The organism is Streptomyces siamensis, assembly GCF_039543605.1.
Lineage (GTDB): Bacteria > Actinomycetota > Actinomycetes > Streptomycetales > Streptomycetaceae > Streptomyces > Streptomyces siamensis.
The window spans coordinates 230,032-285,063 of sequence record NZ_BAABKB010000045.1 but is presented as its reverse complement, the minus strand read 5'-3'; the positions used below and the strand labels follow the sequence as shown (position 1 = coordinate 285,063).

Annotated in this window: 55 protein-coding genes (2 of these 55 cut by a window edge); 29 read left to right on the top strand and 26 right to left on the bottom strand. The window is 73.1% G+C overall.

Annotated elements, in window-relative coordinates:
* The 3 genes from ABEB03_RS41435 to ABEB03_RS41425 all read left to right on the top strand — a co-directional run.
* A protein-coding gene (locus tag ABEB03_RS41435) for an ABC transporter substrate-binding protein (RefSeq protein ID WP_345658217.1) crosses the window boundary here: on the top strand, positions 1 to 1,578 show its 3' portion. It extends 3 nt beyond the left edge of the window; the window shows 1,578 of its 1,581 coding nt (coding positions 4-1,581); the start codon falls outside the window, past its left edge; the stop codon is at positions 1,576 to 1,578.
* 97 nt (positions 1,579 to 1,675) lie between these two features.
* Positions 1,676 to 2,359: a uracil-DNA glycosylase gene (locus ABEB03_RS41430; protein WP_345658215.1), complete on the top strand. Its 684-nt coding sequence runs from the start codon at positions 1,676 to 1,678 to the stop codon at positions 2,357 to 2,359.
* A 179-nt stretch (positions 2,360 to 2,538) separates the two neighbouring features.
* Positions 2,539 to 3,096, top strand: a complete 558-nt coding sequence (locus tag ABEB03_RS41425) for a hypothetical protein (RefSeq protein ID WP_345658253.1) — start codon at positions 2,539 to 2,541, stop codon at positions 3,094 to 3,096.
* A 123-nt stretch (positions 3,097 to 3,219) separates the two neighbouring features.
* Here ABEB03_RS41425 and ABEB03_RS41420 read toward each other — a convergent pair whose 3' ends face one another.
* Together ABEB03_RS41420 and ABEB03_RS41415 are read right to left on the bottom strand one after the other, a co-directional pair.
* Positions 3,220 to 3,681 (bottom strand): hypothetical protein, encoded by a 462-nt coding sequence (locus tag ABEB03_RS41420; RefSeq protein WP_345658214.1) that lies wholly within the window; start codon positions 3,679 to 3,681, stop codon positions 3,220 to 3,222.
* Positions 3,682 to 3,823: 142 nt separating this feature from the next.
* The gene (locus tag ABEB03_RS41415) at positions 3,824 to 4,414 is read right to left on the bottom strand and encodes a TetR/AcrR family transcriptional regulator (RefSeq protein ID WP_345658213.1); all 591 of its coding nucleotides are present in this window, start codon (positions 4,412 to 4,414) and stop codon (positions 3,824 to 3,826) included.
* Between the two features lie 124 nt (positions 4,415 to 4,538).
* Between ABEB03_RS41415 and ABEB03_RS41410 the strand changes: the two genes are divergently transcribed.
* Positions 4,539 to 5,885, top strand: a complete 1,347-nt coding sequence (locus tag ABEB03_RS41410; RefSeq protein WP_345658212.1) for an FAD-dependent monooxygenase — start codon at positions 4,539 to 4,541, stop codon at positions 5,883 to 5,885.
* Between the two features lie 16 nt (positions 5,886 to 5,901).
* Entirely contained in the window at positions 5,902 to 6,813 is a 912-nt protein-coding gene (locus tag ABEB03_RS41405; RefSeq protein WP_345658211.1) for a Gfo/Idh/MocA family protein, read from the top strand.
* Here ABEB03_RS41405 and lnt read toward each other — a convergent pair.
* On the bottom strand, positions 6,731 to 8,326 hold the full coding sequence (gene lnt, locus ABEB03_RS41400) for an apolipoprotein N-acyltransferase (protein WP_345658210.1): 1,596 nt from the start codon (positions 8,324 to 8,326) through the stop codon (positions 6,731 to 6,733). The two genes, ABEB03_RS41405 and lnt, sit on opposite strands and share 83 nt — an antisense overlap.
* A 213-nt stretch (positions 8,327 to 8,539) precedes the next feature.
* A complete protein-coding gene (locus tag ABEB03_RS41395; RefSeq protein ID WP_345658209.1) occupies positions 8,540 to 9,034 on the bottom strand; it encodes a nuclear transport factor 2 family protein in 495 nt (164 codons plus the stop codon).
* A 239-nt stretch (positions 9,035 to 9,273) separates the two neighbouring features.
* On the opposite strand from ABEB03_RS41395, the gene ABEB03_RS41390 reads away from it, so the two are divergent.
* Positions 9,274 to 10,014 carry an SDR family NAD(P)-dependent oxidoreductase gene (locus ABEB03_RS41390; RefSeq protein ID WP_345658208.1) on the top strand — a complete coding sequence of 247 codons (741 nt, stop codon included), beginning with the start codon at positions 9,274 to 9,276 and terminating at the stop codon, positions 10,012 to 10,014.
* A gap of 300 nt (positions 10,015 to 10,314) precedes the next feature.
* Here the strand turns inward: ABEB03_RS41390 and ABEB03_RS41385 are convergent, their stop codons facing one another.
* Both ABEB03_RS41385 and ABEB03_RS41380 read right to left on the bottom strand, forming a co-directional pair.
* Positions 10,315 to 10,494, bottom strand: a complete 180-nt coding sequence (locus ABEB03_RS41385) for a hypothetical protein (protein WP_345658207.1) — start codon at positions 10,492 to 10,494, stop codon at positions 10,315 to 10,317.
* Positions 10,495 to 10,655: 161 nt separating this feature from the next.
* Positions 10,656 to 11,531, bottom strand: coding sequence for an undecaprenyl-diphosphate phosphatase (locus ABEB03_RS41380; RefSeq protein ID WP_345658206.1), 876 nt, complete (start codon positions 11,529 to 11,531; stop codon positions 10,656 to 10,658).
* Between the two features lie 331 nt (positions 11,532 to 11,862).
* On the opposite strand from ABEB03_RS41380, the gene ABEB03_RS41375 reads away from it, so the two are divergent.
* From ABEB03_RS41375 to ABEB03_RS41365, 3 genes are read left to right on the top strand one after another with little or no spacing between them, the layout of a single operon-like run.
* Positions 11,863 to 13,134, top strand: a complete 1,272-nt coding sequence (locus tag ABEB03_RS41375; RefSeq protein WP_345658205.1) for a Gfo/Idh/MocA family protein — start codon at positions 11,863 to 11,865, stop codon at positions 13,132 to 13,134.
* Entirely contained in the window at positions 13,131 to 14,072 is a 942-nt protein-coding gene (locus ABEB03_RS41370) for a DUF6807 domain-containing protein (protein ID WP_345658204.1), read from the top strand. The genes ABEB03_RS41375 and ABEB03_RS41370 overlap by 4 nt, the downstream gene beginning before the upstream one ends.
* Entirely contained in the window at positions 14,069 to 14,794 is a 726-nt protein-coding gene (locus tag ABEB03_RS41365) for a cupin domain-containing protein (protein WP_425589371.1), read from the top strand. Before ABEB03_RS41370 ends, ABEB03_RS41365 begins: the two co-directional genes overlap by 4 nt.
* A gap of 97 nt (positions 14,795 to 14,891) precedes the next feature.
* On the opposite strand, the gene ABEB03_RS41360 is transcribed toward ABEB03_RS41365, so the two are convergent.
* Entirely contained in the window at positions 14,892 to 15,353 is a 462-nt protein-coding gene (locus ABEB03_RS41360) for a winged helix-turn-helix transcriptional regulator (protein ID WP_345658203.1), read from the bottom strand.
* A gap of 102 nt (positions 15,354 to 15,455) precedes the next feature.
* On the opposite strand from ABEB03_RS41360, the gene ABEB03_RS41355 reads away from it, so the two are divergent.
* Positions 15,456 to 16,625 (top strand): thiolase family protein, encoded by a 1,170-nt coding sequence (locus tag ABEB03_RS41355; protein ID WP_345658202.1) that lies wholly within the window; start codon positions 15,456 to 15,458, stop codon positions 16,623 to 16,625.
* Between the two features lie 150 nt (positions 16,626 to 16,775).
* On the opposite strand, the gene ABEB03_RS41350 is transcribed toward ABEB03_RS41355, so the two are convergent.
* Positions 16,776 to 17,576 carry a TVP38/TMEM64 family protein gene (locus ABEB03_RS41350; RefSeq protein ID WP_345658201.1) on the bottom strand — a complete coding sequence of 267 codons (801 nt, stop codon included), beginning with the start codon at positions 17,574 to 17,576 and terminating at the stop codon, positions 16,776 to 16,778.
* A 49-nt stretch (positions 17,577 to 17,625) separates the two neighbouring features.
* Here ABEB03_RS41350 and ABEB03_RS41345 point away from each other — a divergent pair, with 49 nt between their 5' ends.
* From ABEB03_RS41345 to ABEB03_RS41330, 4 genes are all read left to right on the top strand, one after another.
* Entirely contained in the window at positions 17,626 to 18,360 is a 735-nt protein-coding gene (locus tag ABEB03_RS41345; RefSeq protein WP_345658200.1) for a DNA alkylation repair protein, read from the top strand.
* A 317-nt stretch (positions 18,361 to 18,677) separates the two neighbouring features.
* On the top strand, positions 18,678 to 19,847 hold the full coding sequence (tuf, locus tag ABEB03_RS41340) for an elongation factor Tu (RefSeq protein ID WP_345658199.1): 1,170 nt from the start codon (positions 18,678 to 18,680) through the stop codon (positions 19,845 to 19,847).
* Positions 19,848 to 19,950: 103 nt separating this feature from the next.
* Positions 19,951 to 20,295, top strand: coding sequence for a hypothetical protein (locus ABEB03_RS41335; protein WP_345658198.1), 345 nt, complete (start codon positions 19,951 to 19,953; stop codon positions 20,293 to 20,295).
* 105 nt (positions 20,296 to 20,400) lie between these two features.
* On the top strand, positions 20,401 to 21,246 hold the full coding sequence (locus ABEB03_RS41330) for a spermidine synthase (protein ID WP_345658197.1): 846 nt from the start codon (positions 20,401 to 20,403) through the stop codon (positions 21,244 to 21,246).
* Here the strand turns inward: ABEB03_RS41330 and ABEB03_RS41325 are convergent.
* The 3 genes from ABEB03_RS41325 to ABEB03_RS41315 all read right to left on the bottom strand — a co-directional run bounded on the left by ABEB03_RS41325 (position 21,208) and on the right by ABEB03_RS41315 (position 24,990).
* Complete coding sequence (locus ABEB03_RS41325; RefSeq protein WP_345658196.1) at positions 21,208 to 22,611, bottom strand: MFS transporter; 1,404 nt, start codon at positions 22,609 to 22,611, stop codon at positions 21,208 to 21,210. The two genes, ABEB03_RS41330 and ABEB03_RS41325, sit on opposite strands and share 39 nt — an antisense overlap.
* Positions 22,612 to 22,846: 235 nt before the next feature.
* Positions 22,847 to 23,869, bottom strand: a complete 1,023-nt coding sequence (locus tag ABEB03_RS41320; protein WP_345658195.1) for a hypothetical protein — start codon at positions 23,867 to 23,869, stop codon at positions 22,847 to 22,849.
* 86 nt (positions 23,870 to 23,955) lie between these two features.
* Entirely contained in the window at positions 23,956 to 24,990 is a 1,035-nt protein-coding gene (locus ABEB03_RS41315; RefSeq protein WP_345658194.1) for a hypothetical protein, read from the bottom strand.
* A 70-nt stretch (positions 24,991 to 25,060) separates the two neighbouring features.
* On the opposite strand from ABEB03_RS41315, the gene ABEB03_RS41310 reads away from it, so the two are divergent.
* Positions 25,061 to 25,513 carry a DUF4442 domain-containing protein gene (locus ABEB03_RS41310; RefSeq protein WP_345658193.1) on the top strand — a complete coding sequence of 151 codons (453 nt, stop codon included), beginning with the start codon at positions 25,061 to 25,063 and terminating at the stop codon, positions 25,511 to 25,513.
* Positions 25,514 to 25,610: 97 nt separating this feature from the next.
* Here the strand turns inward: ABEB03_RS41310 and ABEB03_RS41305 are convergent, their stop codons facing one another.
* The 3 genes from ABEB03_RS41305 to ABEB03_RS41295 are packed head-to-tail and all read right to left on the bottom strand — an operon-like array spanning position 25,611 to position 26,898.
* On the bottom strand, positions 25,611 to 26,051 hold the full coding sequence (locus tag ABEB03_RS41305) for an SRPBCC family protein (RefSeq protein ID WP_345658192.1): 441 nt from the start codon (positions 26,049 to 26,051) through the stop codon (positions 25,611 to 25,613).
* A gap of 47 nt (positions 26,052 to 26,098) precedes the next feature.
* The gene (locus ABEB03_RS41300) at positions 26,099 to 26,437 is read right to left on the bottom strand and encodes an ArsR/SmtB family transcription factor (RefSeq protein WP_095932860.1); all 339 of its coding nucleotides are present in this window, start codon (positions 26,435 to 26,437) and stop codon (positions 26,099 to 26,101) included.
* Positions 26,434 to 26,898, bottom strand: coding sequence for an SRPBCC family protein (locus tag ABEB03_RS41295; RefSeq protein ID WP_345658191.1), 465 nt, complete (start codon positions 26,896 to 26,898; stop codon positions 26,434 to 26,436). Before ABEB03_RS41295 ends, ABEB03_RS41300 begins: the two co-directional genes overlap by 4 nt.
* Before the next feature lie 239 nt (positions 26,899 to 27,137).
* On the opposite strand from ABEB03_RS41295, the gene ABEB03_RS41290 reads away from it, so the two are divergent.
* A complete protein-coding gene (locus tag ABEB03_RS41290) occupies positions 27,138 to 27,794 on the top strand; it encodes a DedA family protein (protein WP_345658190.1) in 657 nt (218 codons plus the stop codon).
* 151 nt (positions 27,795 to 27,945) lie between these two features.
* On the opposite strand, the gene ABEB03_RS41285 is transcribed toward ABEB03_RS41290, so the two are convergent.
* Complete coding sequence (locus ABEB03_RS41285; protein WP_345658189.1) at positions 27,946 to 28,479, bottom strand: gamma carbonic anhydrase family protein; 534 nt, start codon at positions 28,477 to 28,479, stop codon at positions 27,946 to 27,948.
* Positions 28,480 to 28,607: 128 nt separating this feature from the next.
* Here ABEB03_RS41285 and ABEB03_RS41280 point away from each other — a divergent pair, with 128 nt between their 5' ends.
* Positions 28,608 to 29,405 (top strand): acyltransferase, encoded by a 798-nt coding sequence (locus ABEB03_RS41280; RefSeq protein ID WP_345658188.1) that lies wholly within the window; start codon positions 28,608 to 28,610, stop codon positions 29,403 to 29,405.
* 53 nt (positions 29,406 to 29,458) lie between these two features.
* On the opposite strand, the gene ABEB03_RS41275 is transcribed toward ABEB03_RS41280, so the two are convergent.
* Entirely contained in the window at positions 29,459 to 30,316 is an 858-nt protein-coding gene (locus ABEB03_RS41275; RefSeq protein ID WP_345658251.1) for an EamA family transporter, read from the bottom strand.
* A 102-nt stretch (positions 30,317 to 30,418) separates the two neighbouring features.
* Here ABEB03_RS41275 and ABEB03_RS41270 point away from each other — a divergent pair, with 102 nt between their 5' ends.
* Together ABEB03_RS41270 and ABEB03_RS41265 are read left to right on the top strand one after the other, a co-directional pair.
* On the top strand, positions 30,419 to 30,991 hold the full coding sequence (locus ABEB03_RS41270; protein WP_345658187.1) for a helix-turn-helix domain-containing protein: 573 nt from the start codon (positions 30,419 to 30,421) through the stop codon (positions 30,989 to 30,991).
* 176 nt (positions 30,992 to 31,167) lie between these two features.
* A complete protein-coding gene (locus tag ABEB03_RS41265) occupies positions 31,168 to 31,725 on the top strand; it encodes a YbaK/EbsC family protein (RefSeq protein ID WP_345658186.1) in 558 nt (185 codons plus the stop codon).
* A 66-nt stretch (positions 31,726 to 31,791) separates the two neighbouring features.
* Here ABEB03_RS41265 and ABEB03_RS41260 read toward each other — a convergent pair whose 3' ends face one another.
* Positions 31,792 to 32,997 (bottom strand): cation diffusion facilitator family transporter, encoded by a 1,206-nt coding sequence (locus ABEB03_RS41260; RefSeq protein ID WP_345658185.1) that lies wholly within the window; start codon positions 32,995 to 32,997, stop codon positions 31,792 to 31,794.
* A 17-nt stretch (positions 32,998 to 33,014) separates the two neighbouring features.
* Here ABEB03_RS41260 and ABEB03_RS41255 point away from each other — a divergent pair, with 17 nt between their 5' ends.
* Entirely contained in the window at positions 33,015 to 33,374 is a 360-nt protein-coding gene (locus ABEB03_RS41255) for an ArsR/SmtB family transcription factor (protein WP_345658184.1), read from the top strand.
* Positions 33,375 to 33,558: 184 nt separating this feature from the next.
* Positions 33,559 to 34,407 carry an alpha/beta fold hydrolase gene (locus tag ABEB03_RS41250; RefSeq protein WP_345658183.1) on the top strand — a complete coding sequence of 283 codons (849 nt, stop codon included), beginning with the start codon at positions 33,559 to 33,561 and terminating at the stop codon, positions 34,405 to 34,407.
* A gap of 37 nt (positions 34,408 to 34,444) precedes the next feature.
* On the opposite strand, the gene ABEB03_RS41245 is transcribed toward ABEB03_RS41250, so the two are convergent.
* From ABEB03_RS41245 to ABEB03_RS41235, 3 genes are all read right to left on the bottom strand, one after another.
* Positions 34,445 to 34,885, bottom strand: coding sequence for a GNAT family N-acetyltransferase (locus ABEB03_RS41245; protein ID WP_345658182.1), 441 nt, complete (start codon positions 34,883 to 34,885; stop codon positions 34,445 to 34,447).
* A gap of 103 nt (positions 34,886 to 34,988) precedes the next feature.
* Positions 34,989 to 35,396 carry a CoA-binding protein gene (locus ABEB03_RS41240; RefSeq protein WP_345658181.1) on the bottom strand — a complete coding sequence of 136 codons (408 nt, stop codon included), beginning with the start codon at positions 35,394 to 35,396 and terminating at the stop codon, positions 34,989 to 34,991.
* Positions 35,397 to 35,480: 84 nt separating this feature from the next.
* Complete coding sequence (locus ABEB03_RS41235) at positions 35,481 to 37,340, bottom strand: TIGR03767 family metallophosphoesterase (RefSeq protein ID WP_345658180.1); 1,860 nt, start codon at positions 37,338 to 37,340, stop codon at positions 35,481 to 35,483.
* Positions 37,341 to 37,853: 513 nt separating this feature from the next.
* On the opposite strand from ABEB03_RS41235, the gene ABEB03_RS41230 reads away from it, so the two are divergent.
* The 5 genes from ABEB03_RS41230 to ABEB03_RS41210 all read left to right on the top strand — a co-directional run bounded on the left by ABEB03_RS41230 (position 37,854) and on the right by ABEB03_RS41210 (position 44,271).
* Positions 37,854 to 38,663, top strand: coding sequence for a hypothetical protein (locus ABEB03_RS41230; protein WP_345658179.1), 810 nt, complete (start codon positions 37,854 to 37,856; stop codon positions 38,661 to 38,663).
* Positions 38,660 to 39,202 carry a SixA phosphatase family protein gene (locus ABEB03_RS41225; RefSeq protein ID WP_345658178.1) on the top strand — a complete coding sequence of 181 codons (543 nt, stop codon included), beginning with the start codon at positions 38,660 to 38,662 and terminating at the stop codon, positions 39,200 to 39,202. Before ABEB03_RS41230 ends, ABEB03_RS41225 begins: the two co-directional genes overlap by 4 nt.
* Before the next feature lie 186 nt (positions 39,203 to 39,388).
* Complete coding sequence (locus tag ABEB03_RS41220; RefSeq protein WP_345658177.1) at positions 39,389 to 40,015, top strand: YigZ family protein; 627 nt, start codon at positions 39,389 to 39,391, stop codon at positions 40,013 to 40,015.
* Between the two features lie 93 nt (positions 40,016 to 40,108).
* Positions 40,109 to 41,272: an exonuclease SbcCD subunit D gene (locus ABEB03_RS41215; protein ID WP_345658176.1), complete on the top strand. Its 1,164-nt coding sequence runs from the start codon at positions 40,109 to 40,111 to the stop codon at positions 41,270 to 41,272.
* Positions 41,269 to 44,271, top strand: coding sequence for an SMC family ATPase (locus ABEB03_RS41210; RefSeq protein WP_345658175.1), 3,003 nt, complete (start codon positions 41,269 to 41,271; stop codon positions 44,269 to 44,271). Before ABEB03_RS41215 ends, ABEB03_RS41210 begins: the two co-directional genes overlap by 4 nt.
* A 33-nt stretch (positions 44,272 to 44,304) precedes the next feature.
* Here the strand turns inward: ABEB03_RS41210 and ABEB03_RS41205 are convergent, their stop codons facing one another.
* A complete protein-coding gene (locus tag ABEB03_RS41205; RefSeq protein WP_345658174.1) occupies positions 44,305 to 44,751 on the bottom strand; it encodes an Lrp/AsnC family transcriptional regulator in 447 nt (148 codons plus the stop codon).
* A 201-nt stretch (positions 44,752 to 44,952) separates the two neighbouring features.
* On the opposite strand from ABEB03_RS41205, the gene ABEB03_RS41200 reads away from it, so the two are divergent.
* Both ABEB03_RS41200 and ABEB03_RS41195 read left to right on the top strand, forming a co-directional pair.
* Positions 44,953 to 45,531 carry a rhodanese-like domain-containing protein gene (locus ABEB03_RS41200; RefSeq protein ID WP_345658173.1) on the top strand — a complete coding sequence of 193 codons (579 nt, stop codon included), beginning with the start codon at positions 44,953 to 44,955 and terminating at the stop codon, positions 45,529 to 45,531.
* 68 nt (positions 45,532 to 45,599) lie between these two features.
* On the top strand, positions 45,600 to 46,115 hold the full coding sequence (locus ABEB03_RS41195) for an immunity 21 family protein (protein ID WP_345658171.1): 516 nt from the start codon (positions 45,600 to 45,602) through the stop codon (positions 46,113 to 46,115).
* Positions 46,116 to 46,158: 43 nt separating this feature from the next.
* On the opposite strand, the gene ABEB03_RS41190 is transcribed toward ABEB03_RS41195, so the two are convergent.
* Together ABEB03_RS41190 and ABEB03_RS41185 are read right to left on the bottom strand one after the other, a co-directional pair.
* Positions 46,159 to 47,850: a DUF885 domain-containing protein gene (locus ABEB03_RS41190; protein ID WP_345658169.1), complete on the bottom strand. Its 1,692-nt coding sequence runs from the start codon at positions 47,848 to 47,850 to the stop codon at positions 46,159 to 46,161.
* A 61-nt stretch (positions 47,851 to 47,911) separates the two neighbouring features.
* Positions 47,912 to 48,484 carry an Lrp/AsnC family transcriptional regulator gene (locus ABEB03_RS41185; RefSeq protein ID WP_345658168.1) on the bottom strand — a complete coding sequence of 191 codons (573 nt, stop codon included), beginning with the start codon at positions 48,482 to 48,484 and terminating at the stop codon, positions 47,912 to 47,914.
* Positions 48,485 to 48,544: 60 nt separating this feature from the next.
* On the opposite strand from ABEB03_RS41185, the gene ABEB03_RS41180 reads away from it, so the two are divergent.
* Entirely contained in the window at positions 48,545 to 49,762 is a 1,218-nt protein-coding gene (locus ABEB03_RS41180; protein ID WP_345658167.1) for a trans-sulfuration enzyme family protein, read from the top strand.
* Between the two features lie 131 nt (positions 49,763 to 49,893).
* Here ABEB03_RS41180 and ABEB03_RS41175 read toward each other — a convergent pair whose 3' ends face one another.
* The 3 genes from ABEB03_RS41175 to ABEB03_RS41165 form a co-directional block, all read right to left on the bottom strand.
* A complete protein-coding gene (locus ABEB03_RS41175) occupies positions 49,894 to 51,321 on the bottom strand; it encodes a GNAT family N-acetyltransferase (protein ID WP_345658165.1) in 1,428 nt (475 codons plus the stop codon).
* A gap of 210 nt (positions 51,322 to 51,531) precedes the next feature.
* Positions 51,532 to 54,177 carry a DUF7824 domain-containing protein gene (locus ABEB03_RS41170; protein ID WP_345658164.1) on the bottom strand — a complete coding sequence of 882 codons (2,646 nt, stop codon included), beginning with the start codon at positions 54,175 to 54,177 and terminating at the stop codon, positions 51,532 to 51,534.
* Positions 54,174 to 55,032, bottom strand: partial view of an SWIM zinc finger family protein gene (locus ABEB03_RS41165; protein WP_345658163.1) — the 3' portion only. Its footprint extends 542 nt past the window's final position; 859 of the gene's 1,401 nt are visible here — the last part of the coding sequence; its start codon lies off the right edge, out of view; its stop codon occupies positions 54,174 to 54,176. Before ABEB03_RS41165 ends, ABEB03_RS41170 begins: the two co-directional genes overlap by 4 nt.

The window sequence follows — 55,032 nt, the reverse complement described above, 5'->3', positions numbered from 1 at the left end:
TTCAACCGGAACCGACGTCTGCGGCAGCTGGCGGCGATCACGTCCATAACCCTGGTGGCCGGGTGTGGCGTTCTCTCCTCGGGATCGTCCGACGACAAGGGTCCGATCGTGGTGGGCACCACCAGCGCTCCGAGCACACTGGACCCGGCCGCCTCCTGGGACGGCTCCTGGGAGCTGTTCCGCAACATCTACCAGACGCTGCTCAGTTACCCGAACGGCGCGGTGACGCCCCAGCCCGACGCCGCGAAGAGCTGCGGGTTCACGGACGACTCCAAGCGGACGTACCGCTGCGAGCTCCGTCCGGACATGAAGTTCTCCGACGGCGACCCGCTCGACGCGCACGCCGTCAAGCATTCCATCGAACGGATCAGGACCATCGACGTGCCCGGCGGTCCCGCGGGCCTACTCGGGAATCTGGGCCGGGTGCAGGCCCTGAGTGACCGTGAGGTCGTCTTCCACCTCAAGAAGTCGGACGCCACCTTCCCGTTCGTGCTGGCCACGCCCGCCATGTCGATCGTCGACCCCGACGACTACCCAGCCGACGCCCTGCGCAAGGACGGCAAGGTCTTCGGGTCCGGGCCGTACACCCTCCAGTCCTACGAGGAGGGCAAGAAGGCCGAGCTCGTCAGGAACGACCACTACGACGGGTTCGCCGACCGCAAGAACGACTCGGTCACCATCCGCTACTTCCAGGACTCGTCCCAGATGGTCGAGGCCCTGCGGGACAAGAAGATCGACGTGACCTACCGAGGACTCGCCTCCTCGGACATCGTCCAGCTCCAGAGCCGCGACTCCCAGCACGGCATCCAGCTCATCGAGGGCGCGGGCACCGAGATCAGCTACCTGGTCTTCAACCCGAAGGACCCGTGGGCGAAGAAGCTCGCCGTCCGCAAGGCCATCGCCCAGGTCGTCGACCGGCCCGCCATCGCGCACAAGGTCTACAAGGACACCGTCGACCCCCTGTACTCCATGGTCCCGGCCGGCCTGATCGGGCACTCCACGGGATTCTTCGACAGCTACGGGAACCCCAGCAGGACCAAGGCGCAGAAGATCCTCAAGGACGCGGGCATCACCCAGCGGGTGCCGCTGACCCTCTGGTACACGACCGATCGCTACGGCTCCGAGACCGCACCGGAGTTCCGGGAGCTGAAGGCCCAGCTCGACGGCTCCGGGCTGTTCAGCATCACGCTCAAGAGCCGCCCCTGGAAGACGTACGAGGCGGGCTACCGCAAGGGCGAGTACCCGGTCTTCGGGCGTGGCTGGTTCCCCGACTTCCCGGACGCCGAGAACTTCATCGCGCCCTTCGTCGGCACGCAGAACGCGCTCGGTACGCCCTATCCGTCGCCGAGGATCACCAACCAGCTGCTGCCCGATTCCCGCCGGCAGAGCGACCGCGCCGCCGTGGTGAAGGAGTTCGAGGAGGCGCAGCAGATCCTCGTCGACGACGCCCGGCTGCTGCCGCTGTGGCAGGGCAAGCAGTACGTGGCCGCGAGCGAGGACATCTCGGGCGGTGAGCGGGCCCTGGACCCGTCGACGATCATGACGATGTGGGAACTGCACCGCAAGACGAGCTGGTAGGGGGAGCCGGCCGGGGGAGCGGGGCCCGGAGTCGATTGTCAGTGGGCGGCGGTAGGTTCTGTGGTCTGGAAGTGACCGCACATCGGAGGAAGTTGACGTGACCGATATCGCCATGCTGCCCGAGTCCTGGCGCGGCGTCCTGGGCGAGGAGCTGCAGCAGCCCTACTTCAAGGAACTCACGGAGTTCGTCGAGGAGGAGCGCGCCAAGGGTCCTGTCTACCCTCCGCGTGAGGAGGTCTTCGCCGCGCTGGACGCGACACCGTACGAGCGGGTGAAGGTCCTCGTGCTCGGCCAGGACCCCTACCACGGCGAGGGCCAGGGGCACGGCCTGTGCTTCTCGGTCCGCCCGGGTGTGAAGACCCCGCCCTCCCTCCGGAACATCTACAAGGAGATGAAGGAGGAACTGGGCACCCCGATCCCCGACAACGGCTATCTGATGCCGTGGGCCCAGCAGGGAGTGCTGCTGCTCAACGCGGTGCTGACCGTGCGTTCCGGCGAGGCCAACTCGCACAAGGGCAAGGGCTGGGAGAAGTTCACCGACGCGGTGATCCGTGCCGTGGCCGACCGGCCCGACCCGGCCGTCTTCGTGCTGTGGGGCAACTACGCGCAGAAGAAGCTCCCGCTGATCGACGAGGAGCGGCACGTCGTGGTGAAGGGGGCGCACCCCTCGCCGCTGTCCGCGAAGAAGTTCTTCGGCTCGCGTCCGTTCACGCAGATCAACGAGGCGGTGGCCCGTCAGGGGCACGAGCCGATCGACTGGCGGATTCCCGACCTCGGCTGACGGGGACCTGCGGTCGGCCCCCGTCACCGGGGCCGGCCGTCACCGTCCCCGTGGTCTCGTCCGGGGGCCGCATCTCCGCCCGTCACCGGCCTGGCCCAGCGGCGTACGGGGGCGCCTGAGCCCGATTGACAGTGGCTCCGGCTAGCGTCGTAGGGACAGTGACGAGCCTGGAGGACGCGGTGGCGGAGCAACGGGAGCAGGCGGCGCCGGACGCCATGATGACCCGGATCGGACAGGTCGTCATGCTGCACCACGGCGGGGACCGCGAGGAGGCTCGCGGCCGCTTCCTGGACCTGTGGGCGGAGATCGGCGAGGACGGCGACCCGCTGCACCGCTGCACGCTGGCGCACTACATGGCCGACACCCAGGACGACCCCTCGGACGAACTCGCCTGGGACCTGCGCGCGTTGTCGGCGGCCGAGGAGCTGAGCGACGGGTGCCTCGCGGAGCATCACCAGTCGCTCGCGGTCCGCGCCTTCTACCCGTCCCTCCACCTGAATCTCGCCGCCGACTATGTGAAGCTCGGCCACGGCGAGGTCGCGCGCAGCCACCTGCGCCGAGCACGGGGCGCGGTCGGCGCCCTCGGCGACGACGGCTACGGCGACGGGATCCGCGCGGCGATCGCCCGCCTGGAGACGAGACTCGCCCACGACGGCATCCCGGACGGGGACAGCCTCCCCGACCGTCTCGGCGGTCCGGGAGGCGAGACCCTGGGACCGCCGAGAAAATGCCCCTAGCGAGCTACCGCCCCCGCTCCGGGGTGCCCCTGGGACGCGCACGGCCTCCGGTTCGGCCGGTGTCCACGGGGACGGGTGACGCCGTGCCCGTCTCGGGACGGGCACGACAGCGACCGCAATCACTCAGGGGCCGTACGCCTTCTTGCAGATGATCGCCTCCGGGCTGTCCGCCTTCCAGCCGCCGTACTTCCTGCCCAGGGCGCACACGTCCGAGCCTCGTGGCAGGCCGGTCGGGACGGGCGGCTCGACGCGGTGCGTGTCGGGCCGGTGCGGCGCGGGCTGCGGGGCCGGCCGGTCGCGGTGCGGCGGGGCCGCCGGTGTCGTGGCGGCCGGCGGAGGAGTGGCCCGGTGCGGTGCCGCGGCACGCTCCGAAGGCTTCCGGGACGGCCCGATGAGCTCCAGCGCCTCCTTCGCGGGTGCCTGCACGATCTGCGGTTCGCCCTTTCCGTCCGGACGTGGCGCGGCGGGCCGGGGCGGCGCGGGCGGCGGGCCGGGGGAGGGCGGCCGCTGGACGGTCACACAGCCCGAGAGGGCGGTGACAGCCGCGGCGACCAGGAGCGTTGCGGTGGTCGTCGTTCGATGCACTCGCGCAACTCTGCTGTGTCCCGGCCGATTTGGGGAGCGGACAAGCGCAGGTTGCCCCACATGGGTGATCCTTCCGTTCCTCCGATGGGCGCGGCCGCCGGAAAACCGACCGCCTGCGCACGGCTCGCCGTGCGGCCCGGGATCAGGGTGCCAGCATTCCCCGCAACAGCTCGCGGAAGCTCGCGCGCAGCTCCTCGATCCCCGGTACCGCGTCGTGGAACGAGCCGGCCACGCACGAGAACATCATCCCGTCGCACCAGGCGACCAGGGACAGCACGTGCCGGTCCGGGGAGCTCGACCCCGCGGCCGTGACCAGCGCGGTCAGCGGGTCCCGGAAGCGCCGCCCCGCCGCGTCGAAGAACTCCCGCAGCTCGGGGCGCCGGGTCGCCTCCAGCGCCAGCTCGTAGCGGGCGACGAGCAGTTGGCGATGGCGGGTCAGATAGCGGTGCAGGGCGAGAGCGAGTCCGTCGGCCAGCGCATCGGGCCCGCCGCGCGGGTCCGGCATCTCGTCGGGCGTGAGCACCTGCGCCTCACGCTCGGCGAGCCGCCGTACGGCGACCTCCAGCAGGGCCAGCCGGGTGCGTGCCTGATTCGAGGTCGAGCCCTGGGGGAGCCCGGCGGCCTCGTCGACCGCGCGGTGGGTCAGACCGCGCATCCCGCGCTCGGCGAGCAGGCCCAGCGCGGTGTCGGCGATCAGTTCGGCGCGACCGGCGCCGGTGTTGCGTACGGGCATGGGGCCAATCTATCGGGATCACTACATCTGTAGTACGGTCGAGATGCCGGGTAACTACAGGTGTAGTGACCTGTGTGCGCGGTCATCGCAGTCGGGTGGTGACCCCTGAGGGCCAGGAGGAGCCATGACCGAGGTGCCCGAGGTTCCGGCGAGGCCGGTGGCGGCAAGGACAGGAGCGGCACGAACCGTGGCGCGGCCCACCGACGCCCGGGCCGCCACCAAGGGCGCCACGGCCGAGCCGCCCGGCCGGCCCCGCGCGGTCGTCGTCGGAGGCGGCATCGGCGGCCTCACCGCGGCCCTGGCCCTGCGCCTGCGCGGCTGGCAGGTCACCGTCCTGGAGCGCTCCCGCTCGCTCACGACCGTCGGCGCGGGCATCTCCCTGGCACCCAACGCCCTCCGCGCGCTCGACGTGATCGGCATGGGGGACGAGATCAGGGGACTCGCCGCCTGGCAGGGGGACGGCGGAATGCGTACCCCGCAGGGGCGCTGGGTGTCCCGCACCAGCGCCTCCGCCCTCGCCGAGCGCTTCGGCGGCCCACTCGTGGTCGTGCACCGTGCCGAGCTCGTCGCACGACTCGTCGCCCGGCTCCCCGAGGACACCGTCCGGACGGCCGCCGAGGCGCGGCTCGCCGACCCGGGCGACCTCGCACGCCCCGCCTTGGTCGCCACCGCGGACGGCGGCCTGGAGGCCGAACTGGTCGTGGGTGCCGACGGCATCCACTCAGGTGTGCGGCAGGTGCTCTTCCCCACGCATCCCGGGCCCGTCTACTCAGGCTTCACCACCTGGCGGATCGTGAGCCCGGCACCGCGGCAGGCCTTCGACGCCCACGAGACCTGGGGGAGGGGCCGCATCTGGGGCACCCAACCGCTCAAGGACGGCAGGATCTACGCGTACGGCGCCGCTCTCGCCCCCGCCGGGCAGCGCGCCGCCGACGACGAGAGGCAGGAGCTCCTGCGCCGGTTCGGCGACTGGCACCACCCGATCCCCGCCCTGATCGCCGCCACCGATCCCGCGCACGTGCTGCGTCACGACGTCCACCACATCGCCGAACCGCTGCCGGCCTTCCACCGCGGCCGGACGGTTCTCCTCGGCGACGCCGCGCACGCGATGCCACCGACCCTCGGGCAGGGCGGCAACCAGGCCGTCGAGGACGCGATCGTCCTCGCCCATCACGCCGGCCCGGACGCCGCCGACCTCGCCGCGTACTCCGCGGCCCGGGCGCCACGCACCGCCGCCATCGCCCGCAAGGCCGTCCAGGTGGCACGGATCGACATGATGACCAGCCGCGCCGGCATCGCCGTACGCAACGCTGCTCTCGCCGCGCTGTCCAAGGCCGGGCCCACGCTCCTGCTGCGGGGCTTCGACGGCATCGCCGACTGGCGACCGCCGCAGCCGCCGTATGCTTCCGTCGAGGCCGCGCCGGCCACCCGTCCGGCCGGACCCGAGCCGGTCACCGGAGCCGGCACCTGAACGCGAGGAGAGCTCAGTGAAGGTCGGCTGCATCGGACTCGGCGACATCGCGCAGAAGGCCTACCTGCCGGTGCTCGGAGCGCAGCCGGGGATCGAACTGCACCTGCACACGCGCACGCCCGAGACGCTCCACCGAGTCGCCGACGGCCTGCACCTGCCGCAGGCGCAGCGCCACACCGACCTGGCGGACCTGCTCGCACAGGGCCTCGACGCGGCGTTCGTGCACGCGGCCACCGTCGCGCACCCGGAGATCGTCACGCGACTGCTGGAGGCCGGTGTACCGACGTACGTCGACAAGCCCCTCGCGTACCGGCTCGCCGACTCGGAGCGGCTGGTCCGGCTGGCGGAGGAGCGGAACGTCAGCCTCGCCGTCGGCTTCAACCGGCGCTACGCACCCGGGTACGCGCAGTGCGCCGACCACCCGCGGGAGCTGATCCTGATGCAGAAGAACCGCATAGGACTGCCCGAGGAGCCGCGCACGATGGTCCTCGACGACTTCATCCACGTCGTGGACACCCTGCGGTTCCTGGCGCCCGGCCCGGTCGACGACGTCACCGTGCGGGCCCGGGTCGCGGACGGACTGCTGCACCACGTCGTGCTGCAGCTCGCCGGCGACGGATTCACCGCCCTCGGCGTGATGAACCGCCTCAGCGGATCGAACGAGGAGATCCTCGAGGTCTCGGGCCAGGACACCAAGCGTCAGGTGGTCAACCTTGCCGAGGTGATCGACCACAAGGGCCAGCCCACCGTGCGGCGGCGCGGGGACTGGGTCCCCGTGGCCCGGCAGCGCGGCATCGAGCAGGTGGTCCTCGCCTTCCTCGACGCCGTACGCGCGGGCAAGGTGCTCAGCGCCCGTGACGCGCTGGCCACCCACGAACTGTGCGAGCGGGTGGTACGTGAGGTCGAGCAACGGACCGCCGCAGCCTGACCGCGCGGACGCCCTCCGTCGCGCACAGCGCCGCCAGCACCATCAGGGCCGCGTACACCGGCCAGTCGCCGAACCGGACGTACGGCGTGACCCCGCGGGCCAGCGGGACCTCGTACACCATCGCCGCGTGCGAGCCCGTGCCGAGCCAGGAGCCGATGCGCTCGCCGCTCGGGCCGTAGACAGCGGAGACGCCTGTCAGGGTCGCGTGCACCATCGGGCGTCCCGTCTCGGCGGCCCGCAGCGCGGCCAGCGAGGCATGCTGCTCGGGCGCCCAGCTGTGCTGGAACGTCGACGTCGACGACTGCGCGAGGAGCACCCCGGCGCCGTCCTGGGCGAGGTGCCGGCTCATGTCGGGGAACGCGGACTCGAAGCAGACCATCGGGCCGACGCGCAGCCCGTGCCCCACGTTCATCACCACCTGCTCGCTGCCGCGTCGGCGGTCCTCGCCCGCCGCCTTGCCCACCGAGGTCGCCCAGCCGAGCAGGGAACGCGCGGGCACGTACTCGCCGAAGGGGACGAGCCGCATCTTGTCGTAGCGGTCACCGGTCGGACCCTGCGGGCCCACCAGGACCGAGCTCTTGTAGATGCCCGGACGGTCGGAGCGGCGGGCGTCGACGTTGACCAGGATGTCGGCGCCCGTCAGCCGGGACAGCGCGGTGATCCGCTCCGCCAGATCGGGGCGGTCCGCCAGGTCGAAGCCCACACTGCTCTCGCCCCACACGACGAGGTCGACGTCCTTCCCGGCGAGCGTGCGGGTGAGGGCCTCCTCGCGCGCGAACCGCTCGGTCCCGCTCCCGATGCCGTCCACGACGCCCGGCTGCACGACGGCCACCCTGACCCGGCCGTCGACGTCCGGGCGCGGTGACCACACCCACGCCGCCGACGTCACGGCCGCGGTCGCCACCAGCCCGGCCACGGCGGGCACACGGGCCCGGCGCACCGCGATCAGGACGGCGACGGCGACGTTGACAGCCACCACCAGGAAGCTGAGCAACCACACACCGCCGACCGAGGCGAGCCGCAGCGCGGGCGCCACTTCCCACTGGCTCGACCCGAGCAGACCCCACGGGCCGCCCAATCCCTGCCAGGAGCGAGCGAGTTCGACCATCAGCCAGCCCGAGGGCAGCACGATCAGCGCGGCGGCGACATGGCCCGCGGAGGGTGCCCCCGCCAGGAACCGTCGCACGAGCCGGCCCCAGGGGGCCCACAGCAGTCCGAGCAGCGCCGCTATCAGCACCGTGAACACGTGCAGACTGGGCAGCAGCCAGTGGTGCACGGCCAGCATGAAGCCGAGCCCGCCGAGCCAGCCGTCGTAGGCGGCCTGTCTCCCGGTCGGCGCCGAGCGGATCAGCAGGATCCAGGGCACCAGGGCGACGTATGCGAACCACCACCAGGACGGGGCGGGGAAGGCGAACACGGGCAGGGCGCCCGCCAGTGCGGCGAGGACCGCGCGCCGCCATGGAGAGCCGAGCCACAGCCCGAGCCGACCGGGCCGACCGTCCGGCCTCTGCATACAGCGCCTCCCTCCCCAGGTGGTCCTTCCAGTGTGCGCGCCCTCGGCGATCTCCGACAGAGGGCCTCGGACGGGCCGCGTTCCTGCGGTGACCTCGGGGGTTCGGGTAGCCGCGACGGACGGCAGGGACTCCGGAGGCCGCCGGTGCCGTCAGGAGTTCAGCCGCCCGCGGGGGCAGGGACCCGGGAGGCCACGGGTGTGGACCTCAGGGATTCACGAGGACGCCGGCACCGGGGTGCGCCGCCACTTCTCCTGGACGACCACCTCTCGCAGCCGCCAGCCGTCGTCCGTACGCACCAGACCGAAGGCGTACCGGCCGCCGCACACGAAGTCGGGCGCGGTGGAACCTCCGTCCGCTCCCGGCGAGGCGCCGTCCGGTGTCGCGAACCGCATGGGATTGATGTAGTCCGCCTGCACCCGGGCCGTGTCTCCGGTGTCCTGGTCGAGGATCCCGAACCGAACCCGGCGGTTCACGATCAGGTGCTGACGCATGGGGAACAGTTGCATGCTCCGGGCCAGCCACTCCGCGATGTGCGCGGCGTCTCCCTCGATGCCGCCCGCCGAGCGGTAGTCCGCGCGTCCGTCCGCCGTGAACAACCCTCGGTACGCCTCCCAGTCGCCGTCGTCCACGGCCACGGCGTACTCGGTGACGAGTCCGTCCACGGCGAGCCTGTCCATCACGGTGGCGAGCTCCACACGCTGCGTCATCGGCTCAGTGTTGGCCACGGGGCGTGCCACGCCAAGGGGCGTGCGGCGACATTCGGTGGCCGCTTCGAGGTCGCCCGGTGGCCCCTGGTCGCGGCCGGTGCGGCCGGAGGCCCGCCGGACAGAGCCGCTCGCCCCGGCGCCGGGACGCTCCCTGCCCGACAGGGGCGTCCGCCCGTCTGGGATCGTAGGTGATCCACATGCGGTCGAAGGTGACCGATTCCCGGCGCGAGGAGGCTCTTATGACACGTCCGGTCACGATCGTCACGGGTGGCAGTCGGGGGATCGGAGCCGCCACGTGCAGGCGCCTCGCGGCGGACGGGCACGACGTGGTGGTGGGGTACGTCAGTGACGGCGAGGCGGCCGAGTGGACCGCGACCGCCGTTCGCGCCGCCGGAGCGCGTTGTGTGACCGTCCGCGTGGACACGTCCGACGAGGACGACGTGGACCGGCTCTTCGAGACGGCGGCGGAGCGGCTCGGCCCGGTCACGGGCCTGGTGAACAACGCCGGGGTGACCGGTCCGCTGGGCAGACTCGCGGACGCCGACCCCGCCGATCTGCGCAGAGTGGTGGAGGTCAACCTGCTGGGCACGCTGCTCTGTTCGCGCCGCGCCGCCCGCTCGATGGCCGCCTGGGGGAGCGGTGTCATCGTCAACGTGTCGTCGGCCGCCGCCACGTTGGGCAGCCCCGGAGAGTTCGTGCACTACGCGGCCACCAAGGCGGCCGTCGACGCGCTGACGACGGGGCTGGCCAAGGAGCTGGGCCCCGACGGCATCCGCGTCAACGCGGTCGCGCCCGGGATGATCGACACGGAGATGCACGCGACGATGGGAGACCCCGGCCGCGCCGAACGGGCCGCCTCGTCGATCCCGCTGCGCCGCGTGGGCGAGGCCGACGAAATCGCCGCCGCCATCGCGTGGTTGATGTCCCCCGAGGCGTCGTACACGACAGGGGCGGTGCTCCGGGTGTCCGGAGGAAGGTGACGGGCGCAGACGACGGGCGCGGGGCTGCCGACCCGCCGATGCGGTCCGGTGCCGGCGTCGACCGGCCGGTCGGAGGGTGCTGGGCCGCCGCCGCGTTCCGGGCCACCAGGGTCCCGGACACGGGCCGGTGGCAGAGGCTGCCGGCCCGGATTCCACGAGCGGCGTCGGGACGGGCGGTCTTCGGAGGATGCCTCGGGCGGGTGGCCCTCGGAGGGGCTCATGGAGCGTGGGCTCCGGGAGAGTGCCCCGGTCGCGTCCAGGATTCCGCGGGCGGTGTGCGGCCGGGTGTACCCGGGCCGGTCAGGCGGCTTCGACGACCCCGCCCCGGATCGCCTCCGCCCACCGCACCACGAGCAGCTCGTACTCCGCGCGCTCCTGGGCGGACAGGGAACCGCCGGCGCGGGTCCACAGGGCGCGGATCTGCTCGTTTAACGCGGCCGCAGACCGCACGGAACCAGAGGGTGTGGAATCGGGGGACATGCGCACAAGCCTAGGGGCAAGGACTGACACTGCGCTACCGGACGGCTACTCATCCCGTATGTGCTTCGTCACGGCCGACGGCCGGGAGCCGTGCTGCGAGGCGGTGAAGCGCACGTCATCACCCGTGGGACAGCGTCCCGCCTGCACGGCGGACCGTCGGCTCAGCCCGCGGACTCGGCCGCGTGCGGGCTCAGCGCGCCCGTCGTCACCAGCGCGATGATGACGATGCCGAGCGCGATCCGGTACCAGACGAACGGCATGAAGCTCTTGTGCGAGATGAACTTCATGAACCAGGCGATGACGGCGTAGCCGACGGTGAAGGCGATGACCGTCGCGAAGATCGTCGGGCCCCAGGAGACATGACCGCCCTCGGTGGCGTCCTTGAGCTCGAAGGTGCCGGAGGCGAGCACGGCCGGCATCGCGAGGAGGAAGGAGTAACGGGCCGCGGCCTCACGGGTGTAGCCCATGAACAGGCCGCCGCTGATGGTCGCGCCGGACCGGGAGACGCCGGGGACCAGGGCCATCGCCTGGCAGACGCCGTACAGGAGTCCGTCCTTGGCGTTCAGGTCCTGAAGTGTCTTGCGCTGCTTGGCCGCCCGGTGCCTGCCGCCCGTTTCGTCGCGTGCGGCGAGCCGGTCGGCGATGCCTATGACCACACCCATCACGATCAACATCGTGGCGGTGACGCGGAGATCGCGGAACGGTCCCTCGATCTGGTCCTTGAGCGTCACGCCGAGCACGCCGATCGGGATCGAGCCGACGATCACCAGCCAGCCCATCTGGGCGTCGTGGTCCCGGCGCATCGCCTTGTTCGTGAGCGAGCGGGACCAGGCCGAGAGGATCCGGCCGACGTCCTTGCGGAAGTAGATCAGCACCGCCGCTTCCGTGCCGAGCTGGGTGATCGCGGTGAACGCCGCGCCCGGGTCCTTCCAGCCGGCGAAGGCCGCCGTCAGCCGCAGATGCGCGCTGGAGGAGACGGGAAGGAACTCGGTCAGCCCCTGGACGAGTCCGAGGATGAGGGATTCAAACCAAGACATGAAGTTACGTGGTCCAAGTGCTGATCGTGGAAGGGGCGATGGGCGCGCCGTGACGCTTGTGTGGTGATCACGGGCGATGAGGGCAGCGTAGCGCCCGCGGGTGACAGCTCGGCCACAGGGGCTTCGCGGCGGCGGGCGAGAGGGGCCTCGGCGGGCTCCGGCCGCGGCTGTGCGGAGCTTGTCCGGTGCTCGGCCGAGGTGTTGACCGGCCGCTGCGGCGCCGCATACGTTGCGGCACGAGGGAAAGCGCTTGCTCCGGCCTGGCTCGACCCGGGCCGACAAGCGTTGGCCAACGTCCGGCGTCGCGTCCGATGGAGTGCTGATCAGGTCCATGCCCACACCCCGCATCGCAACCGAGACCTTCCCGGGCCGCCCGGCGGCCACCCCCTTCGCGGGCCGCCGTATCAGGGCGGCCGTCGTCGGCGCGGGCGCCATCGCGCGCGGGAGCCACCACCCCGCGCTCGCCCGGCTCGCCGAGGAGGGCGAGACGGAAGTCGTCGCCGCGGTCGACATCGCCGAGGAGGCCGTGCGGGACTTCTGCGCCACGGCCGGGATCCCGCACGCCTACACCGATCTGGACCGGATGCTGGAGGAGCAGCGACCCGACCTGGTAGCCGTCTGCACCCCGCCGACCCTGCACCGTGAGCAGACCGTCGCGGCGCTGCGCGCGGGTGCCTGGGTCTGGTGCGAGAAGCCGCCCGTGCCGACGCTCGCCGACTTCGACGCCGTCGAGGCTGCCGAGGGCGAGGACCATGGCCCGTACGCCTCGATCGTCTTCCAGCACCGGTTCGGATCCGGCGCCGGGCACGTCAGGCGGCTGATCTCCGACGGCGCCCTCGGACGTCCCCTCGTCGCGCACTGCCAGACCACCTGGTACCGCAATGCCGACTACTACGCCGTGCCCTGGCGCGGACGCTGGGCCACGGAGGGCGGCGGGCCCGCGATGGGCCACGGCATCCACCAGATGGATCTGCTCCTCGATCTGCTGGGGCCGTGGAGCGAGGTGCGCGCCATGGCCGGGCGTCTGGTGCACGACATCGAGACCGAGGACGTCTCGACCGCCCTCGTGCGGTTCGGGAGCGGCGCGCTGGCCACCGTCGTGAACAGCGTGCTGAGTCCGGACGAGGTGAGCCGCATCCGTGTCGACTGCGAACGCGCCACCGTGGAGCTCACCCACCTGTACGGACACCGGAACGACGACTGGCGCATCACGCCGGCGCCGGACGTACCGGATGCGGAGGCCGCGGGCTGGCGGGACTTCGGTGCGGACGTGCCCAGCTCGCACCTCGCGCAGTTGCGGGACCTGATCGCGAGCATGCGCGCCGGTGAACGGCCGCGCAGCAGCGGCGCCGACGGGCGGACCAGCCTGGAACTGATCAGCGCGCTGTACAAGTCCGCGTTCACGGACACGACCGTCCGGGCCGGGGAGATCGGCCCGGGCGACCCGTACTACACGGCGCTGCACGGCGGCGCCCCGGGCTGGGCACCGGCCGCGTCCGGCGCGCACGCGGCCCCGGGTCCGCGCGAGTCGCCGGATCCGCCCGGAACAGGCGGGACGACACGGGAGACCGCGCCCGGCGCGGGGCGGGAGGTGTCGGCATGAGCGGAGTCCCGGCCGACGGCCCGCGCGTCGTCCATGCGCACGGCGACCGCATCACGATCAGTGACGCCACCACGGGTGTCGAGCTGCTGAGTTACGTCTATCGGCCCGAGGCCGCCTGGGAGGCCCCGAAGCCGTACCTGCATCCGCTCCGGACGCTGGCCGGCGACGTCGTCACGGACTACCGGCCCAACGACCACCGCTGGCACAAGGGCCTGCAGATGACGGCCTCGCATCTCTCCGGCCAGAATCTGTGGGGCGGCAACACGTACGTCCACGGACAGGGCTATCGCGAACTCCCGGAGCGTGTCGGGTCGATGGCGCACGTCGCGTTCGACGAGGTGGCTTCGGGCGGGGGCCGCGCGGTGATCGCGGAGCGCCTCACATGGCATCCGTACGACGGCGAGCTGTGGGCCGACGAGAAGCGGCGCATAGAGGTGCACGACATCGACCCGGAGACGGGCTCCTGGGCCCTGACCTGGACCACCGCTGTCACCAACCGCCGCACCGAGCCGCTGCGCTTCGGCAGTCCGACCACCGCGGGGCGGGAGATGGCGGGCTACACCGGCCTGTTCTGGCGCGGGCCGCGCGCCTTCCGCGGCGGGCGGATCATCGGACCCGAGGCCGAAGGGCCCGCGCTGATGGGGCGGCAGGCACCCTGGATCGCGTACTCGGGGGAGCACGACGGTGCCGACGGGCACGCCACGCTCGTCTTCGCGCACGCCCCGGAGAACGATCACGCCGGGGCCGGCGGCGGGCATCCGGCCCACTGGTTCGTCCGCAACGAGCCCTTCGCCGCCGTCGCCCCCTCGCTCGCCTTCTTCGACGAACTGGAGCTCGCGCCCGGGGACACCCTCACCCGGCGCTACCGGGTGGTGGTGGCGGACGGTGCCTGGGGGCCCGCCGAGGCGGTCAAGTACCTGGAAGAGCACCCCTGGTGAGCGCCGCGACCGCCGGCTTCGCCGGGCTGCCCGGAGCCGTCGCCGTCTCGCACCTCCGCGTGTACGACTGGCCCGCCGCCGACGGCGTTGCCGGGGGAACTCCCCATGTGCACCTGACGTGTTCTGAGGCGTATGTCGTCACCGGAGGGCGCGGGGCGGTGGAGACGCTCACCACCTCCGGGTACGAGGTCACGCCGCTCGCGCCCGGCACCGTCGCGTGGTTCACTCCCGGCACGATTCACCGGCTGGTCAACGAGGACGAGCTGCGCATCACGGTCCTCATGCAGAACAGCGGACTGCCGGAGGCGGGCGACGCGGTCCTCACGCTGCCCCCGGAGCACCTGACCGATCCCGAGACGTACGCGGCGGCCACGGTGATCCCGGTGGACGCGTCGCAGGAGGAGCAGGCCCGGTTCGCCCGCGCCCGGCGGGACCTGGCCCTCGACGGCTACCGGGCGCTGCGCGACGCGGACGGGCCCGAGCCGCTCGCCGCGTTCCACCGGGCCGCGGCGCGGCTGGTGCGGCCCCGCCTCGCGGAGTGGCGTGAGCGGTGGCGGCGGGGTGCCGAGGCGGCGGCCGCGGCCACGGGGGACCAGCTCGACCGGCTGGAGCGCGGCGACGCGTCGCACCTCGCCGACGCCGCGGTCCGGGCCGAACAGCCTTCCGCGCTCGGCCGGTTCGGGATGTGCGGGCGGCTCGACGTCTACAAGGGGAACGACTAGGCGCGCCGGTCGTGGGGTGGTCCGCACGCGCCGGAGCGGCCGGACGGGCGTCGTCCGCCCCGCGGCCCCCGCCGGCTCCGCGGAGCAGCGGTGGAACCTAGGCCACCACGGGGCCCGTCACCGTCCAGCCCGGCGCCTGCGGGTGGGCCGTCAGATCGTGCTGGTGCACATCCTCGCGGCACTCGGCGCACACGATCTGCGGGACCAGTTCGTTGCCGCAGACGTGCTCGATCACCATGGGGCGGTCCCCGTCCGCGTGCAGGTGGCGGTCTCCCCAGGCCATCAGGGTCATCAGGACCGGCACCAGCTCCAGGCCGGACGACGTGGGCCGGTACTCGTAGCGCTTGGGGCGCTCGCTGTACTCGACCTTCTCCAGTACACCGGCGTCTACGAGGCGCTTGAGGCGTGCCGTCAGCACGTCGCGCGGGGCGCCGATGTTGCGGACCAGCTGGTCGAACCGCCGGGCGCCCAGGGACACCTCGCGCAGGACGAGCAGGGAGTACTTCTCGCCGACCAGGGCCAGGGTGTCGGCGATCGAGCAGGGGCGTGCGTCCTTCATGCCACCAGTCTACCGGGTGGGTTGGAATATCCAACCTACTAAGCTACTCTTGGGTCACTTAGCGGGTTTGGAAAACGAACTCAGTGAGTCTGGAGATCGAACATGCGTGACGCCGTCATCGTCGAAGCCGTACGCACTCCCGTGGGCAAGGGCAAGCCCAACGGCTCCCTCGCCCAGGTCCACCCGGTGGAGCTCCTCGCCCACACCCTGCGGACCCTCGTCGAACGCTCGGGAGTCGACCCGGCGCTCATCGACGACGTCATCGGAGGCACCGTCGACCAGGTCGGCGAGCAGGCCATGAACACCACCCGGTACGCCGTGCTCTCCGCCGGATTCCCCGAGACCGTGCCCGCGACCACCGTGGACCGCCAGTGCGGCTCGTCGCAGCAGGCCGTGCACTTCGCCGCGCAGGGCGTCATGTCGGGCGCGTACGACATCGCCGTGGCCTGCGGTGTGGAGTCGATGAGCCGCGTCCCGATGTGGTCCAACGTGCCGGCCGGCAAGGACCCCTTCGGGCCCGGAGTCGCCGCACGCTTCCCGGAAGGCCTGGTCCCCCAGGGCATCAGCGCCGAACTCATCGCCGCCAAGTGGGGCATCTCGCGCGAGCAGATGGACGCCTTCGCGGTGAGCTCGCACCAGAAGGCGGGCGCGGCCTGGGACAGCGGTCTGTTCGACGCGGAGGTCGCCCCCCTGGAAGGCGTGACGCGCGACGAGTCCGTCCGGCCCGGCAGCACCACCGAGATACTCGCCGGGCTCAAGCCCGCGTACTACGACCCCGCGTTCGGCGAACGCTTCCCGCAGATCGACTGGGGCGTCACCGCGGGCAACGCGAGCCCCGTCAACGACGGCGCGTCGGCGGTGCTCATCATGTCGAGCGAGACCGCGGCCCGCCTCGGCCTGCGCCCCCTCGCCCGGCTGCACAGCTTCGCCGTCACCGGCTCCGACCCGCTGCTGATGCTCACCGGCGTCATCCCGGCCACCGAGAAGGTGCTGCGCTCGGCCGGACTGTCCCTCGGCGACATCGACCTCTTCGAGGTGAACGAGGCCTTCGCTGCCGTCGTCCTCGCCTGGCAGCAGGAGACGGGCGCCGACCTGTCCAAGGTCAACGTGCACGGCGGCGCCATCGCGCTCGGCCACCCGCTCGGCGCGAGCGGTACCCGTCTGACGACCACGCTCGTCCACGCGATGCGGACCCGCGGCGCCCGCTACGGGCTCCAGACGATGTGCGAGGCGGGCGGCCTCGCCAACGCGATGGTGATCGAAGCGCTGTAGTGCGCTGCGGGCCTCGGCAGGCCGCCTGAGCTGCTCCCGTCCGGCCGGTGCGAACTGCCGTACGCGGCAGGCACCGCCGTGGCCCGGGTGCCGCGCGGGCGGACGCGAACCGCGTGCGGTGGCCGCGAACGCCCGCGTGCGGCCGTGCGGTCAGGTGGCGCGCAGATGGTGCCGCTTGCGCCACGCCACGACCGCGCCCACGAGACCCGGCACCGCGATGCAGCCCATGGCGATCAGGAACGCGGGCGACGTCGGCGTCGAGGCCCGCGCGCCGGCGACGGCGTAGGCGGCCGTGTTCGGGATAGAACCGAGCGCGGTGGCGAGGAGGAAGGGCATCCAGCCCATGCGGGAGACGGCCGCGCAGTAGTTGGCGGCCCAGAACGGCACCCCGGGGAACAGCCGGGCCACCATCATCGAGCGGAACCCGTGTCTGCTGAGCTGACCGTCCGCGGCCTTCAGCCAGCGGCCGCGCAGCAGTGGACGCAGCGCGTCCTGCCCGAGCACCCGGCCCAGCCCGAAGGCGACCCCGGCACCCAGGACCGTGCCCGCGAGCGCCGTGCCCAGGCCCAGTTGGGAGCCGAAGAGGGCGCCCGCCGCGAGATTGAGCAGCGGACGGGGCACGAAGGCGACCGTGCACAGTCCGTACGCCACGGCGAACGCGGCGGCGGCCGCCGCGCCCCCGAGGTGAGGTGGCCAGCCGTCGGCCAGCAGGCGCTGTGGTTCGAACAGCAGAACGGTCGACGCGGCTGCCGCGAGCAGCGCCACGAGGAGCGAGAAGCGCGACCAGGGCGACAGCAGCACTCTGCCGCACCGGCCGGCCGGCCGGGTGCGCCCGGCGATCAGTGCCGCGGGCGCGGCAGCGGTGGATTCAGTGGTGAGGGCGAGCTCCGTGGCGGCGGCCCGGGGAGTGGCCGTGGCGGTGCCCCCAGAGCGGGTGGTGGCATCGAGCATCCGGTGACACTAACCGACGTATGTGTGTGATCGCCGTATGGTTCGTCTCATGGGCGTCACAGCTACCGGAACGTCAGGTGCCCGATTCGCGGCGCCGAGCAGTGCTTTCGCGGACATCGTGCTGCCGCGCCTCACCGCCGCCTACGCCGCGGCGGCCGACCCCGACCGGGCCGCGTCGATGCGCGCGTACATGAAGGACGTCGCCCCCTTCCTCGGTCTGACGACGCCCGGCCGCCGCGCCCTGTCGCGGACCGTCCTGGGCGGCACGGCACGCCCCGACGAAGTGGACTGCACGGCGCTCGCCCTGCGTTGCTGGGAGCTGCCGGAGCGCGAATATCACTACTTCGCCGTCGACTTCCTGCGCCGCCACGTCGCCCGGCTGTCGTCGGGATTCCTGCCGGTGGCCCGCCACCTGGTCAGCACCGTCCCGTGGTGGGACACCGTCGACGCGCTCGCCGCGCACGTGGTGGGCGGGCTGGTGGCCGCCGACCCGGAGCTGAAGGCCGACATGGACGCCTGGATCGAGGACGACGACCTCTGGGTCGCGCGAACGGCGCTGCTCCACCAACTGCGCTACAAGGAGGACACCGACACCGCGCGGCTCTTCGCGTACTGCGCCCGCCGGGCCGGGCACCCCGACTTCTTCATCCGCAAGGCGATCGGGTGGAGTCTGCGCGAGTGCGCGAAGACGGACCCCGGGGCGGTACGGGAGTTCGTCGCCCGCGAGCGCGGCCGCCTCGCTCCGCTGTCCGTCCGCGAGGCGCTCAAGAACATCGGCCCCTGACACCCCCGGGGCACCAGCCGCACCACCCGTCGCCCCGGCACCGAAAACCATTCGACGCGGACGGACGCGTCGGAGATGATCTCCCCATGTTCCGGTACGCCTTCCTCCTCGCAGCATCCGCAGTCGCGGATGCGCCGAAGGCTGCCGTCCCGATCGTCGTGGCAGCCGTAGACGGCGCCCGAAGCTGACCCTTCCCGGATCGTCCGGCGGACCCCGCAGGGGGAGGGTCGGCGAGTCCTTGGGGTCCCCGTCCCGGCCGTTCGCGCCGGGGCCATCACTCGGTTCCGCCGACACTGAAGAGGCTTCGAGGTACAGCCATGCCCAAGACGGCTTACGTGCGCACCAAACCGCACCTGAACATCGGCACCATGGGGCACGTCGACCACGGCAAGACCACCCTGACCGCCGCCATCACCAAGGTGCTCGCCGAGCGCGGCTCCGGCACCTTCGTACCGTTCGACCGGATCGACCGGGCGCCGGAGGAGGCCGCGCGCGGCATCACCATCAACATCGCGCACGTCGAGTACGAGACCGACACCCGGCACTACGCCCACGTGGACATGCCGGGCCACGCCGACTACGTCAAGAACATGGTCACGGGCGCGGCCCAGCTCGACGGGGCGATCCTCGTCGTCTCCGCGCTGGACGGGATCATGCCGCAGACCGCCGAGCATGTGCTGCTCGCCCGTCAGGTGGGCGTCGACCACATCGTCGTCGCCCTCAACAAGGCCGACGCGGGCGACGAGGAGCTCACCGACCTGGTGGAGCTGGAGGTCCGCGAACTGCTCTCCGCGCACGGCTACGGGGGCGACTCCGTGCCGGTGGTACGGGTCTCCGGCCTCAAGGCCCTGGAGGGGGACCCGCGGTGGACGGCGGCGATCGACGCCCTGCTCGACGCGGTCGACACCTATGTGCCGATGCCCGAGCGGTACCTCGACGCGCCGTTCCTGCTGCCGGTCGAGAACGTGCTCACCATCACCGGCCGCGGCACGGTCGTCACCGGTGCCGTGGAGCGCGGCACGATCCGTGTCGGAGACCGTGTCGACGTGCTCGGCGCGGCGGTCGACACGGTGGTCACCGGTCTGGAGACCTTCGGCAAGCCCATGGAGGAGGCCCAGGCCGGCGACAACGTCGCGCTGCTGCTGCGCGGGGTGCCCCGCGACGCGGTCCGGCGCGGGCACATCGTCGCCGCGCCCGGCAGCGTCGTGCCCAGTCGCCGCTTCACGGCGCAGGTGTACGTGTTGTCGGCACGCGAGGGCGGGCGTACGACCCCCGTCTCCACCGGGTACCGGCCGCAGTTCTACATCCGCACCGCGGACGTGGTCGGCGACGTCGACCTCGGCGCGACGGCCGTGGCCCGGCCCGGCGACACCGTCACCATGACGGTGGAGCTCGGCCGCGACGTGCCGCTGGAGCCCGGTCTCGGCTTCGCGATCCGCGAAGGCGGCCGGACGGTCGGCGCGGGCACGGTGACGTCGGTCGGCTGACCGCCGCCGGGACGGCGGGTGTCCGCCCCTGAGAAGGGGCGGACACCCGCTCGTCGCGCTGTCGGTGCCGTGCGCGAGACTGATCGCGGACAGTGCCGCGGCAGTGTCGTCGAGGGGGGCGTGGCCGCCGGTCACCGTCGACGGTCGGCGCTGGATGGACGGCGGCACCCACTCACCGGCCAACGCCCACCTCGCCGCCGGGTACGGCCGCGTCGTCGTCACCGCCCCGATCGCGAGGGGCGGCGGCCCCCTGGTCTCCGCCGCCGAACAGGGCCGCAGGCTGACCGAGGACGGCACACAGGTCGCCGTCGTCTCCCCGAGCGCCACCGCGCGGCGGTCCTTCGGACGCAACCCGCTGGACCCCGCGGCCAGAGCCGCGGCGGCCGAGGCAGGACGAGCGCAGGCCCCGGCGCACACGGCGCGGATCGCCGAGGTCTGGCGGGCCTGAGCCGAGCGGCTCGCGGACGCCCCGGCACACGACCCGCGGCGCCGCATGCCGCGCCCTCCCACGGGCGCGTGACCTCCGCCCCGGACGCCACGGCACAATGGACGCGTGGACGAGCCCATACCCGTGACGCGCGCCGTGGATCACGGCACGGCGAAGCTGATGCCCGACATCGACCGGGATCGGGCATGGCTGCTGACGGTGGACGGCGCACCGCAGTCGTACGTCGATCTCGACGAGCCGACACACCTGGAGTTCGAGTACACGCGCCGACTCGGGCATGTGCTGGACACGGTGGCGGCGCCGGGCCGGGCGCTGGACGTCCTGCACCTCGGCGGCGGGGCGCTCACCCTGCCCCGCTACGTCGCCGCCACACGGCCCGGTTCCCGGCAGGACGTGGTGGACGCCGACCGCGCGCTGCTCTCCCTGGTCGGCGAGTACCTGCCGGTGCCCGAGGACGCCGATGTCGCCCTGCACGGCGCCGATGCCCGGGCCTGGCTCGAAGCGGCAGCGCCCGACTCCGCGGACATCCTGATCGCGGACGTCTTCGGCGGCTCACGCGTACCGGCGCACCTGACCACGCTGGCGTACGCGCGCGCCGCCGAGCGGGTGCTGCGCGCCGACGGTGTCTATCTGGCCAACCTCGCCGACGCCGCGCCCTTCGCCTTCCTGCGCTCCCAGCTCGCCACGTTCTCCGCGGTGTTCGAGGAGCTGGCCCTCATCGCCGAACCCGGCGTACTGCGCGGCCGCCGCTTCGGCAACGCCGTGCTCGTGGCCTCCCACCGCCCCCTCGACACGGCCGCCCTCGCCCGGCGGACGGCCGCCGACGCCTTCCCCGCGCGCGTGGAACACGGACCCGCACTGCGGGAGTTCACCGGCGCCGTCGAACCCGTCCGTGACGAGGACGCGGTCGCCTCACCCGAGCCGCCCGCCGGAGCCTTCGGCATCGGCTGACCCGGCCCCGCCGGCCGTCGCCGTGGGGGAACCGGCGGCCACGGCCGCGGCCTTGGTCAGGCCGTCCGCCACGGCCGCCTCACCGGGTGCAGCGCCGGCCCCGCGCCCGGGTGTACCGTGCGCCAGCTGCTTCGTCCGCCGCGTCAGGTTCCGCACGTCGGACACGCACAGGACCGCCGCCGTGACCAGCACGACCAGCGCGGAGCAGCTCCACAGGGCGGTCGTGCGCCCGACGGCCTGTTCGACGGGGCCCGCCAGCGCCGTGGCCAGCGGGACCATGGCGATCGACCCGAACCAGTCGTACGCGGAGACGCGCGAGAGCTTGTCCTCGGGGATCTCCTGGTGCAGTGCGGTCATCCAGGACACACCGAACACCTCGATCGCCAGACCGCTGGCGAACATGACCGCGCACAGCGGGCCCACCGGCACGGGGACCGCGAGCGCGGCTGCGGGAAGGGCCAGCGGGAAGACGCAGAGAGTGCCCGCGAGCAGCAGCCGACGGGGTTTCCAGCGGGTCATGAGCAGCGCACCGCCGACGGTGCCGGCGCCGAACGCGCCGAGGGCCAGACCCCATGGACCCGGGCCGCCGAGGCTGTCCTGGGCGACCAGCGGTCCGTACACGGCGTCCGCGGCGCCGACGACCGCGACGACCACGGAGAACTGCGCGACGATGGTCCACAGCCAGGGCCGGCCGACGAACTCGCGCCAGCCGTCGCGGAGATCGGCGAGCAGCCCGCCGCCGGGCTCGCGCGGCGGAATGTGACTGACGTCGAGGAACGAGCGCAGCGCTCCGGCGAGCGCGAACGCCAGCGCGTCCACGGCGAGCACCCAGCCCGGCCCGAGCACGGCCACCAGCGCGCCGCCGAGGGCCGCGCCGCCCAGCCCCGCGCCCTGCATCGCCATCCGGAACATCGCGAAGGCTCGGCTCGCCTGCTCCCCGGCGACCGAGGACATCAGCATGCCCTCCGCCGCGGGGTTGAAGAACGCCTGGCCGGTGCCGCCGAGCGCGGACAGCAGCATCATCTGCCACAGCCGCGCGTCACCGCCGATCACCAGGGCGGCGAACACGGCCTGGGACACGCAATTGAGGGCGTTGGCCGCGACCATCACCCGATGCCGCGGCAGCCGGTCCGCGACCGCACCGCCGATCAGCAGGAAGAGCACCAGCGGCAGGGTCCGGGCCGCCGCCACCAGGCCCACGTCGCCGCCGTCGCCGCCCGATTCGAGAACCGCGAAGGCCGCGGCGATCAGGGCGCCCTGGCTGCCCAGGTTGGTGACGACCGCGGCGGCGGTCAGGAGGGTGTAGTTCCGGCCCGCCCAAGAGGGACGGCGCAGGTGGCGCGGGGAGTCGGCGGCAGTGTTCACCGGCTGACTATCGCCGCAGGAGCCACTCCTTGCCAAACCGATCAGGCCGCTGCCGGACCTCGCCGGGTCGCCGCCCGGCCGCCGCGCGGGTGCACGGCGGCCGGGAAGGACGCGGGAACGCGGGCTCGGGCGGGGCGGCCGCCCCGTGCTCGGACTGCTGTCGCAGCCGCCGCGTCAGGACGGTCGCTCAAGGACGGTCGCCGCGGTCCGACGGGCCCGGACCGTCCCTCGGGGCTCAGGAGCCCGTGGGGTCACCGTGCAGTCGTACCGTGCTGAGGATCTTCTGCACGGTCGCGTCCGACACCTCTTCGCCGACACCCTTGGCACCGTAGAAGGTCCAGGACACGAAGTCGCCCGCCGAGTTCTTGAAGGCGAAGGTGGTCGCCTTGCCGTTGGAGTCGCACTTGCCCTTCTTGGGCACACCGGACGAGTACGTGGTCGCGACGCTGCCCTCGACACCGGACTTCGTCGTGTACGCCTTCGGCTTGCCGATCTTCAGCAGCTTCTTCGAGGCGTCCTTCTGGTCGGTGTAGCCGCCGAAGACCCACCACGCCGAGTCGTTGCGCGCGACGTCGTCGGTGTTCTTGGCGCCGCTCTGGCCCTTGGTGCCCGCCGCGGCCAGTGCGGTGTCGCTCTTGTACCCGTCCTTGTCGTCGTCGGACGTGCACCACTTCTCCTTGAGGAACGCGGGTGCGGACATGCCGATCAGCGCCGAGCCGTCACCCTTCTTGTCGTCCTCGAAGCCGATGAAGGTGCCGGGAGTCTTGACCTCCCAGTCCGCCGGGACGTCGAAGGCGGTGCCCCACTTGGGGTTCACGACGACCTTCCAGCCCGCGATGGTCGCCTTCTCCTCGTCGCCGCCGCGCGGGTTGTCGTCGCCGCTCGGGCTCGCCGACGTGGAGGCGGACTTCTTGGGCGACTTGGACGGCTTGCCGTCCGCCTTGTCGTCGTCGCTGCCGCCGCCCAGGACCAGGAAGCCGGTGACCCCGGCCGCGATCACCACGGCCGAGGCCGCGACGATCGCGGTGATCTTCGTCTTGTTGCCGCCGCCGCCGCTGCCCCCCGCCGGCTGAGGCGCGCCGGGCGTCTCCGACGGGGAGCCCCACTGCGGCTGCCCGTACTGGTTGGGCTGCTGGTACCCGGTCTGCTGGTATCCGGGCTGCTGGTACGGATTCGGCTGCTGGTACCCCGGCTGCTGGTACGGGTTCTGGTCCTGCGGGTTCTGCTCGCCCCCGGGCGGCTGCTGTCCTGGCCACATGGGCAGTAACCCTAGTGCCGCCCGTGACATGTTTGGGTCACCGCGTTTCGTCAGACGTGTACCGGATCAGTGACTCGGACAACGAGTCAGGACGCCGGGGGGACGTCGTAGAGCCGTACGGTGGAGACGATTTTCCGCACCGTCGCGTCCGAGACCTCCTCGGACACCCCCTTCGCCCCGAAGAACTCCCACGAAACGATGTCGTTCGAGGGGTCCTTGAAGGAGAAGACGGTCGCCTTCCCGTCGACGGCGCACTTTTTCGATTTCTCCACACCCGACGACGACGCCGTGGCCAGACTGCCCGTGATGCCGGACTTCGTCGTGTACGGCTCCACGGCGCCGGACGTCACCAGTTTCTTGTCGGGCTGGGTGTAGGCGCCGTAGACCCATGCCGCGGCGTCGTCGCGAGCCGCGTCCTCGGGGGTCTTCGCCCCGTTGTTCCGCTTGGTCCCGGCACCCGCGAGCATCGTGTAGTCCTCGGTGCCGTCCTTGTCGTCGTCGGAGCCGCACCACTTCTCCTTCAGGAGCGCGGGGGCCGCGACGGCGGCGAGAGGCTCGTCACGGGGGTCGTCGTCCTCGGAGACGTAGGTGACCCAGCCCGTCGACTTCAGTCCCCACTGCGGGGGGACGTCGAAGGCGATGCCGCGCTTGGGGTTCACCACGGTCTTCCAGCCGGCCACGGTCGGCTTCTCGGCGCCCTCGGTGCCCCGCGGATCGCTCGCCGGGCTCGACGGCGCGGACGGCGACCCGGTCGGCCCGGGTCCTGCCCCGTCGTCCTTGCCCGGTCCGAGCAGGACGAAGCCGGTCACTCCGGCGGCGACGACGACCGCCGCGGCCGAGATCAGGGCGAGGACCTGCGTCCGCCTGCCGTCGCCGCGGCTCGCGGGCGGTGCCGCGGCGTCCGCGGTGACCGTCGGGGCGTTCCAGGGGGCCGGTGCCTGGTGATAGGGATTGGGCTGCTGGTACCCCGGCTGCCGGTACGGGTTCGGCTGCCCGGCCCCGGCGTCCGGCCGGGGACCCGGTCCTTCTGCTCCGGCGGACGGCCGCGGGTTCGACTGCCCGCCACCGGTGGGCTGTTGGGGATTCTGTCCGCCCGCGGGCGGCTGCTCTCCTGGCCACATGGGGCGTAACGATACGGCGATGATCGGCGCGCGCTGGCCAAGGGTTGCTACTCGCGGGTAACATGCCGGTATGAGCGCAGACCAGATGACGATCGGCGAGATGCTCGCCGCCACCGTGCCGATGGCCCGGACCCTGAACCTCGAGTTCGTGGAGACCGGTCCGGACAAGGCCGTGGTGGCGCTGCCGGACCAGAGCGACTACCACAACCACGTGGGCGGGCCGCACGCCGGAGCGATGTTCACGCTGGGGGAGTCGGCGAGCGGAGCGATCGTCCTTGCCGCGTTCGGGGACCAGCTCTCGCGCGCCGTGCCGCTCGCGGTCAGCGCCGAGATCGCCTACAAGAAGCTCGCGATGGGGCCCGTCACGGCCACCGCGACCCTCGGCCGGCCCGCCGCCGACGTCGTCGCCGAACTCGACGCCGGCCGGCGTCCCGAGTTCCCGGTCGCCATCGCCATCCAGCGCGCCGACGGTGCCGTCACCGGTGAGATGACCGTCGTGTGGACGCTGCGTCCGAACGGCTGAGCCGTCTGTCGGCAGGGGCCCCGGCCGGGACGTACGCTCCGGCCAGGGCCCCTGCCGTGCCGCCGAAGGCCCTGGGTCGACGGCCGGCTGACGGGTGCTAGTGCCAGTTGCTGATCATGACGTCGTGCGGCGCGGGATCGCCCTTGCCGGTCTCGACCAGCTTCTTGAGGCTCATCAGGAAGATCGCCCACTTGGTGTTGCAGTGGTACATGAACTCCACCGGCTCCTTCCAGCCCTCGTGCCGGAACAGCACGATCGTGAAGCCGTCCTCCTGCTTGAGCTCGAACGCGACCTGCGTGCCGATCCACTCCTCGGGGCCGTCGACGACCTCCCAGAGCACGCGCTCGGCGGGCTGGGCCTCCAGGACCTTCATGTCGAATCCGCCGGGTACGAAGCGGAACCGGATGACGCCACCGACCCCGCTGTCACCCTCCGTGTCCTCGGTCCACCATTTCGACAGCCCGTCGATCGTGGTCAGGGCCGCGTAGACGTCGTCGGGCGACGCCGTGACGCCGATCCTGTGCAGGATGTCCACCATCTCGATACCTCTTTCGTGCGGGGGCGCCCGTGCGCGGGCGCGGTCGGTCAGCTGTCCTTGCTGCGCTGGATCGCTTCGGCGATCCGCTTGATCCGCTGGAGCCGGGCGTCCCATGCGGCCCCGACCGACGACAACTGCGCCACAGCGCGGGCGAGTTGGGCTTCGTCGACCTGATACAGGCGCTCGCGTCCGGACGGCGTGACGTGGACCAGACCGACCCGGTCGAGCACGCCGAGGTGTTTGGCCACCGCCTGCCGTGTGACCGGCAGCCGCTCGCTCAACGTGGTGGCGGTACCACCGCCGCCGCTCAGCAGCAGGTCGAGCATCCGGCGCCGTATGGGGTCCCCGACCGCCGACCAGAGGTCGTCGTCGACGGTGACGCTCATGACGCCGACACCAGCCGGGAGACGTAGGAGACGAGGCGCGGCAGGAAGTGGTCCCATCCGGACACGTGGTCGAGGTACTGCTCCTCCAGGACGGCCGCCTCCCAGCCCTTCTCGCGGAATCCGGCCTCGGTGAAGTGCAGCAGGGTGCCGGCGCCGGAGGGGACCAGGTCGAAGGTGACCAGGAGGGAGTTGGACGCCGACGCGGTCACGCCCTCGTCGTACACCCACCGGAAGGAGAACCGTCGCGGCGGGTCGGCCTCCACCACCGTGAGCGGCACGGCCTTCGCCTCGGGGGTGGACGCGTCGCCGAAGGTGATGACTCCGGTGCCGCCGGGAACCGGTTCGAGCTCCGCCTCGTCCGGCCACCACTCCCGCAGGTGCTCGGGCCTGCTGACCACCTCGTAGACCACCTCGGGCGTGGCCTCGACGTAGATCTCGCGCTCGATGCTGCCGTACTCCATCCCACCGACCTCCATGTGCAACCTTTAGTTGCGTAACACTTTAGGGTGCCCCTCCGTGATGTGCAACCTTTGGTTGCTCGATGGGGTCCGGTGTGAGCTCCACGGCACCCTCGGGCCCTCCGTCGGGCCAGACCGACCAGGTAGGCTTCCCGGCGTGTGCTCAGGGGGAAGTGCACCCCGGGTGATCATGTGCGGCGCATGTGCCCGGACCAGGCACAGTCAAACGGGAGGTACCGGCGTTGCACGTCCAGGACTGGCTCGAGACGGTGCCCGCGGTCAGCATCTATGCGCTCGTGGGCCTGGTCATCGGCTTGGAGAGTCTGGGCATCCCGTTGCCCGGCGAGATCATCCTGGTCTCGGCGGCGCTGCTCTCCTCCCAGCACGAGGGCATCAACCCGTTCGTCCTGGGCGCCTGCGCCAGCCTGGGTGCCATCGTCGGTGACTCCATCGGATACGCCATCGGCCGCAAGGGCGGGCGTCCGCTCCTGGCCTGGCTCGGCGCCAAGTTCCCCCGGCACTTCAGTGAGGGGCACGTCGCCACGGCCGAGCGGTCCTTCCAGAAGTGGGGCATGTGGGCCGTCTTCTTCGGCCGGTTCATCGCCCTGCTGAGGATCTTCGCCGGTCCGCTCGCGGGCGTGCTGCGGATGCCGTACTGGAAGTTCCTGATCGCCAACGTGCTCGGCGGCATCGTCTGGGCCGGCGGCACCACCGCGGTCATCTACTACGTCGGTGTCGTCGCCGAGTCCTGGTTGAAGCGCTTCTCGTGGCTGGGTCTCGTCGCGGCGGTGCTCGCGGGCCTCGCCTCGATGCTGATCGTCAAGCGCAAGGCCAAGCGGGCCTCGGCCGAGCGGGCCGAGGCCGGCGCGGAACCGGTCGCGGCGCCCGCCGGCGACTGAACCGGACGGCACGCGTCCGAGCCCTGGTCCTTCTCCGGGCGTGACCCGGCGGGTCGTGCGCCCGGCCATCCCGTGCCGCGCTGCTCGGCCCCGGCCGCACCGCCGACGGCGACAGCGACCGGGAGGCCGGGAGGGGCCTGAGGGGTGGGGCTCAGTTCTCCTCGTGCGCGGCCCGGTGGGCCTTCGCCAGCTCGACGTACAGCGTGCCGTTCAGCGAGATGCCCTCGCGCTCCTCGGCGGTCAACTGCCGTTTCACCTTGGCGGGCACCCCCGCGACGAGAGAGCCCGGGGGCACCCGCATGCCCTGTGGGACCAGCGCCTGCGCGGCCACCAGTGAACCGGCGCCGATCACCGCGCCGTTCAGCACCGTGGCGCCCATGCCGATCAGGCAGTCGTCCTCCACGGTGGCGCCGTGCACCACCGCGTTGTGCCCGACGGAGACCCGCTCGCCGATCGTGATGGGGAAGCCCGGGTCCACGTGAAGGCTGCAGTTGTCCTGCACGTTGCTGTCGGCGCCGATGACGATGGGACCGCAGTCGGCGCGCAGCACCGCGCCGTACCAGGCGCTCGCACCCGCGTGCAGGGTGACGTCCCCGATGATCACGGAGGTGGGTGCCGCGAAGGCATCCTGGTCCACCTTCGGGTCCTTGCCGCCGATCCCCATGATCAACGCCTGCTGCGTCATCGCCGCCCCACCGTCTTCTCGTCGCGTCGGTACACCGGCACCGTATGTCATCGCCTGCTGCTCCGGTGGGGTGAAGATCACAGCCGCACGAGCTCATCGGCGCAGCTCGCGCTGAGTACGGTGAGCGGGTGCCCAAGAGCAAGAACACGTTCTCATCATGGCGGCGGCGCCTCGCTCAGCGCGCCGTCCACGCGGGCTGGGCTTGGGTGCAGCGCACGGGAGCCGTCTCGGCCGAGCGCCCGGGGCGCTTCCGCTTCGGGTCGATGGGAACAGGTACCAGACTCGCGTTCCCGCTCGGCACGGTCTTCGGCGAACCCTGGATCCACCTCGGCTCGCACTGCATCGTCGCCGAACAGGTCACGCTGACCGCCGGGTTGATGCCCGACCTGGACCTCGGACCCGACCCCATCCTGCGCATCGGCGACGGTGTCGTCCTGGGCCGCGGCAGTCACGTCATCGCCGACACGACCGTGACGATCGGCAGTGACTGCTACTTCGGGCCGTACGTGTACGTCACCTCCACCAACCACTCGTACGACGATCCGCACGAGCCGATCGGCAAGCAGTGGCCGCGGATGGAACCCGTGGAGATCGGGCCCGGGTGCTGGATCGGGACCGGCGCGGTGATCCTGCCTGGCGCCCGCATCGGGCGGAACGTCGTGGTGGCGGCCGGTGCGGTGGTGCGCGGTCAGGTGCCGGACCACGCCGTGGTGGCGGGCGCTCCGGCGCGCGTCGTACGGCGCTGGGACCCGGTGGCCGGCTGGCAGCCGCCATTGCGGACCCCGGCGCCCGTGCCGATTCCCGACGGCGTGACGCCGGAGCAGCTGCTGGCCCTCTCCGGGCTCGACGAAGAGGCCGCGGCCCGGCTCGCGGAACTCGACCTCGACGCCGAGGGCGCCACCGGGGACGTGCGCGCGGAGTCCTGAAGCGGTGCCGGCCGTGCGGCCCCGGTCTTCCGCGCTTCCTGTCGGACGCGGCGTCAGCCCGTCGCCAGAAGCACGGTGCCGACGAGGGCGAGGCCGGCGCCCGCCGCCTGCACACCGCGGAGCCGTTCGCTGAGGAAGCCGCGCGCCGCCAGTGCCGTGACCACCGGGTACAGCGAGGCGAGGACGGCGACCACGGTGACCGGGCCGTGCTGGGCGGCGACGGAGTACGTGCCGTTGGCCGCGACGTCGGCGAGTCCGACGAAGGCGAGCGCGGGCAGGGTGCGCCAGGGGAAGCCGCTCTCGGGGAGCGCCCGGGCGCCGCGCCCGACGGTGACGAGCAGCGCCGCGCCGCCCGCGGCCACGTTGGTCACGCGCTGCACGAAGAGGGCGAGGAAGAGTCCGGTGACCGACGACGACGCCTCCGCGATCAGGGCGAAGACCGTGCCGAAGCCGAGCGCCGCGAGCAGCGAGAGCAGGATCGCCTGCCGCTGCACGGGAGCGCCCCGCAACTGGGGGCCGCCCGCGAGGATCACGCCCGCGACGGCGATCGCGATCCCCACGAACTGGGTCGGCCCGGGCCGCTCCCCGAGGACGAGTCCCACGGTGATCGGGACGGCCACGGCGAGGGAGCCGAGCGGGGAGACCACACCCATCGGGCCCAGGGCGAGGGCCTTGTAGAAGGAGAGCAGCGCGACCGGTCCGACCAGACCCGCGGCGAACGCGAACCACAGCTGCGGTCCCGCCGCGCTCCAGCCGCCGGTGGCCACGACGATCGCGCCCAGGACCACGGCGGCGATCGACTGGGAGACGACGACCACCGTGAGGGCCGGCGTGCGACGGGTGAGCAGCCCTCCGCCGAAGTCGGCCAGGCCCCACAGGAGGCTGGTCGCCAGGGCGAAGAGTGCTGGCAGTGCCGTCATCGGGCCCCTCGCAGTACAGTTCGGTGAACGATCGGGTGCACCACACGATAGTTCACCTGATTGAACTCTGTCATCCAGAATATTGGACGGAATGTGTCGGACCTCGACCTGCTGACCCAGTCCCTGGGGCGCAACGTGAAGCGCTGGCGCACCGAGCGCGGCTTCACCCTGGACGCGCTCGCCGCGCGCGCCGGGGTCAGCCGCGGCATGCTCATCCAGATCGAGCAGGCCAGGACCAACCCGAGCCTGGGCACCGTCGTCAAGATCGGCGACGCCCTCGGTATCAGCATCACCACCTTGCTCGACTACGAGCAGGGGCCGAAGGTCCGTATCGTCCCCGCCGAGCAGGCCGTACGGCTGTGGCACACCGAAGCGGGCAGCTACAACCGGCTCCTCGCGGGCACCGAGGCCCCCGGTCCGCTGGAGATGTGGGACTGGCGGCTGATGCCGGGCGAGGGCAGCCCCTCGGACCCGCACCCGACGGGCACGGTCGAACTCGTCCACGTCACCGAGGGCGAACTGACCCTCACCGTCGACGGGGTCGAGCATCTCGTCCCCGCCGGCGCCAGCGCGTCCTTCGAGGCCAACACCCCGCACCGGTACGGCAACGACGGTGACGTGCCGGTCGAGATGGTCATGGCGGTGTCCGTCCCCCTCGTGCACTGAGGTGTCGCGCGGGCCCCGTTCCTCGTGGACCGAGGAGGCCGGCGGGCCCTGTTCCTCTCGTACGTCGAGGCGTCCCGTGCGTCTGCTCCTCGCGCACCGAGGCGTCCTGCGGGCCGTGCCGTTCGCGTGCCGAGACGTCCGGCCGACCCCGCAGGCACGGCTGTTAGCGTGCCGTCATGCGCGCACCCATCGGACGCTTCGACACCGCCACGCCCGCCCCCGACTGCCTCGACGAACTGACCCGGCCGGTCGCCGACGCCGTACGCGCATGGCGCGGCGGCACCCCTGCGGACCAGATCGTCTACGTCGACACGGAGCCCGACTGGGCCGACACCGCCACGTTCGTCGAGCACTACGGAGCGGAGCTGCTCGACCAGTCCGCCAACTGCGTGGTCGTCGCGGGCAAGCGGGGCGGCGAGACCGCGCTCGCCGCGTGCGTCGTCCTGTCCGCCACCCGCGTCGACGTGAACGGAGCCGTGCGGCGTCAACTCGGCTCCCGCAAGGCCTCGTTCGCGCCGATGGACACGGCGACCGGGGAGACCGGCATGGAGTACGGCGGCATCACACCCCTGGGGCTCCCCGCCGACTGGCCGCTTCTCGTGGACTCGGCCGTCGTCGAGCTGCCCTATGTACTGGTCGGCAGCGGGCGGCGGCGGGGCAAACTGCTGGTGCCGGGCAAGATGTTCGCCGAGCTGCCGAACGCGGTGGTGCTGGAGGGGCTCGGAGTCGCCTGACCCGCGGTTCGGCGAGGCGGCCGGGCCCGTGCCCGCGGGGGCTCCCGGCCGTCGGGTGCGCGGCGGTCAGGCCGCAGCGTGGTGCGCCAGCGCCAGGTGCGGGTCCGACTCCCCGGGCGCGGTCGCCGGGTCGGCGTGCACCAGCACGGCGGTGAGTCTCGGCACCGCGTGCAGCAGGGCGTGTTCGGCCTCGACCGCGATGCGGTGGGCCTCGCGGACGCTCGCCTCGCCGTCGACGACCACCGCGACCTCGGCGCGCAGCCGGTGCCCGATCCAGCGCAGCCGCAGCTCGCCCACCGCGTGCACGCCCGGCACCTCGCACAGCGCCCGCTCGGCGCGGTCCACCAGCTCCGGGTCCACGGCGTCCATCAGCCGCCGGAACACCTCCCGGGCGGCATCGCGCAGCACCAGCAGGATCGCCGCGGTGATCGCCAACCCGACCAGCGGATCGGCCAGTTGCAGGCCGAGTGTCGCGCCCCCCGCACCCACCAGCACGGCGAGCGAGGTGAAGCCGTCCGTCCGCGCGTGCAGCCCGTCCGCGACCAGGGCGGCGGAGCCGATCTCCCGGCCCACGCGGATACGGTGGCGGGCGACCCACTCGTTGCCGAGGAAGCCGATCACGGCTGCCGCCGCGACGACCGGGACGTGCCGCACGGGCTGCGGGTCGAGCAGTCGGTCGATCGCCGTCCAGGCCGCGAAGGCCGCGGACGCCGTGATCGTCAGCACGATCACGATGCCCGCGAGGTCCTCCGCCCGCCCGTAGCCGTACGTGAAGCGCCGCGTCGCGGCGCGGCGGCCCAGCACGAAGGCGATCCCCAGCGGCACGGCCGTCAGGGCGTCCGCCGCGTTGTGCGCGGTGTCGCCGAGCAGCGCCACCGACCCCGACATCACGACGACGACCGCCTGGGCCAGGGCCGTTGCGCCCAGGACCACGAGCGACACCCAGAGCGCACGCATGCCGCGCGCCGACGACTCCAGCGCCGAGTCGACCTTGTCGGCGGTCGCGTGCGAGTGCGGCGTGATCAGGTGCCGCAGGCGGCTGCCCAGGGTGTGCGCGTGACGGTGCCCGTGCTCATGACCCTGCCCGTGTCCGGCGCTGTGGGAGGGGCCGGGCGCGGGGGAGCGGGCGTGGTTGTGCGCGCGATCGTTGAGGTGGCCGTGGCCGTGCTCGTGCTCGTGGCCGTGCTCGTGCTCGTGGTCCTCGTCCGAGTGGCGGTGGTCGCTCACGGGAGTCCCCTTCCGGTGCGCGGGAGTGGACGTGTCGGCGTCCATGAGGCCATTATGTGCGTATGAGCGCACGCATGCACCTGTCACCTGCGCATGATGCGCACCCGCGTAGTCCCGGCGAGGAACAGTTCGCTCTCGCCGCCGAGCTGCTGGCCCTCCTCGGCGACCGCACGCGCCTCGCGCTGCTGCACGCGCTGACCGGCGGCGATGCCGACGTCACGACGCTCACGGAGGCGTGCGGGGCCGCCCGTCCGGCCGTGAGCCAGCATCTGGCCCGCCTGCGGCTCGCCGGACTCGTGAACACCCGGAAGAAGGGGCGCCGGGTGATCTACTCGCTCGGCGACGGTCATCTGCGCCGGGTGGTCGACGAGGCCCTGAACCTGGCCGACCATCGCATCAGCGACCGTCCGCCGCACGACTGACGACCTTTCGCGTACGGCTGCGGGGGCGGGCCTCGTTCCGCAGCCCGGCCCGGTCCGGCCCAGCCGAGCTCGGCCCGGCCCGGCACCCGGTGGCCCGCGGGAATGCGCGGTGTTCCGCGGGAATGCAGGGCCGTGCGCGGCAAACGGATTGCCGCCGACGGCGCTCGCTCACGAGGATGGCGGCATGCCGGACTTCACCGCTCCCGACGGAACCCGCCTCGCCTACCGCGTCCTGGGCGAGGGCGAACCGCTGCTCTGCCTGCCCGGCGGCCCGATGCGGGCCTCCTCCTACCTGGGCGACCTCGGAGGGCTGTCGCGGCACCGTCGGCTGATCGTGCTCGACCTGCGCGGAACGGGCGACTCCGGCACCCCCGCCGATCCGGCGACGTACCGCTGCGACCGGCAGGCCGACGACGTCGAGGCGCTCCGCGCGCATCTCGGTCTGGACCGGGTGGATCTGCTCGCGCACTCCGCCGGCGGTGACCTGGCCCTCCAGTACGCCACCGGACGTCCCGGACGCGTCCGCACCCTGACGCTGGTCGCCGGGCGGGCGCGCGCCCTCGGCGTCGACTTCACCGTGGAACACCGCCTGGAGGCGGCCGCGCTGCGCAAGGCCGAACCGTGGTTCGAGGCCGGGCACCCCGCCTACGAACGGATCTGGGCCGGCACCGCGAGCGACGCCGACTGGGACGCCGCCACGCCCTTCTTCTACGGGAACTGGGACGCGACCGCCCGGGCGCATGCCGCGACCGAGGTCGAGGAGACCAACGAGGAGGCCGCGGAGCTGTACGCGGCACCCGGTGCCTTCCGTCCCGCCGAGACCAGGGCCGCCGTCGCCGCCTGGGACGCGCGGGTCCTGCTCGTGGCGGGAGAACTCGACAGCGGTCCCCTCCCGCGCGTCGCCGCGACCGTCGCGGACCTCTTCCCGCGGGCCGAGTTGAGCGTGCGCCCGGGTGCGGGCCACTATCCGTGGCTCGACGACCCGCGCGGCTTCAGCGGAACCGTCGCGGCGTTCCTCGCCCGCGGCCGGTGACGCGCCCTGCGTCCACCGGGCCGCCCGCCGGGACCCGTCAGGCCAGTCGCAGATCGATCCACTCGGCACTCTCGCCGGGCAGCACGTAGCGCTCCACCTCGACGAAACCGTGCTTGAGGGCGAAGCGGAGACCGTCGTCGTTGGCCGCGAGCACGACCGTCTCGATCACCTCGGCGCCCAGCCCGCGTGCCTCCTGGAGGCCGCGTGAGTAGAGCTCCTCGCCGAAGCCGCGACCGCGGTGCTCGGCGAGCACACGGGCGATGACCGTGGCCGTGGCGGTGTCGTCGGTGGGCGGGCGCACGGTCGTGCACCCGACCAGGACGTCACCGAGGTAGGCGACTTCGAGGCGGTACCGTCGGGCACGCTCCCGCGCGTCGTCCAGGGACATGGCGGCGGCCGGCACGATCACGTTGTGGACGTGCCGCCAGTCCTCCAGACGGGCGTCGTCGTGCGGCTGCTCGATGCGAAGAGTGGACACCGCAGCAGGAAACCGGTGCCGCGGTCGCGCCGTCAACCACAATTCCCGGCGCACTCCGGGCGCCGGTCGCCGCGTTCGCCCCGAGCCCGGGCGCGGGCAGGGGTCAGCCGAGGCGCGGGATCTCGATGGCCGGGCAGCGGTCCATGACCATGTCGAGTCCGGCGGCGCGGGTCCGGTCGTACGCGGCATCGTCGACGACACCGAGCTGGAACCAGACGGCCTTGGCGCCGATGGCCGCCGCCTCGTCGGCGACGGGACCCGCGAGGTCGCTGTTGACGAAGACGTCGACGACATCGACCTCGAACGGAATGTCGTCGAGGGAGGCGTAGCCCTTCTCCCCGTGGACGGTCTCGGCCTTCGGGTGCACGGGGACGATGCGCTTGCCGTAGCGCTGGAGGACATCGGCGACGCCGTGCGCGGCGCGCCGCTCGTTCGACGAGAGGCCGACGATCGCCCAGGTGTCGCCCAGCTCGGTGAGGATCTTGCGGATCGTTGCCGGGTCGCCGTACATGCTCGGCCTCCTAGGGGTCCCTGTCGTCGCAGCTCGTCGCGGTGAACGCCCGCATCGGGGCGCCCAGCGGGGAAACAGCGGACGTCACCGGGTGATTCCCAGCAGGAGCTCCGTGTTCCGGTCACCGGCCGTGCCGGCCCAGCTCTCCTGCACGCCGCCCGGCATGCCCGCGGCGAGGCCGGGCGCGTTGTACGCCAGTTCACGGTAGAGGGAGGCGAGGCCCACGGCCGACAGGTCGTCGAAGCCGGGGGCCGTGCGGTGCGGGGCGGCGGATTCGATGAGCGTGGTGAACAGGGAGATCGTTCCGTCGCCGTTGTCGGCCAGTTCGATGAGGCGCGCGTGGTGCGGATAGTCCACGTGGGAGGCGGTGTTGACCTCCCAGAAGGAGCGCGCCGGCGTCGCGTGCCCGTGCGGGGTGATCCGGTTGACGTGGCTGTGGCCGTTGATCCAGGCCACCACGTTCGGGAACCGGCTCAGCAGGGCGACCACCTCCGCACCGTCGTGGCGCGGCTCGTCGGTCGGTGCGGCGTCCGGGCGACGGGTCATGCCGGCGCTGTGGTGGTGACTGAAGACCAGGATGTGCGCGTCGTCGGCCCCGGGACGGCGGACGAGCCGTCCGTCGGCGTCGTACGACCGGGAACTGTGCGCCGCCAGGGTGCGTTCGAGCCAGCGCAGTTGCTCGCTGCCGAGGGAGCCCTCGTAGTGGCCGCCGCGGTACGTCGTGTCGATGCTCACGCCGACCACGTTCTCGGCGACGCGGAAGCTGTAGTACATCCGCTCGCCGTCGAGATGGTCCTCGGTGTATCCGTGGCCGCGGGGACCGGCACCGGTGTGCGCGGGGTCGAGATGTGCCGCCAGGTAGTCGTGCGGGGTGAACGGCCGGCGCCGTTCGTCGGGCGTCACGGTACGTGCCGAGGCCGCGTGCCTGCGCAGGACCGACGTGAGCACCTCGCTCCGCGGGTCGTCACCGGTGCGCAGCGCCCGCGCGTAGGCGGCGGCGTCCGCGTCCGGGACCGACAGCAGCTTGCGGGAGCCGACGGCGATGTCGTGGAGCGCCGGCGAGAGGCAACCGCCGGGCAGGTCGTCGTGGTTGCCGACCGTGGAGTACCAGGGGACGCGCAGACCGGGACTGGACACCGTCCGGGTGGCGGCCTCCAGGAACCCGGGGACGAGAGGGAGCCCCCGCCGCTTGTCCAGGTCGCGCAGAGCGGCGTCGTCCGGGTGCCAGTAGAGCGGCAGCCCGGAGTTCTGGACACCTTCGTAGGCCGCCGGATCACCGCTGTTCGGGGTGATCGGGCCGCCGCTCATCAGCGTGAGGAACCACTCCAGCTCGATCACCGAGTTGTTGTCGACGTTGTCGCCCGTCGTCATGACGAACGCGGGCGGCAGCCCCGTGTGCGGGCCTGGCCCGAGGGCGTTCACCTGCTCCACCATCGCCACCGCGCCCGCCACCGTGAGCGCCTCCTGCGCCCGCCACGCGGAGGCCCCGCGCGACCGCAGGAACTCCGTGCGCAGCGGGTTCTGCACATCGGTGAGGTGCAGGTCGGTGAACTGGACGAAGCAGGCCAGTGGCGTACGCCGGTCCTGGCGCCCGTTGCCGGCGGCTGCGAGCTCCGTCCGCACGGTGAGCGGCCAGCCCGGGCCCGGGACGAGCCGCCGGTACGAGCCGGGCCCCGCAGCTCCGCCGAGCCGTGCCGTCGTCTCCAGCGTGGTCGTGCCGTAGGGCGTGGGACGCCGGACCGCTCGGGACTGCCGTCCGGCCGGGTCCCGCGGAGCCGGGGCCCGCGTGTCCGGGTGCCCGGGGGCGTCCGACGTCGCGGGCGGGCGGCGTCCGCCGGGCAGGAACGCCCCGGTCGTCCCGGCGGCTCCGGCGGCGACTGCGGCGCCGGAGGCGAGCAGCAGGCGGCGGCGGTTCAGCGTGGCGGCGGGTTCGGTACCCGTCATGGGTCGGCCCTTCGGTCTCCGGTGATTCTCACGATCGGCGGTGCCGGCGTCGGCGGTGTCGGCCGTGTCGGGTGCGTGCGGCGTCGCCGCGCGGTCTCCCTGAGCGGAACCACTCATTCAGGTTTCCGGGGCACATGCGTGGCGTCCCCATGAACGCCGTGTGATGCGCCGCCGAAGTCGACTTCAGCCGGTGCGCGAGGCGGTGAGTCCGCCGCGCGGTCTGCCCGGCCGGGTGCCCGGTGCCCGAAGCGGGCGACCGCCTAAGCGGGCGATCGCTGGGCCGGCCGACCGCCGAACCCGGTGATCGCCGAACCTGGTGATCGCGAACCGGATGATCGCCGAACGGCGCGATGCCCGACGCCAGATGCGCGCGGCGGCCGGCCCGGTGCGTGGACTCCGGCACGGCCCGCACACGGGTCCGGCGCACCGGACCGGAATCCCGAAGCGCGAACGCCTGTCCGGAACGGGCTCCATCTCCCTGCGTTCGGCTGCCGGCACGCCTACGCTCACCTCGTGCTCCGTATCATCGACGCCCGCTCGGGCGAGCCCACCGACGCCGTCCCGGCCCGCCGCAGCCTGGTCCGCGTCCACGCGCGCCCGCCCGGCTTCGACACCACCGGTCTGCGGGTGCTGCTCGTCGCCGACGTCCTCGTCCGCGCGCTGGAGCTCGGCGGGACCCCCGTCTGGGCGACGTCCGGCCCCGTGGCGGACCCGGACGCGCTGCGGGCGAGCGCGGCGGCGCTCGGCATCCGGCCGTTCGAGGACCACCGCGACGCCACGGGCGGCCTCGGCGCGACCCACACCCTCCAGGTCCTCACGCCCGGGGGCGGGGCGACGGACGCCTCGGCGCCCCCCGGCGGGACCGCGGACGACACGGCCGCCGGTGACGTACGCGTGGGAGTCGCCCCCGTGGAACCCGGCGGCGGACCCGCGACCGGACCCGGCCTCGGCGCGGGGGCGGGCCCCGGCGCCGACACCGGTGCCCCCGACCCGACTGTCCTGCGCCTCGCCCTGCTCCAGCACCGCAGGGACGATCCCCTGCGCCTCGACGCGGCCGCCCTGGCCGACGCCGCGGTCACGTTGGCGCGCTGGCGCGCCGCGGTCGCCGCCTGGGCGACCCGGCCCTCGCGGCCCGTGCCCGAGGAGGTACGGCAGCGACTGCGCACCGCCTGGGAGGACGACCTGGACGTTCCCGGCGTCCTCCGCGTCCTGCGATGGGTGGAGGAGTCCGACGTACCGGAGGGGGCCCGCTTCGAGACGTACGCCTACGCGGACCGGCTCCTCGGGCTCGAACTCACCCGGGACATCGGAGCGGCGTCGTGACACCGCGTGCGGCCGCCGGGCCGTTGCGGCGGCTCGTGGTCCTGCGGCACGCCAAGTCCGCGTGGCCCGCGGACGTGCCCGACCACGAGCGGCCGCTCGCGGCGCGCGGCCGTCGTGACGCCCCGGCCGCCGGGCGGGCGCTCGCGGGCGCCGACTGGCTGCCCGACCTCGCCCTGTGCTCCACCGCCGTCCGCGCGCGCCAGACCTGGGAACTGGCGGCCGAACAGTGGGGCACCCCGCCTCCCGTACGGTTCGACCGGCGCCTGTACGGGGCGGACGCCCCCGAGCTGCTGGCGGCCGTCCGGGAAGTCCCGGAGCGCGTCAGGACGTTGCTGCTGATCGGGCACAACCCGGGGCTCGAGGACCTGGTCCTCGACCTCGCCGGGGACGGCCTGGACGACACCCTGGACCAGGTGCGCACGAAGTTCCCGACCTCGGCCGTCGCCGTCCTCGCCTGGCACGGCGGGAGCTGGCAGGAGCTCGCGCCCTCCGTGGCGCTGCTCACCGACGTGACGGTGCCGAGGGGGAAGAAGAGGTGACGGTACCGGGGAGGAAGTCGCGGTCTTGAGCCCGCGGGCGGGGGCCGGTAGGAGCCCCTCGGACGTGACACTGCCGACACCCGTCGCGGCGGTCACCAAGGGCGGCCGGGCCCGGAGGCGGGGGGAGGGCGTGCGGGGCGGGAGGCGGCGTACGGCACGCGCGCGTGCAGCGCATACGCTGGCCCGATGCAGGACGAGTACCGCACAGTGGCCCGCGCGGGTGTGCACGAGACCGAGATCAACCGCTCCCGCTTCCTGTGCGCCCTCGCCCCGGCCGCCACCGAGCAGGAGGCCCAGGACTTCGTCGCCGCCGTCCGCAAGGAGCACGCCGACGCCACCCACAACTGCTACGCGTACGTGATCGGTGCCGACGCGGCCGTGCAGAAGGCGAGCGACGACGGCGAACCGGGAGGCACCGCCGGCGTCCCCATGCTCCAGATGCTGCTGCGCCGCGACATGCGGTACGTCGTGGCCGTCGTCACCCGCTACTACGGCGGGGTCAAGCTGGGCGCGGGCGGACTCATCAGGGCCTACGGCGGCTCGGTGGGGGAGGCCCTGGACACGCTCGGGACCATCACCCGCCGCAGGTTCCGGCTCGCCACCGTGACCGTGGACCACCTGCGGGCCGGCAAGGTGCAGAACGACCTGCGCTCGGCCGGGCGCGAGGTGCGCGACGTGCGGTACGGCGAGGTGGTCACGATCGAGATCGGGCTGCCGGACGCCGACGTGGAGGCCTTCCGCGCCTGGCTGGCGGACGCGACGTCCGGGGCGGCGGAACTCGAACTCGGGGGAGAGGCGTACGGGGACGCGTGACGGGCCGAACGGACACCCACCGCCGGTGCGGCGGACGGGGGATACGGGAGTAGCCGCCCGTGATGTCCGACCCGCCCGTTAGTCTCGGGGATCATGAGGCTCCTGCACACTTCCGACTGGCATCTCGGCCGGGCGTTCCACCGGGTGAACATGCTCGGCGCCCAGGCCGAGTTCATCGCCCATCTCGTCACGACCGCGCGCGAGCGCGGCGTCGACGCGGTGGTCGTGTCGGGAGACGTGTACGACCGGGCGGTGCCGCCCCTCGCCGCCGTCGAGCTCTTCGACGACGCCCTGCACCGGCTGGCCGACCTCGGCGTGCCCACGGTGATGATCTCCGGGAACCACGACTCGGCCCGTCGGCTCGGAGTCGGCGCCGGACTCATCGGCCGGGCCGGCATCCACCTGAAGACCGAGCCCTCGGCGTGCGGCACCCCCGTCGTCCTCGCCGACCAGCACGGCGACGTGGCCTTCTACGGCCTGCCGTACCTCGAACCGGCCCTCGTGAAGGACGAGTTCGGGGTGGACAAGCCGGCACACGAGACGGTACTGGCCGCCGCGATGGAGCGGGTCCGCGCCGACCTCGCCGCCCGCCCGCCCGGCACCCGCTCCGTGGTCCTCGCGCACGCCTTCGTCACCGGCGGCGAGCCCAGCGACAGCGAGCGGGACATCACCGTCGGCGGCGTCGCCTCCGTGCCCGCCGGAATCTTCGACGGCGTCGACTACACCGCGCTCGGACACCTGCACGGCAGCCAGACCATCACCGAGCGCGTGCGCTATTCGGGCTCCCCGCTTCCGTACTCCTTCTCGGAGGCGGACCACCGCAAGACCATGTGGCTGGTCGACCTGGGCGCCGACGGCTCCCTCGAAGCGGAGCGGATCGACTGCCCCGTGCCCCGTGCCCTCGCCCGTGTCCGGGGCCGCCTGGACGACCTCCTCGCCGATCCGGAGCTGGCGCGCCACGAGGAGGCGTGGGTCGAGGCGACCCTCACCGACCCGGTCCGCCCGGCCGACCCCATGGCCCGGCTGTCCGAGCGCTTCCCGCACACCCTCAGCCTCGCCTTCGACCCGGAGCGCGCCCCCGAGGAACCCGACACCTCCTACGCCCGGCGGCTGGCCGGCCGCAGCGAGGAGCAGATCGCGGAGGACTTCGTGGCCCATGTACGCGGTGCGGGCCCCGACCCGCACGAGCAGACCGTGCTGCGCGACGCCTTCGACGCCGTCCGCGCCGACGAGGCAGTGCGGGAGGTCGCCCGGTGAGACTGCACCGCCTCGACATCACCGCGTTCGGACCCTTCGGCGCACCCCAGACGGTCGACTTCGACGAGCTGTCCGCCGCCGGACTCTTCCTGCTCCACGGACCGACCGGCGCGGGCAAGACCTCCGTCCTGGACTCCGTGTGCTACGCGCTGTACGGCGCGGTGCCGGGCGCCCGCCAGACGGGCCAGGGCCTCGGTCTGCGCAGCGACCACGCGGCACCCGGTACCCGCACCGAGATCCGCCTCGACCTCACCGTCGCCGGACGCCGGCTGGAGATCACCCGGCAGCCGCCCTGGGAGCGGCCCAAGAAGCGCGGCACGGGCACGACCACCGAGAAGGCCCAGAGCTGGCTGCGCGAGTACGACGCGTCGGCGGGGTCCTGGAAGGACCTCAGCCGCTCCCACCAGGAGATCGGTGAGGAGATCACCCAGCTGCTCGGCATGAGCCGCGAGCAGTTCTGCCAGGTCGTGCTGCTGCCCCAGGGCGACTTCGCGCGCTTCCTGCGGGCCGACGCCGAGGCCCGCGGAAAGCTGCTCGGCCGCCTCTTCGACACCCACCGCTTCGCCGAGGTCGAAAAGCGCCTCGCCGAGCGGCGCCGCACCACCGAGGCCGAAGTGCGGGCGGGGGACGCCGAGTTGCTGGCCGACGCGCACCGCATGCAGCAGGAGGCCGGGAGCGGCGTCGAGGTCGCCCTGCCCGAGCTGAAGCCCGGCGAACCGGGCCTCGCGGAGTCCGTCCTCGCCTGGGCCGCCGTCGCCCGGAGCACCGCCCGCGAGCGCCTCACGATCGCTCACTGCGCACGCACCGCCGCCGCATCCGCGCACGCCGCAGCGGACCGCGAGCTCGACGACGTACGTGAAGTGGACCGGCTCCAGCGCAGGTTCACCGCGGCTCGGGAGCGTGCCACGCGCCTGGAGGAGCGCGCCGACGCCCACCAGGAGGCCCAGGCGCGCATGCAGCGCGCCCGCAAGGCCGAGGCGGTGGCTCCGGCGCTCGACCTGCGCGACCTCGCCGGGACCGAGCACCGGCGCGCGGCGGCCGAGGAGGCACGCGCGCGTGCCGGTCTGCCGCAGACGTTCGCCGACGCCGGGGCGCCCGGACTCGCCACCGCCGCCCGCAAGGCGGCCGAGGAGCTCGGCGGCCTGGAATCCGCACGCCGGGCCGAACGACGCCTGGCCGAACTGACCACGGAGCGCGCCTCCTTGGACCGCCAGGAGCGCGCCGACGAGGACGTCCTCCAGGAGGCCGAGGCCTGGCTCGCCGCGTGGGAGGACACCCGCGCCGGCATCGAGTCGGACATCGAGACCGCACAGGAGGCGGCGACACGCGCCGAGCAGCTCGCCGTCCAGCGCGAACCGGCCCTCAGGCGACTCGACGCGGCCCGGCAGAGGGACCAGTTCGCACGCGACACGGACGCCGCGCACGAGCGGGCCCTCGCCGCGCGCGAGCGGGCCACCGAGGCACGCGCCCACTGGCTCGACCTGAAGGAACAGCGCCTCAAGGGCATCGCCGCGGAACTCGCCGCGGGCCTCGTCGACGGTGAGCCCTGCGCCGTCTGCGGCGGCACCGAACACCCGGCACCGGCACGGAAGGTCGACGGACACGTCGACCGCGAGACCGAGGAACGGGCCCTCGCCGGGTTCCAGAGCGCCGACGAGGAGCGTGCCGAAGCGGAGCGCCGGCTCGGCGTCGTGCGCGAGGCGCTGGCCGCCGCGACCGCCGAGGCGGGCGACACCCCCACCGCGCGCCTCACCCAGGAGACCGAGGAGCTGGAGCAGCGGCACGCCGAGGCCCGCTCCGCCGCCTCCGGCCTGCACGCGGCGCGTGAGGCGCGGGAGCAGGCGGAGCGCGAGCACCGGCGGCGGACGGACGCCCAGCAGGAAGCCGCCCGCCGTGTCGCCTCGCGTGCCTCCCTGCGCGAGGCGCTGGACCGCGAGAAGACCGGTCTCGAAGGGGAGTTGACGCAGGCACGCGGCGACGCGGGCAGCGTGTCCGCGCGCGCCGCGCAGCTGGAGCGGCAGGTCGCGCTGCTGACGGAAGCCGCGGACGCCGTCCGCGCCGCCGAGGACACCGCCCAGCGCCTCAAGGAGGCCGACGCCCGACTCGCCGACGCGGCGTTCCGTGCCGGGTTCGACACCCCGCGGGCGGCCGCCGCCGCGCTGCTCGACGACGCCGCCCACCGGGAACTGCAACGGAGGCTCGACGCCTGGCAGTCGGAAGAGGCGGCCGTGCGGGCGGTGCTCGCCGAGGCCGACACGGCGCACGCCGCCCAGCGGCCGCCCGCCGACCTCGCCGCCGCGGAGCGGGCCGCCGAGTCGGCCGCCCGCCGCCTGCGGGAAGCGGCCTCCGCACAGGACGCCGCCGCCCGGCGCTGCGCCGGGCTGGACGCCCTGTCCGGGCGCGCCGACAGAGGCGTACGCCGGCTGGCCCCGCTGCGCGAGGAGTACGACCGCGTCGCCCGCATGGCCGGCCTCGCGGCGGGCACGTCGGCGGACAACGAACGCAAGATGCGCCTGGAGTCGTACGTCCTCGCCGCGCGCCTGGAACAGGTGGCCGCCGCGGCGACGGCGCGCCTGCACCGCATGTCCTCCGGGCGCTACACGCTCGTGCACTCCGCCGACCGCGCCGGCCGTGGCCGCAGCGGACTCGGCCTGCACGTCGTCGACGCCTGGACCGGACGCGAGCGGGACACGGCGACGCTGTCCGGCGGCGAGACGTTCTTCGCCTCGCTGGCACTGGCCCTCGGCCTCGCGGACGTCGTCACCGACGAGGCGGGGGGCGTGCGGCTCGACACCCTCTTCATCGACGAGGGCTTCGGCAGTCTCGACGACCAGACCCTCGACGAGGTCCTCGACGTCCTCGACTCGTTGCGGGAGCGTGATCGCAGCGTCGGCATCGTCAGCCACGTCGCCGATCTGCGGCGGCGCGTGCACGCCCAGCTGGAAGTGGTGAAGGGGAGGACGGGCTCGGTCGTACGGCAGAGGGGCGCCGTCGACTGACGCGGCGCACCGCTGCCCCGTGGCCCGGCGTACTCAGTGGCCGAGGGGCCGGCGGGGGAGCGGCGAGGAGTAGACGACGCTGGTCGTCACCGAGCCCAGGGCGCCGATCCTGCCCGACACCTCCTCCAGGTGGCTCATCGAGCGTGCGGCGACCTTGATGACGAAGCAGTCGTCGCCGGTGACGTGATGCGCCTCCAGGATCTCGGGCGTCGCCGCGACGAGGTCGTGGAACGGCTTGTAGTTGCCATGGGGATACCTGAGTCGGACGAACGCGAGGATGGGCAGGCCGAGGCTCTCCGGATCGACGACGGCCGCATATCCCTGGATGACGCCCGCTTCCTCCAGGCGGCGCACCCGCTCGGTGACCGCGCTCGCGGACATGGAGACGGCGCGGGCGAGCTCGGCGAAACTGGCCCGCCCCTCCCGCTGGAGGACATCGAGGATGCGCCAGTCGGTGGCGTCCGGGGAATACGCGGTCATGTGCGATGGATAGCAGGCGAATCCCCGGCCGATCAAGAGAGAGGCCGTGGATCGCCACTTCAGGAAGTGGATCACCGACCGTAGATTTCTGGTCAGAACGTTCCGCCCGGCCGGGTGCGCAGGAAGCACCGGGGCCGCCGGACGCGCGGAGGGTGCGCGCACCGGCGCCGGCGGGCGGGACCCGGGAGGGAAGGCCAGACCATGACCGCGACCGCCGCCACCAGCACGACCGGCACCACCGCCGCCACCGGCACCGTGACGACGACGCAGCCCGACGCGGGCACCACGGCCGCCGGGACCACGACCGGGTCGGCGGGCGCGAACCCCGTCCTGCGGGTCGCGCCCGCGTCCCCGGCCGCTGCCGCCGCCTACTTCGGCGCGAGCCTCGTCTTCCACGCCGACGTGTCCGACGTCGCCGCCGCCCTCGCCGACGGCGGCGACCCCGGCTTCGTCGTCCTCGACTCCCGTTCCACCGAGTCGTGGGACACGGGCCACATCCCCGGCGCCGTCCACCTGCCCACCGCGCTCATCCCCGAACAGGCCGAGCAGATCCTCGACAGGTCGGTTCCGGTCGTGACCTACTGCTGGGGCCCCGGCTGCAACGGCGCCACCCGCGCGGCTCTCGCCCTCGCCCGACTCGGCTTCCAGGTCAAGGAGATGCTCGGCGGCTTCGAGTACTGGGCCCGTGAGGGCTTCGAGTTCGAGACCTGGGAGGGCCGGGAGCGGCGCGCGGCGGACCCGCTGACCGCACCGGCCGGCACGGACGACTGCGGCTGCTGATCCGCTCGTATCGGACAGGGTGGGGGACACCGAACACCCCTGCGGTCCCGGGCGTGTAGCTTCTGCGCATGGCCAGATACGCGGACCCAGGTGCGGTCGATTGGGTGGAGTCGGGCGGCGGACCCCTCATAGCGATCCCGGAGGTCGTGCTGCCGTTCTGGTCGGGGGCGGACGGCGACGACATGTCCTCCGACTACGACCGGGCATGTGACGTCGAAGGGTTCATCGGCCTCGTGCCGGTCGGGGACACCAGGGCCCTCGTCCTCGGCGACCAGCCCGCCTCCACGGCATACCTCCCCGAGTACGGCACCTTCGTACGGTGGTGCGCCGCCGAGTCCGAGCAGGAGCTCCTCTCCGGCGTACCCGCCGCGCTGGCCGGGGCCGCGTGGGAGCCGGAGGTGCAGTGGAAGGTGCCGGGGCCGGTGGTCCTCTTCGACGCGGCCTGGCCCGGCACCGCCTCGGAGCGCACCGACCATCTGCGGGTCGCTCTCGAACCCGGCCAGTACGCGGTGCGCGCCGCCTACGCGGAGCCGGGCCCCGAGACATGGCTCGGCCTGGTGCAACTGCGCCGGCTGACGCACTGAGCGGCCGGGCGGGTACCGGCCCCGGCCGCTCAGTACGCGCAGGTCAGAGCCGGGACAGCTCGTCCACCAGGTCGTCCAGGCCCAGCGAACCCTGGGACAGGGCCGCCATGTGCCAGGCCTTCGCGTCGAACGCGTCGCCGTGGCGCTTCTTCGCGTTCTCCCGGCCCAGCAGCCACGCACGCTCGCCGAGCTTGTAGCCGATGGCCTGGCCCGGGATGGTGAGGTAGCGGGTCAGCTCGCTCTCCACGAAGTCGGCCGGGCGGCTGCTGTGCGCGTCGAAGAACTCCTGCGCCAGGTCGGGGGTCCACCGCTCGCCGGGGTGGAAGGGCGAGTCCGCCGGGATCTCCAGCTCCAGGTGCATGCCGATGTCGACGATGACCCGGGCGGCGCGCATCATCTGCGCGTCGAGGTAGCCGAGCCGCTGCTCGGCGTCCGTGAGGAAGCCCAGCTCGTCCATCAGCCGCTCCGCGTAGAGCGCCCAGCCCTCGCAGTTGGCGCTGACCTGGCCGACGGTGGCCTGGTAGCGGGAGAGGTCGTCGACCACGTACACCCACTGGGCGAGCTGGAGGTGATGGCCGGGCACCCCCTCGTGGTACCAGGTCGAGACCAGGTCGTAGACGGGGAAGCGGGTCTGCCCCATGGTCGGCAGCCACGTCCGTCCGGGGCGCGAGAAGTCCTGCGACGGCGCGGTGTAGTACGGTGCCGCGGCGCCTCCGGGCGGTGCGATGCGGGACTCCACCTTCCGTACCGGCTCGGCGAGTTCGAAGTGCGTGCCGTCCAGGGCCTCGATCGCCTCGTCCATGAGGCCCTGGAGCCAGGTCCGCACCTCGTCGACGCCTTCGATGTGCCTGCCGTGCTCGTCGAGGTGCGCGAGCGCCACCCAGGGGGTCGCGGCGCCGGGCAGGATCTTCTCGGCCTCGGACTTCATCTCCCCGAGCAGCCGGTGGTACTCGGCCCAGCCGTAGGCGTACGCCTCGTCCAGGTCGAGATCCGTGCCGTTGAAGTAGCGGGCCAGCCGCGCGTACCGCTCACGGCCCACCGTGTCGGGCGCGCCCTCGATCGTGGGGGCGTACACGTCGCGCATCCAGTCCCGCAGCGCGACGATCGCCTCGGTGGCGGCGCGAGCGGCCGTGTCGAGCTCCTCCCGCAGCGCGTCCGGGCCCGCCGACGCGAAGTCCTCGAACCAGCCGAGGCCCTGCCCGTCGGTGTCCGACCACTCGGTGAGCTGCCCGATGAAGGTCGCTGTCGGGCGCGGGCCCGCGTACAGCTTGCGGTCCAGGCCGAGGGCGAGGGACTCGCGGTATCCCGCCAGGGCGGCCGGCACGGCGCGCAGCCGCTCGGCGATGATCGCCCAGTCCTCCTGCGTGTCGGCCGGCGTCAGGGTGAAGACCTCGCGCACGCCGTGCGGCGCCGTGTGCAGGTTGCCGACCGCGCGCAGGCCCTCGCCGGCGTCGTGGACGGCGAGTTGGGCGGTGAGCCGCTCGCGCAGCAGCCGGGCACACCGGCGCTCCATGTCACTGTCCGCCCCGGGCAGCCGCTCGGCGTCGTCGAGCCGTGCGAGCGTCGCCCGTGCGAGCTCCGCGACCGCCTCCTGGCCGGCGGGCGAGGTGTCGGGGAGCTTGCTGTGACTCTCCTTCACACCGAGGTACGTTCCGAGGACCGGGTCGAGGGCGATGAGTTCGTCGACATAGGTGTCGGCGACCTCGCGGGGCAGCGGGCTCTTCGTCTGTGACATGCGGACATCCTCATATGAGGACGGGCGTCGCGTCAGCCCGGTATCCGGCTCTTGTGCCGGATCAGCCGGCCCCCGCCGCCGGTCTGGCGGGCTGCTCGGGCACCGGCGTCCTGCCGGACCGCACGGACGGTTCCGCGGACGGCTGGCCCGTGTGCGGGTCCCGGCGGGGAGGCAGCAGCGGACCGCAGTCCCACTGCTGGAAGATCAACCGGGTCTCGACCCGCGCCACTTCGCGCTGCGAGGTGAACTCGTCGAGCACCAGGCGCTGCAGATCCGCCATGTCCGCCACCGCGACATGGACCAGATAGTCGTCGGGACCGGTGAGATGGAAGACCGTGCGGGACTCCGGAAGCGCCCTTATCCGGTCCACGAAGGGCCCCACCAGCTCCCGTCGATGCGGCCTGACCTGCACGGACAGCAACGCTTCGAGACCCCTGCCCAGCTTCGCCGGGTCCAGCCGCAACTGATGGCCGAGAATCACCCCCGCACGGCGCAGCCGGGTCACCCGGTCCAGGCAGGTCGAGGGCGCGACACCGACCTGTGCGGCGAGGTCGCGGTACGTCGTCCGGGCGTCGTTCTGCAACAGCCGCAACAGATGAAGATCCACCGGATCGAGTACGACGGAATCGGCCATGGCGCGAACGTAACACGGGATGTGGCGCTCACAGCCCGTTCGGTGTTCAGGCTTCGCCGCATGGACTCCGTTGTGTACGACGCATATGACGCTCGCGATGACCGGGACGACCTGAACGGAACCCGTCAGGTGTCCGCCGCGCCCCTGGTCCGGGCGCTCGCCACCGAGGCCGTGCACGCCGGGCGGGACGATCTCGCCGCCCAGGGACTTCACGCGGCGCCGATCGATCTGTCGACGACCTACCCCTCGTACGACAGCCGGGGCGAGGCCGCCCGCATCGACGCGTTCGCCGCGGACGGCGCCGAACCGGACGGCCCGCCCGTCTACGCCCGGCTCGGCAATCCGACCGTCGCCCGTTTCGAGACCGCGCTCGCCCGGCTCGAAGGCACCGAGAGCGCGGTCGCCTTCGCCAGCGGCATGGCCGCGCTGAGCGCCGTCCTGCTGGTCAGGAACGCGATGGGCCTGCGGCACGTCGTCGCCGTACGCCCGCTGTACGGATGCAGCGACCACCTGCTCACGGCGGGCCTGCTGGGCAGCGAGGTCACCTGGGTCGACCCGGCGGGCATCGCCGACGCCCTGCGTCCGGACACCGGTCTGGTGATGGTCGAGTCGCCGGCCAACCCGACGCTCGCCGAGGTGGACCTCAGGGCCGTCGCGCACGCCTGTGGCACCGTGCCGTTGCTCGCGGACAACACGTTCGCCACGCCCGTGCTGCAGCGCCCCGCCGAACACGGCGCGCGCCTGATCCTGCACAGCGCGACCAAGTACCTCGGCGGACACGGCGACGTGATGGCCGGCGTGGTGGCCTGCGACGAGGAGTTCGCCCGGCGGCTGCGCCAGGTGAGGTTCGCGACCGGTGGTGTCCTGCATCCGCTGGCCGGGTATCTGCTGCTGCGCGGCCTCTCCACGCTTCCCGTACGGGTACGGGCCGCGTCCTCGAACGCCGCCGAACTCGCCCGGCGCCTCGCCGCCGATCCGCGCGTCGCCCGCGTCCACTACCCGCGCATCGGCGGCGCCATGATCGCGTTCGAGGTCCACGGGGACCCGCACGACGTGATCGCCGGGGTCCGACTGGTCACCCCGGCCGTGAGCCTCGGCAGCGTGGACAGCCTGATCCAGCACCCGGCCTCGATCAGCCACCGCATCGTGCCCGAGCAGGACCGCCACGACGCCGGCGTCAGCGACCGGCTGCTGCGGATGTCGGTCGGTCTGGAGGACGTCGACGACCTCTGGGTCGACCTCGACGCGGCGTTGGGGAGCAAGGTGCCCGTGGCGTAGGGGAGCGGCACGCCGGGGGTGGGAGCGGGGGAGGAGCCGGGCCGGTCCGAGTGACGGCGGACGCCCGGCTCGACCTCGCCGTCCGGACCCACGGGGGGCCGGACGGCGAGGTGTCCGTACGGGGGGGGCGGTCAATCGCGCGCGACGCGCTCCCCGCGCTGCTCTTCGCCCTGCGGCAGCCGCGTCCGGCCGGCCGGCTCCAGGCGGGCCGTGATGACCAAGGTGCCCTCCTCGATCTGGTAGTCGAGGGGGAGACCGAGGCCGCGCATGGCGGCGACCATGCCGGTGTTGGAGGCCTGCGTCACGACGTACACGCTCTCGCAGCCGGCCTCGACCGCCAGGGCCACCAGCCGGCCGAGCAGCTCGCTGCCGATGCCGCGCCGCTGCCACTCGTCCTCGACGAGGAGCGCGATCTCCGTCTCGTCACCGTCCCAGAGGAGGTGTCCGAGCCCGACGATGCGGCCCGACGCCGTCTGTACGGCCAGGGTGCGACCGAAGCGCGGGCTGAGCAGGTGGCTGAGGTAGCGGTCCGCGTCGCCCACCGGGCCGTGGTAGCGCATGCTCAGCGTCCGCGCGGAGCAGCGCTCGTGCATCGCCTTGGCCGCCTCGACGTCGGACCCGTCGGCCCGCCGCACGGTGATGGCATTGCCCTCGGGCAGCGTCAGCACGTCCTGGCTCCGCGGAATGCGCGGACCGAGCCGCGCGTCCAGCTCCACCAACGCCCTCGCCCGCGCGAACTCGGTCGGTGTGAACGGCAGATACGGCCGCTCCACCGTGATCACACCGCCCTCCGGGGCCCGCAGCCGCATGACGGTGTCCTCCAGCGCACCCTCCACGGGCGCGCCCTCCTCCACCCGTCCGGAGACCGGCGACTTGCCGGGCAGCGACCGGATGGTGCAGCGGCCGAGCAACTGCCGCAGAGCAAGGGGCAGTTCGGCTGCGTCGAGTGCGGTGCGAGTGGCCAGGCCGAGCACCCGGGTCGGAGCGTCCACCAGGTCGTGGGCGTCGGCGCGCTCGATCCACGTCCCGGCACCGCCCGCCCGGGACACGGCCCGGGTGATCTCGGCGGCGTCCAGGTCCGCGGGGGCCCGCAACAGGAACTCGTCCACCGTGCCCTTCGCCAGCGGATGCGTCTGCAGGCTGAGGATGTCGACCCGCTGCCCGGCCAGCGCCGTGCACAGCGCCGCCAGCGAACCCGGCGCGTCCTGCACCGTCGTGCGCATCCGCCACAGCACGGTCTCCCCGGCGGCGGCCCGCGGGGCCGCGCCGGGCTCGTCGGAGCGCCCGGCCCGTCGCCCGTGGGCGCCGGGCCGGGCGCCGGTATCGTCCGCCGGCGGGGCGTGGCCGTGGCGCCGTGCCCACCAGATGTGGAAGCCGGCCGTGGCGACCAGGATCATCGCCGAGATCACGAGCAGGGCAGGGCCGTCGGGCCCGTGCCCGATCAGGTTGGCGACGGCGTCGGCGACGGCCACGGCCGTGAACAGGGCGGCGAGTTCGACGACGTCCCGCCGCCAGTGGTGTATGGGGCGCCCGTGCTTCGCACGGGTCACATCAGACATGTCAGGAGTCATACAGTCACTGTGAAGGAACGGTGTTGCGTGATCACGAACGCTTTGTGACTGATCGGTTAAGTGTCGTTCTGCCCCTTTTGCAGTTCTTTTTAAGGGTCCTTTGCTCGGCCCGGACCGCTCGTGTTCCGCACTGGTCACGGGACTCGTCGGAGGCGGTGGGTCCCCCTCGGGTCATGCCGCCGACGGGCCGGTCCTACGTCAGGCGGCTGCCTCCTGCGTCAGCGCGATCCGTAGGCGGCGGGCCTGGGAGACCAGCCGCGACGAGCCGCGCCGCCCGGCGGCCCGGGCGAGATGTGCCAGATCGCCGCGTGCCCCCGACCGCTCGGCGCAGTCCGCGGCGACCGCCAGCAGGTCCCCGAGCCCGCGCGTGGCACTGCCGCCCTTACCGTCCGTCGCGAGGTCGGCCAGCAGGATCGGCAGCGCGTCACGGAGCACCGACCACACGGTGGCGTACGCGCCGGTCGCCGCCGCGGTGCGTATCGACTCGGCGAGCCGCAGCGGCTTCACACAACCGCGGCGAACCAACTGGCCGAGATCGGCGCCGAGCCGCGCCGCGTCGAGCTGACCGCGCGCCGCCAGGACCAGCAGGGCGTCCACGGCGCACAGCCGGTCCTCCGGGTCGCGCGCCGCCAGCCCGTACGCCAGGCACAGATGCAGGGCCTCGCCCGCCTCGCCGTCGGCCTCGGCGAGCAGGGGCAGAATCGCCGCCTCCTTCCGGCTGTCGTCCACGGCGGCCGAGGCGAGGTCGCCGAGCACGCGGGCCGCCACCATCTCCCGCCGGCCGGGCAGCACCGCCGACCAGTGCTGCCGCTCCGCCCGGTCCCAGTGCGGGCAGTACGTGCGGTTCTTGAAGACGGACTGCGGACGTCCCAGCTGCCGGAACTCCGGCGGGAACTGCCCCTGTATCTCGTCGAGTTCGCCCAGCTCCAGCAGGATGCGGGCGCCCGCGGTCCGACGACGGCTCAGCGGGAGACGCGGGCCCTGCGCGGTGAGCCACTGGGCCAGCCGGTACCCCTCGGGTGTGCCGAGCGCCCGCGCCGCCGCGGCCGCCGGCGCCCCGTCGCCGTCCCGCCGGACACGCAGCAGCGCCTGGGCGAAGTCCGCCGCTCCCGGCCGGGCGTCGAGCCGCCGGTACTCGGCCAGACGCGCCACGAGTTCGTCCGGCTCCAGCAGTCCCGTCGACCAGCTGGGGGTGGCCAGCAGGAACGGCAGCGGATCGGTACGGATCCGATGAGCCACCTCCCACAGACGCGCGTCGAAGGCGCGGGACAGGGCACGGTGCGGGCAGTCGCCCCTGTCCGGCCTCTGCTGCACCGCCGCGTGGAGCGTGGCCGTCCGCACCCGCCCGAGCAGCGCCGCGAGGACGACCTCCAGGCCGTGGGGCGACTCCCGGAAGTAGCGGTCCACATGCGTGTCGGAGACGTCGGCGTCCAGCCACCAGCGCCGTGCGACAGCGGGGTGCAGGGCCTCCAGCAGTGCGTCCCGGTCGTCGTGGGCATGTCGGACCAGTCCGTCCAACGCGCGCTCGAACGTGGAGACGTCTCCGCCCGACGCCAGCAGGGCGCCGACCTCCTCGGCCACCTCCACCGCCGACCCTGGCGCCGGCGCCGGCCGTGAGCGCTCCGGGACAGGCGGCAGCACCTCCGTGTGGACCACCGGCGAGGAATCCACCACACCGGCGCCCAGCAGCCGCTCCGCCCGGGCGCGTGGCCCGGGACTCAACTCCGCCGCCAGCTCGGCGATCCGCTCACGGGCCCCGTCCGCACCGTCGAGCCGGGCGAAGTGCCGCTCCACGAGCTTGAGCGCGCGCTCCTGCACCTCCGTGTCCTGGTGCCCGAACGCCTGCGCCACCGCCGGCAGGAGGTCGGGCGCGCTCGACGGATCGCGCTTGAGTACCTTGCCCAACAGGATGAGCTGGGCCCGGACCAGCTTCTTCTCCGGCCTGAACAGCACCCTGGAGGTCATTTCGGCGAGCTGCCGGAGCGGCGACTCGCCGTCCAGGAAGAGGGAAGCCAGTACGGACTGGGCGTGCCAAGCCACCGGCGACGCCGCGTCGCAGGCCAGCGCCGTCCAGTCCGCCGACCGCTCCCGCTCCTCGTCCCGTGTCAGGTCGAGGCAGGTCAACAGGCGCAGGAACAACCGCTGGTCGGCGGTCGCTCCACCGCGCAGCAGCCTGGCCACGCAGGCGTCCACCATGGTCTTGCGGTCGAGGGCGCCTTCCCGGGTGAGCCGCGCGAGCGCGCTGTACCAGCTGTCCGGACCGTCTCCGAACAGCCAGCCGACCCGGCCGGTCACCTCCAGGGACTCGAAGAGGGCGGCGATCATGACCGGCAGATGCGGCTCCCGGCGGAGGCGCTCGACCACGGTGTCCCCCTGGTGCCACGCGCTCCCGATGTGCTCGAACCAGCCCGTCACATGGGCGTCGGTCGTCGGGATCTCGCAGCCCGACAGCCGCACCAGGCCCTCCGTCAACGCGTACGGCACCCGCGAGGTGACCGGCCGCCGCGCGAGCCGGTGAGCCACGTCGCCGAGCCATTCGGGCTCACGGTCGCCCAGGACGTGCAGGAGCACGCCGGGGGAGGCCTGGGACCAGCGCATGTCGGCCGCCGCGATCCAGGTGGCCGCCCCCGCGGCGCCCGTGTGACATGCCGCGCCGGCCGCGTGCAGCGCGGGATGGGCCTTGCGGGACGGGGCGCTCCACGGAGCGCCCCGCAACTCCTTGCGCAGCTCCTTCAACGCGGGCAGGCACGCCCGCCGTTCGGCATCCGTCATCCCGCCCAAGAGGCCGGTGACCTCGATCGTCTGCCCCGCCCGTACCGCTGTGACCAGTGCCTCGCGACTCATCGCACACCCCCGCCGATCCGCATCTCCCGCTGCTCCGTCGCGCTTCCCCGCCGCACCATGCGCACCGCCAGCGCGTGCTTGCACGGTCCGCGTCCTCCCCGGTACCTGGCCCACCACAGGCAGGAGCAGCTCAGTGTCCCCGCGTCGTCGCGCACCCGGTGGACATGGCCGTCCTCGGCGGTCACCGTGCCGAGTGCGCCGTCCAGGGCGACCGCACCCGCGGCGACCAGGGCCCGCGCCGACCGCAGCCTCGGATTGTGACGCTCCACCCGCTCGGCGTCGTACGGCAGTTCGCGGTGGAAGTACGCCGCCTCCGCCGTGTCGTACCCCACGCGGCCCGAGGTGCCGAGGCGGACCAGCGCGGCGCGCACCCGCTCGGCCGGCAGGCCGGAGGCGGCGGCCAGTTCTCCCACGTCGACGCGCGGCTCCCAGGCCAGCAGCACGGCGATCAACTCCGCGTCCTCGGCGGCCTCGTCGGTCGCGAGGGCGTCCAGCACCCCGCCTTCCCCGGAGAACCCGCGAGCGGAGTCGGGCGACAGCGTCAGCGTCAGCCGCATCCCCGGCAGGACGACCTCCCAGGCCGCGGCGCTGGTGTCGCCGGTCACCGGAGGGCCGTACACCCGCAGCGCCGACGCGTGGCGCAGGACCCGCTGGAGGGCGATCAGGCGCTCCGGGCCGGGCAGGCACACCGCCCCGGGCACCGGGCGGGTCGTGGGCCGCAGGCCGCGCCCCGCCGGCACCACCCACTGGGCTCCACGCGAAGCTCCGCGCGCGGTGCCGCGCGGCAGCGAGCGCAGGAAACGCACTGTCTCGGCCGCCGGCAGCTCGGCCCGCAGGTCGAAACCGGCCGCTGTC

Coding starts and splice junctions, on each gene's coding strand:
- ABEB03_RS41305 (WP_345658192.1), bottom strand. CDS start 26,051: ATGGTGGACATCCTGCACAGGATCGGCGTCACGGCGTCGCCCGACGAC.
- ABEB03_RS41220 (WP_345658177.1), top strand. CDS start 39,389: ATGCAGGACGAGTACCGCACAGTGGCCCGCGCGGGTGTGCACGAGACC.
- tuf (WP_345658199.1), top strand. CDS start 18,678: ATGCCCAAGACGGCTTACGTGCGCACCAAACCGCACCTGAACATCGGC.
- ABEB03_RS41370 (WP_345658204.1), top strand. CDS start 13,131: ATGAGCGGAGTCCCGGCCGACGGCCCGCGCGTCGTCCATGCGCACGGC.
- ABEB03_RS41215 (WP_345658176.1), top strand. CDS start 40,109: ATGAGGCTCCTGCACACTTCCGACTGGCATCTCGGCCGGGCGTTCCAC.
- ABEB03_RS41375 (WP_345658205.1), top strand. CDS start 11,863: ATGCCCACACCCCGCATCGCAACCGAGACCTTCCCGGGCCGCCCGGCG.
- ABEB03_RS41235 (WP_345658180.1), bottom strand. CDS start 37,340: ATGACGGGTACCGAACCCGCCGCCACGCTGAACCGCCGCCGCCTGCTG.
- ABEB03_RS41190 (WP_345658169.1), bottom strand. CDS start 47,850: ATGTCACAGACGAAGAGCCCGCTGCCCCGCGAGGTCGCCGACACCTAT.
- ABEB03_RS41175 (WP_345658165.1), bottom strand. CDS start 51,321: ATGTCTGATGTGACCCGTGCGAAGCACGGGCGCCCCATACACCACTGG.
- ABEB03_RS41415 (WP_345658213.1), bottom strand. CDS start 4,414: ATGCCCGTACGCAACACCGGCGCCGGTCGCGCCGAACTGATCGCCGAC.
- ABEB03_RS41355 (WP_345658202.1), top strand. CDS start 15,456: ATGCGTGACGCCGTCATCGTCGAAGCCGTACGCACTCCCGTGGGCAAG.
- ABEB03_RS41345 (WP_345658200.1), top strand. CDS start 17,626: ATGGGCGTCACAGCTACCGGAACGTCAGGTGCCCGATTCGCGGCGCCG.
- ABEB03_RS41320 (WP_345658195.1), bottom strand. CDS start 23,869: ATGTGGCCAGGACAGCAGCCGCCCGGGGGCGAGCAGAACCCGCAGGAC.
- ABEB03_RS41315 (WP_345658194.1), bottom strand. CDS start 24,990: ATGTGGCCAGGAGAGCAGCCGCCCGCGGGCGGACAGAATCCCCAACAG.
- ABEB03_RS41390 (WP_345658208.1), top strand. CDS start 9,274: ATGACACGTCCGGTCACGATCGTCACGGGTGGCAGTCGGGGGATCGGA.
- ABEB03_RS41310 (WP_345658193.1), top strand. CDS start 25,061: ATGAGCGCAGACCAGATGACGATCGGCGAGATGCTCGCCGCCACCGTG.
- ABEB03_RS41250 (WP_345658183.1), top strand. CDS start 33,559: ATGCCGGACTTCACCGCTCCCGACGGAACCCGCCTCGCCTACCGCGTC.
- ABEB03_RS41410 (WP_345658212.1), top strand. CDS start 4,539: ATGACCGAGGTGCCCGAGGTTCCGGCGAGGCCGGTGGCGGCAAGGACA.
- ABEB03_RS41240 (WP_345658181.1), bottom strand. CDS start 35,396: ATGTACGGCGACCCGGCAACGATCCGCAAGATCCTCACCGAGCTGGGC.
- ABEB03_RS41295 (WP_345658191.1), bottom strand. CDS start 26,898: ATGGAGTACGGCAGCATCGAGCGCGAGATCTACGTCGAGGCCACGCCC.
- ABEB03_RS41205 (WP_345658174.1), bottom strand. CDS start 44,751: ATGACCGCGTATTCCCCGGACGCCACCGACTGGCGCATCCTCGATGTC.
- ABEB03_RS41395 (WP_345658209.1), bottom strand. CDS start 9,034: ATGACGCAGCGTGTGGAGCTCGCCACCGTGATGGACAGGCTCGCCGTG.
- ABEB03_RS41380 (WP_345658206.1), bottom strand. CDS start 11,531: ATGTCTTGGTTTGAATCCCTCATCCTCGGACTCGTCCAGGGGCTGACC.
- ABEB03_RS41185 (WP_345658168.1), bottom strand. CDS start 48,484: ATGGCCGATTCCGTCGTACTCGATCCGGTGGATCTTCATCTGTTGCGG.
- ABEB03_RS41385 (WP_345658207.1), bottom strand. CDS start 10,494: ATGTCCCCCGATTCCACACCCTCTGGTTCCGTGCGGTCTGCGGCCGCG.
- ABEB03_RS41195 (WP_345658171.1), top strand. CDS start 45,600: ATGGCCAGATACGCGGACCCAGGTGCGGTCGATTGGGTGGAGTCGGGC.
- ABEB03_RS41260 (WP_345658185.1), bottom strand. CDS start 32,997: ATGGACGCCGACACGTCCACTCCCGCGCACCGGAAGGGGACTCCCGTG.
- lnt (WP_345658210.1), bottom strand. CDS start 8,326: ATGCAGAGGCCGGACGGTCGGCCCGGTCGGCTCGGGCTGTGGCTCGGC.
- ABEB03_RS41300 (WP_095932860.1), bottom strand. CDS start 26,437: ATGAGCGTCACCGTCGACGACGACCTCTGGTCGGCGGTCGGGGACCCC.
- ABEB03_RS41255 (WP_345658184.1), top strand. CDS start 33,015: ATGAGCGCACGCATGCACCTGTCACCTGCGCATGATGCGCACCCGCGT.
- ABEB03_RS41170 (WP_345658164.1), bottom strand. CDS start 54,177: ATGAGTCGCGAGGCACTGGTCACAGCGGTACGGGCGGGGCAGACGATC.
- ABEB03_RS41200 (WP_345658173.1), top strand. CDS start 44,953: ATGACCGCGACCGCCGCCACCAGCACGACCGGCACCACCGCCGCCACC.
- ABEB03_RS41285 (WP_345658189.1), bottom strand. CDS start 28,479: ATGACGCAGCAGGCGTTGATCATGGGGATCGGCGGCAAGGACCCGAAG.
- ABEB03_RS41350 (WP_345658201.1), bottom strand. CDS start 17,576: ATGCTCGATGCCACCACCCGCTCTGGGGGCACCGCCACGGCCACTCCC.
- ABEB03_RS41265 (WP_345658186.1), top strand. CDS start 31,168: ATGCGCGCACCCATCGGACGCTTCGACACCGCCACGCCCGCCCCCGAC.
- ABEB03_RS41180 (WP_345658167.1), top strand. CDS start 48,545: ATGGACTCCGTTGTGTACGACGCATATGACGCTCGCGATGACCGGGAC.
- ABEB03_RS41360 (WP_345658203.1), bottom strand. CDS start 15,353: ATGAAGGACGCACGCCCCTGCTCGATCGCCGACACCCTGGCCCTGGTC.